This window comes from Herbaspirillum sp. CF444, assembly GCF_000282135.1.
In the GTDB taxonomy this organism is placed as follows: domain Bacteria; phylum Pseudomonadota; class Gammaproteobacteria; order Burkholderiales; family Burkholderiaceae_D; genus Herbaspirillum.
The window spans coordinates 1-57,056 of the sequence record NZ_AKJW01000115.1 but is presented as its reverse complement, the minus strand read 5'-3'; the positions used below and the strand labels follow the sequence as shown (position 1 = coordinate 57,056).

The 57,056-nt window shown below is 60.3% G+C and carries 50 protein-coding genes and 1 pseudogene (1 of these 51 running past the window's edge); 41 read left to right on the top strand and 10 right to left on the bottom strand.

What is annotated here, in order from left to right; genetic code table 11:
* The 6 genes from PMI16_RS23550 to PMI16_RS25090 all read left to right on the top strand — a co-directional run.
* On the top strand, nt 1–771 hold the 3' portion of the coding sequence (locus PMI16_RS23550) for a sugar nucleotide-binding protein (protein ID WP_007884269.1). The gene continues 120 nt to the left of window position 1, outside the view; the window shows 771 of its 891 coding nt (coding positions 121–891); the start codon falls outside the window, past its left edge; it ends in the stop codon at nt 769–771.
* A 167-nt stretch (nt 772–938) separates the two neighbouring features.
* Complete coding sequence (locus tag PMI16_RS23545; protein WP_007884261.1) at nt 939–1,724, top strand: ABC transporter ATP-binding protein; 786 nt, start codon at nt 939–941, stop codon at nt 1,722–1,724.
* Complete coding sequence (locus PMI16_RS23540) at nt 1,721–2,725, top strand: ABC transporter substrate-binding protein (RefSeq protein ID WP_007884260.1); 1,005 nt, start codon at nt 1,721–1,723, stop codon at nt 2,723–2,725. Before PMI16_RS23545 ends, PMI16_RS23540 begins: the two co-directional genes overlap by 4 nt.
* A 190-nt stretch (nt 2,726–2,915) precedes the next feature.
* Nucleotides 2,916–3,689, top strand: coding sequence for an ABC transporter permease (locus PMI16_RS23535; protein ID WP_007884259.1), 774 nt, complete (start codon nt 2,916–2,918; stop codon nt 3,687–3,689).
* Between the two features lie 29 nt (nt 3,690–3,718).
* Nucleotides 3,719–4,522 (top strand): transporter substrate-binding domain-containing protein, encoded by an 804-nt coding sequence (locus PMI16_RS23530; protein ID WP_007884256.1) that lies wholly within the window; start codon nt 3,719–3,721, stop codon nt 4,520–4,522.
* A 204-nt stretch (nt 4,523–4,726) separates the two neighbouring features.
* Nucleotides 4,727–4,963: a hypothetical protein gene (locus PMI16_RS25090; protein ID WP_007884254.1), complete on the top strand. Its 237-nt coding sequence runs from the start codon at nt 4,727–4,729 to the stop codon at nt 4,961–4,963.
* 120 nt (nt 4,964–5,083) lie between these two features.
* On the opposite strand, the gene PMI16_RS23525 is transcribed toward PMI16_RS25090, so the two are convergent.
* Nucleotides 5,084–6,373, bottom strand: coding sequence for a cytochrome-c peroxidase (locus tag PMI16_RS23525; protein ID WP_007884252.1), 1,290 nt, complete (start codon nt 6,371–6,373; stop codon nt 5,084–5,086).
* 151 nt (nt 6,374–6,524) lie between these two features.
* On the opposite strand from PMI16_RS23525, the gene acpA reads away from it, so the two are divergent.
* Nucleotides 6,525–8,153, top strand: coding sequence for an acid phosphatase (gene acpA / locus PMI16_RS23520; RefSeq protein ID WP_007884247.1), 1,629 nt, complete (start codon nt 6,525–6,527; stop codon nt 8,151–8,153).
* Between the two features lie 222 nt (nt 8,154–8,375).
* Here acpA and PMI16_RS23515 read toward each other — a convergent pair whose 3' ends face one another.
* Nucleotides 8,376–10,049, bottom strand: coding sequence for a Na+/H+ antiporter (locus tag PMI16_RS23515; protein ID WP_007884245.1), 1,674 nt, complete (start codon nt 10,047–10,049; stop codon nt 8,376–8,378).
* Between the two features lie 312 nt (nt 10,050–10,361).
* Here PMI16_RS23515 and PMI16_RS23510 point away from each other — a divergent pair, with 312 nt between their 5' ends.
* Nucleotides 10,362–11,081, top strand: coding sequence for a FadR/GntR family transcriptional regulator (locus tag PMI16_RS23510; RefSeq protein WP_007884243.1), 720 nt, complete (start codon nt 10,362–10,364; stop codon nt 11,079–11,081).
* Nucleotides 11,082–11,270: 189 nt separating this feature from the next.
* Nucleotides 11,271–12,029 (top strand): SDR family NAD(P)-dependent oxidoreductase, encoded by a 759-nt coding sequence (locus PMI16_RS23505; protein WP_007884242.1) that lies wholly within the window; start codon nt 11,271–11,273, stop codon nt 12,027–12,029.
* 289 nt (nt 12,030–12,318) lie between these two features.
* On the opposite strand, the gene PMI16_RS23500 is transcribed toward PMI16_RS23505, so the two are convergent.
* A complete protein-coding gene (locus PMI16_RS23500) occupies nt 12,319–12,801 on the bottom strand; it encodes a hypothetical protein (RefSeq protein WP_237719938.1) in 483 nt (160 codons plus the stop codon).
* A 277-nt stretch (nt 12,802–13,078) separates the two neighbouring features.
* Here PMI16_RS23500 and PMI16_RS23495 point away from each other — a divergent pair, with 277 nt between their 5' ends.
* From PMI16_RS23495 to PMI16_RS23455, 9 genes are all read left to right on the top strand, one after another.
* Nucleotides 13,079–14,311: a sensor histidine kinase gene (locus PMI16_RS23495; RefSeq protein ID WP_007884239.1), complete on the top strand. Its 1,233-nt coding sequence runs from the start codon at nt 13,079–13,081 to the stop codon at nt 14,309–14,311.
* 39 nt (nt 14,312–14,350) lie between these two features.
* Nucleotides 14,351–14,995 (top strand): response regulator, encoded by a 645-nt coding sequence (locus PMI16_RS23490; RefSeq protein WP_007884238.1) that lies wholly within the window; start codon nt 14,351–14,353, stop codon nt 14,993–14,995.
* Between the two features lie 177 nt (nt 14,996–15,172).
* The gene (locus PMI16_RS23485; RefSeq protein WP_007884236.1) at nt 15,173–16,582 is read left to right on the top strand and encodes a CmpA/NrtA family ABC transporter substrate-binding protein; all 1,410 of its coding nucleotides are present in this window, start codon (nt 15,173–15,175) and stop codon (nt 16,580–16,582) included.
* A complete protein-coding gene (gene ntrB / locus PMI16_RS23480) occupies nt 16,582–17,463 on the top strand; it encodes a nitrate ABC transporter permease (RefSeq protein WP_007884234.1) in 882 nt (293 codons plus the stop codon). Before PMI16_RS23485 ends, ntrB begins: the two co-directional genes overlap by 1 nt.
* An 18-nt stretch (nt 17,464–17,481) precedes the next feature.
* Entirely contained in the window at nt 17,482–18,363 is an 882-nt protein-coding gene (locus PMI16_RS23475) for an ABC transporter ATP-binding protein (RefSeq protein WP_007884232.1), read from the top strand.
* A gap of 60 nt (nt 18,364–18,423) precedes the next feature.
* On the top strand, nt 18,424–18,867 hold the full coding sequence (gene cynS / locus PMI16_RS23470; RefSeq protein ID WP_007884230.1) for a cyanase: 444 nt from the start codon (nt 18,424–18,426) through the stop codon (nt 18,865–18,867).
* Between the two features lie 45 nt (nt 18,868–18,912).
* Nucleotides 18,913–20,259 (top strand): TAXI family TRAP transporter solute-binding subunit, encoded by a 1,347-nt coding sequence (locus PMI16_RS23465; protein WP_034382043.1) that lies wholly within the window; start codon nt 18,913–18,915, stop codon nt 20,257–20,259.
* Nucleotides 20,260–20,437: 178 nt separating this feature from the next.
* Nucleotides 20,438–20,668 (top strand): hypothetical protein, encoded by a 231-nt coding sequence (locus PMI16_RS23460; RefSeq protein WP_007884216.1) that lies wholly within the window; start codon nt 20,438–20,440, stop codon nt 20,666–20,668.
* A 283-nt stretch (nt 20,669–20,951) separates the two neighbouring features.
* Nucleotides 20,952–21,986, top strand: a complete 1,035-nt coding sequence (locus PMI16_RS23455; RefSeq protein ID WP_007884215.1) for a Fe(3+) ABC transporter substrate-binding protein — start codon at nt 20,952–20,954, stop codon at nt 21,984–21,986.
* A gap of 79 nt (nt 21,987–22,065) precedes the next feature.
* Here PMI16_RS23455 and PMI16_RS23450 read toward each other — a convergent pair whose 3' ends face one another.
* Nucleotides 22,066–23,154, bottom strand: a complete 1,089-nt coding sequence (locus PMI16_RS23450) for an ABC transporter ATP-binding protein (protein WP_007884214.1) — start codon at nt 23,152–23,154, stop codon at nt 22,066–22,068.
* A 442-nt stretch (nt 23,155–23,596) separates the two neighbouring features.
* Between PMI16_RS23450 and PMI16_RS23445 the strand changes: the two genes are divergently transcribed.
* Together PMI16_RS23445 and gorA are read left to right on the top strand one after the other, a co-directional pair.
* Nucleotides 23,597–25,225, top strand: coding sequence for an ABC transporter permease (locus PMI16_RS23445; RefSeq protein WP_007884213.1), 1,629 nt, complete (start codon nt 23,597–23,599; stop codon nt 25,223–25,225).
* Between the two features lie 15 nt (nt 25,226–25,240).
* Nucleotides 25,241–26,593: a glutathione-disulfide reductase gene (gorA, locus tag PMI16_RS23440; RefSeq protein WP_007884211.1), complete on the top strand. Its 1,353-nt coding sequence runs from the start codon at nt 25,241–25,243 to the stop codon at nt 26,591–26,593.
* A gap of 44 nt (nt 26,594–26,637) precedes the next feature.
* On the opposite strand, the gene PMI16_RS23435 is transcribed toward gorA, so the two are convergent.
* A complete protein-coding gene (locus PMI16_RS23435; RefSeq protein ID WP_237719937.1) occupies nt 26,638–27,837 on the bottom strand; it encodes a phospholipase A in 1,200 nt (399 codons plus the stop codon).
* Between the two features lie 10 nt (nt 27,838–27,847).
* Here PMI16_RS23435 and PMI16_RS26595 point away from each other — a divergent pair, with 10 nt between their 5' ends.
* From PMI16_RS26595 to PMI16_RS23425, 3 genes are all read left to right on the top strand, one after another.
* Complete coding sequence (locus tag PMI16_RS26595) at nt 27,848–28,072, top strand: hypothetical protein (protein ID WP_237719936.1); 225 nt, start codon at nt 27,848–27,850, stop codon at nt 28,070–28,072.
* Between the two features lie 168 nt (nt 28,073–28,240).
* On the top strand, nt 28,241–30,328 hold the full coding sequence (locus PMI16_RS23430) for a putative bifunctional diguanylate cyclase/phosphodiesterase (RefSeq protein ID WP_007884200.1): 2,088 nt from the start codon (nt 28,241–28,243) through the stop codon (nt 30,326–30,328).
* Between the two features lie 262 nt (nt 30,329–30,590).
* Nucleotides 30,591–32,222, top strand: a complete 1,632-nt coding sequence (locus PMI16_RS23425) for a methyl-accepting chemotaxis protein (protein WP_007884198.1) — start codon at nt 30,591–30,593, stop codon at nt 32,220–32,222.
* A 77-nt stretch (nt 32,223–32,299) separates the two neighbouring features.
* Here PMI16_RS23425 and PMI16_RS23420 read toward each other — a convergent pair whose 3' ends face one another.
* The 4 genes from PMI16_RS23420 to wrbA all read right to left on the bottom strand — a co-directional run bounded on the left by PMI16_RS23420 (nt 32,300) and on the right by wrbA (nt 35,311).
* Nucleotides 32,300–32,770 (bottom strand): hypothetical protein, encoded by a 471-nt coding sequence (locus tag PMI16_RS23420; RefSeq protein ID WP_007884195.1) that lies wholly within the window; start codon nt 32,768–32,770, stop codon nt 32,300–32,302.
* Nucleotides 32,771–32,865: 95 nt separating this feature from the next.
* A complete protein-coding gene (locus PMI16_RS23415) occupies nt 32,866–34,287 on the bottom strand; it encodes an FAD-binding oxidoreductase (protein WP_007884194.1) in 1,422 nt (473 codons plus the stop codon).
* A 16-nt stretch (nt 34,288–34,303) separates the two neighbouring features.
* Nucleotides 34,304–34,699: a DUF2069 domain-containing protein gene (locus PMI16_RS23410; RefSeq protein WP_007884193.1), complete on the bottom strand. Its 396-nt coding sequence runs from the start codon at nt 34,697–34,699 to the stop codon at nt 34,304–34,306.
* On the bottom strand, nt 34,700–35,311 hold the full coding sequence (gene wrbA / locus PMI16_RS23405; RefSeq protein WP_034382040.1) for an NAD(P)H:quinone oxidoreductase: 612 nt from the start codon (nt 35,309–35,311) through the stop codon (nt 34,700–34,702). It abuts the gene before it with no gap.
* A gap of 142 nt (nt 35,312–35,453) precedes the next feature.
* On the opposite strand from wrbA, the gene PMI16_RS23400 reads away from it, so the two are divergent.
* Nucleotides 35,454–36,758: a YihY family inner membrane protein gene (locus tag PMI16_RS23400; protein ID WP_007884190.1), complete on the top strand. Its 1,305-nt coding sequence runs from the start codon at nt 35,454–35,456 to the stop codon at nt 36,756–36,758.
* Nucleotides 36,759–36,771: 13 nt separating this feature from the next.
* Here the strand turns inward: PMI16_RS23400 and PMI16_RS23395 are convergent, their stop codons facing one another.
* A complete protein-coding gene (locus PMI16_RS23395) occupies nt 36,772–37,092 on the bottom strand; it encodes a DUF962 domain-containing protein (RefSeq protein WP_007884188.1) in 321 nt (106 codons plus the stop codon).
* A 201-nt stretch (nt 37,093–37,293) separates the two neighbouring features.
* Here PMI16_RS23395 and PMI16_RS23390 point away from each other — a divergent pair, with 201 nt between their 5' ends.
* The 17 genes and pseudogenes from PMI16_RS23390 to PMI16_RS23310 form a co-directional block, all read left to right on the top strand.
* Complete coding sequence (locus PMI16_RS23390) at nt 37,294–37,743, top strand: CBS domain-containing protein (RefSeq protein WP_007884186.1); 450 nt, start codon at nt 37,294–37,296, stop codon at nt 37,741–37,743.
* Nucleotides 37,744–37,880: 137 nt separating this feature from the next.
* Entirely contained in the window at nt 37,881–39,767 is a 1,887-nt protein-coding gene (locus PMI16_RS23385; protein ID WP_007884185.1) for an MFS transporter, read from the top strand.
* A 175-nt stretch (nt 39,768–39,942) separates the two neighbouring features.
* Nucleotides 39,943–41,040 carry a chorismate synthase gene (gene aroC / locus PMI16_RS23380; protein WP_007884184.1) on the top strand — a complete coding sequence of 366 codons (1,098 nt, stop codon included), beginning with the start codon at nt 39,943–39,945 and terminating at the stop codon, nt 41,038–41,040.
* 181 nt (nt 41,041–41,221) lie between these two features.
* Nucleotides 41,222–42,061 carry a M48 family metallopeptidase gene (locus tag PMI16_RS23375; protein WP_007884183.1) on the top strand — a complete coding sequence of 280 codons (840 nt, stop codon included), beginning with the start codon at nt 41,222–41,224 and terminating at the stop codon, nt 42,059–42,061.
* Nucleotides 42,062–42,203: 142 nt separating this feature from the next.
* Nucleotides 42,204–43,604, top strand: a complete 1,401-nt coding sequence (gene leuC / locus PMI16_RS23370; protein WP_007884182.1) for a 3-isopropylmalate dehydratase large subunit — start codon at nt 42,204–42,206, stop codon at nt 43,602–43,604.
* An 18-nt stretch (nt 43,605–43,622) separates the two neighbouring features.
* Nucleotides 43,623–43,754 carry an entericidin A/B family lipoprotein gene (locus tag PMI16_RS23365; RefSeq protein WP_034382037.1) on the top strand — a complete coding sequence of 44 codons (132 nt, stop codon included), beginning with the start codon at nt 43,623–43,625 and terminating at the stop codon, nt 43,752–43,754.
* Nucleotides 43,755–43,881: 127 nt separating this feature from the next.
* The gene (gene leuD / locus PMI16_RS23360) at nt 43,882–44,529 is read left to right on the top strand and encodes a 3-isopropylmalate dehydratase small subunit (RefSeq protein WP_034382034.1); all 648 of its coding nucleotides are present in this window, start codon (nt 43,882–43,884) and stop codon (nt 44,527–44,529) included.
* Nucleotides 44,530–44,651: 122 nt separating this feature from the next.
* On the top strand, nt 44,652–45,722 hold the full coding sequence (gene leuB / locus PMI16_RS23355; protein WP_007884179.1) for a 3-isopropylmalate dehydrogenase: 1,071 nt from the start codon (nt 44,652–44,654) through the stop codon (nt 45,720–45,722).
* Nucleotides 45,723–45,796: 74 nt separating this feature from the next.
* Nucleotides 45,797–46,903, top strand: coding sequence for an aspartate-semialdehyde dehydrogenase (gene asd / locus PMI16_RS23350; RefSeq protein ID WP_007884178.1), 1,107 nt, complete (start codon nt 45,797–45,799; stop codon nt 46,901–46,903).
* A 331-nt stretch (nt 46,904–47,234) separates the two neighbouring features.
* Nucleotides 47,235–49,946: a FimV/HubP family polar landmark protein gene (locus PMI16_RS23345; RefSeq protein ID WP_007884175.1), complete on the top strand. Its 2,712-nt coding sequence runs from the start codon at nt 47,235–47,237 to the stop codon at nt 49,944–49,946.
* A 185-nt stretch (nt 49,947–50,131) separates the two neighbouring features.
* A complete protein-coding gene (gene truA, locus PMI16_RS23340) occupies nt 50,132–50,980 on the top strand; it encodes a tRNA pseudouridine(38-40) synthase TruA (protein WP_007884174.1) in 849 nt (282 codons plus the stop codon).
* A gap of 77 nt (nt 50,981–51,057) precedes the next feature.
* Nucleotides 51,058–51,717: a phosphoribosylanthranilate isomerase gene (locus tag PMI16_RS23335; protein WP_007884173.1), complete on the top strand. Its 660-nt coding sequence runs from the start codon at nt 51,058–51,060 to the stop codon at nt 51,715–51,717.
* 53 nt (nt 51,718–51,770) lie between these two features.
* Nucleotides 51,771–53,030 carry a tryptophan synthase subunit beta gene (gene trpB / locus PMI16_RS23330; protein WP_007884172.1) on the top strand — a complete coding sequence of 420 codons (1,260 nt, stop codon included), beginning with the start codon at nt 51,771–51,773 and terminating at the stop codon, nt 53,028–53,030.
* A gap of 131 nt (nt 53,031–53,161) precedes the next feature.
* Nucleotides 53,162–53,959 carry a tryptophan synthase subunit alpha gene (trpA, locus tag PMI16_RS23325; protein WP_007884171.1) on the top strand — a complete coding sequence of 266 codons (798 nt, stop codon included), beginning with the start codon at nt 53,162–53,164 and terminating at the stop codon, nt 53,957–53,959.
* Nucleotides 53,960–54,242: 283 nt separating this feature from the next.
* On the top strand, nt 54,243–55,115 hold the full coding sequence (accD, locus tag PMI16_RS23320) for an acetyl-CoA carboxylase, carboxyltransferase subunit beta (protein ID WP_007884170.1): 873 nt from the start codon (nt 54,243–54,245) through the stop codon (nt 55,113–55,115).
* Between the two features lie 160 nt (nt 55,116–55,275).
* Nucleotides 55,276–56,583: a bifunctional tetrahydrofolate synthase/dihydrofolate synthase gene (folC, locus tag PMI16_RS23315; RefSeq protein WP_007884169.1), complete on the top strand. Its 1,308-nt coding sequence runs from the start codon at nt 55,276–55,278 to the stop codon at nt 56,581–56,583.
* An 87-nt stretch (nt 56,584–56,670) separates the two neighbouring features.
* A pseudogene (locus PMI16_RS23310) lies at nt 56,671–57,056 on the top strand (SPOR domain-containing protein); the annotation flags it as partial.

Below are 57,056 nucleotides of genomic sequence, written 5' to 3'. Positions count from 1 at the left end.
AAGCCGGAGCGTTGCGCGGAACTGCGCGCCGCCGGGGCCGTTCCGATCGTCGCCGATCTCGACCGACCCGTCACGCTGGGCCGGCTGGCTCGTCTGGCGGACGTCATCGTGCATCTTGCTCCGCCGCAATCCTCGGGCGACAAAGACCGTCGCACCCGCAATTTGGCCGCCATTTTACCTGACCGGGCGACTCTCGTTTATATCAGTACGACCGGGGTCTATGGCGATTGCGGCGGCGCCAGCTTCGACGAGACGCGCGCCGTCCGGCCGACCAACGCGCGCGCGCAGCGCCGCGTCGATGCCGAAAGCGTCCTGCGCGCCTGGGCGCGGCGCTCCGGCAGCCGCCTGGCGATCCTGCGCGTGCCGGGTATTTACGCGCAAGACCGTCTGCCGCTGGAGCGCCTGCAAAAGGGCACGCCGGCGCTGAGCGCCGAAGACGACGTCTACACCAATCACATCCATGCCGACGACCTGGCCAGGATTGCCGTGGCTGCCATCGATCGCGCCCGGCCCCTGCGCGTGTATCACGCGGTCGACAATTCCGAGATGAAGATGGGCGACTACTTCGACGCCGTCGCCCGCGCCTTCAGCTTGCCGCCGCCGCCGCGCCTGCCGCGCAGCGAACTGCAACAGCAGGTGTCGCCGATGATGCTGTCCTTCATGTCGGAGTCGCGCCGCCTGCGCAACGAGCGCTTGCATCATGAGCTTGGCGTGCGGTTGCGCTATCCCACTGTCGAGACGCTGCTTGAAACATTGCCGAAAAGAAAATAAATATCGCCGGCGGACTATGCTTATTTGTTTTTCGTATAAGCATACGTCTTTTAAATTGTTGTCCGGTCAGCATGATGTCAGTAAAGTCGCGTTCTACCGTCTGAAAGTCCGTGCAAAGTTGCTGTTCATGCAATGCATCGGCAACGCATTCACTTGGCATCGCACTCATGAAGCTATCCTTTAAAGACATACAAAAGAGTTTCTCCGGCCTGCACGTCATCGACGGCTTCAGCCGCGACATCGAGCAGGGCGAACTGGTCGCGCTGGTCGGTCCGTCCGGCTGCGGCAAATCGACCCTGCTGCACATCGCCGCCGGTCTGGAAACGCCGAGCTCCGGCGCCATCTTCGCCGACGGCAAACCGGTGACCGGCCCGCATCCGGAACGCACGCTGATGTTCCAGGAGAATGCACTCTATCCCTGGCTGACGCTGGAGCAGAACGTCGCGCTGGCGCTGGAATTCCAGAAGGTCGACAAAAAGACTGCCGCGGCGCAGGCGCGCGACTGGTTGGCCAAGGTCAATCTGTCCGGCTTCGAAGCTTATTACCCGCACCAGGTGTCCGGCGGCATGCGTCAACGCGCGGCGCTGGCCCGCGCCTTCATCTCGCAGCCGAAGGCGCTGTTGCTGGACGAACCGTTCGGCGCGCTCGACGCCCTGACGCGCATGACGCTGCAGGATGCCTTGCGCAACCTGATCCGCTCCGAAGTGCAGGGCAAGGCGCCGACCGTCCTGCTGGTCACGCACGATGTCGATGAAGCGCTGTTCCTGGCCGATCGCATCTTCGTGTTCAGCGCACGTCCGGCCACCGTGCTCAAGGAATTCAATCTGGTGCATCACGAAAAGACACACGATCTGTCGGAGTTCTCGGCGATCCGTCGCGAAATTCTCTGCCTGCTCGGCATTCATGCCGAACAGGACGAGTTTGCCAAAACAATAGAAGAGGTTGGGATATGAAATTGAAACGACTGTTGCTTGTTGCGTCCACGGCATTGGCTGCGCTGGTGTTTTCCGCACCGGCCATGGCGCTCGAAAAATTCAAGATCGGCTACCTGCGCGTCATGGACGATGCGCAGGCGATGGCTGCCTATGAAGCCGGCCTGTACAAGAAGTACGGGCTCGACGTCGAACTGATCGAATTCAAATCCGGCACCGACCTGATCAAGGCCATCGTCGGCGGCCAGCTCGACAGCGGCGTGTTCGGTTTCACCAATGCCGTGGCCTGGGCGTCCAAGGGCGCCGACCTCAAAGTCGTCAGCGGCGCGCAGCTCGGCTATCACGCCATCGTCGCGCGTGAAGACGCGCACATCAATAAGGTGGCCGACCTCAAGGGCAAAAACCTGGCCTCGCAAGCCGAAGGCAGCACTGCCGACGTGGTGCTGAAGGGCGTCGTGTTCCGTGATGCCGGCCTCAAACCGGACGACGTCAACGTGCTCGGCGTCAGCCCGCAAGTCGCCGTGCAGTCGCTGGTCGGCAAGCGTGTCGATGCGGCTTTCCTGTTCGAGCCGCAAGCGCGTATTGCGCAGCTGATCGCACCAGTCAAGCAAATCTATGAAATCGGCGAAGTCTGGCCTTTCCCCTGCATGGTGGTGATCACCTCCGGCGAAACGCTGAAGAACCGCCGCGCCGCCGTGTGGAAGTCGCTCGATGCGCAACGCGATGCGATCGAACTGCTGAAGAAGAAACCGGCCGATGCGGCCAAGCTGATCGCCGGCTACTTCATCGCCGAGCCGACGCTGAAGACGCTCAAGCACGGCGAGATGTTGCGCGAAGACGTGATCCGCGACGCCATCAAGAGCCAGACGTTCAGCGCCAAGCTGAACGACAAGGAGCAGAACCGCATGCAGGAAATCGCCGATATCCTGCAAGCGCAGGGTTCGCTGAAGACCAAGGACGGCAAGCCGTTTGAGGTCAAAAGCATCGTAGATCTCAGCTGGCAAAAAGACCGCAAATTGTAATCCGTGTAAAGCTACTGCGCGCGCCGATTTCCGATCTGTGATGCTCTCCGTGCGCCAGCACGGCTGCGCTTCTCGATCGGAACTCGACGCGCTCGCTACGCTTTCCATCGTATTGCGGACAGCTACTGAAACACTATTTTTTTAGGCCGACGACTTCGTCGGCCATTGCATTTTTACTCAGTTTCAATTTATGAGCTCTCAGCGTCGCGTTACCGGTTATCGTAAGAAACTCGCCATGGTGTTGGCGATCGCTTTCATTTTGCTGATGTGGCAGATCGCTGCGTGGTCCTTGCCGGACTTCCTGATGCCGGGCGTGCCGACGGTGTTGGCGCGCTTGTGGGAAGAGATTCAGGCGCCTGCCTTCCGTACTGCGCTGTGGGGCAGCCTCACGCGCCTTGGCGGCGGGTACGGCGCGGCGCTGCTGTTCGGCATCGGCTTCGGTCTGATCGGCGCGGTGCTGTTCTTCTTCCGTGAAGTATTGAAGTCGGCCATCATCATCTTGCAGTCGATTCCGTCGATCGCGTGGGTGCCGTTGTTCCTGATCCTGATGGGTTTCGGCAATCTGCCGATCATCGTGGTGGTGGCGATTGCGGCTTTCTTCCCGGCGGCCTTGTCGGTGATGAATGCGACCGAGAGTGTGCAGCAGGTGCATGTGTCCGCCGCGCGCGTGATGGGCGCGTCGCGCTGGGGCATGCTGCGCCGCGTGTATCTGCCGGCGGTGATGCCGGAGCTGATCACCGGCGCGCAACTGGCTTTCGGCAACGCCTGGCGCGCGCTGATTTCGGCGGAGATGCTGGTGGGTTTCGGCAAAGGCCTGGGGCGCACGCTGGCGTATTCCGGCGAGACTGCCGACATGGTCGGCGTGATGACCAACATCCTCGCGATTGCGATTCTGGCGGCGCTGATCGATCAGGTGATTCTGGAAAATCTCAAGCACCGTTTGCTGCGCTATCAGTATGTCTGATCGCGTCTGATCGCATTTCCTATTCCGTCATGAAACTTGCCGCCGCCGTTTTATTGTCCATTGCCTTGCCGGCGTCGACGCATGCCGCCGACAGCGGCATCGACGCCGCGCGGCAACGCGGCACGCTGGTCGCGGGCATCTCGTATCCCTTGCCGGCTTATGTCGCCGGCGCCAAATTCCGCACGCCGGAAAGTCCCGAATCGACATTGGTCGAAGATATCGGCAAGCGCCTCAGGCGCAAGCTTGGCACACCCAAGACGGACAGCAGCAATGCCGCGCAGTGGATCAAGTCGGGACGCGCCGACGTGGTGCTGGCATTGATCGACGACAATGACGCTTTGCGCCGCGACGCCGGCGTTGCGATCATTCCGACCGGCTATAGCGCCGGTGCGATGGCGATCATGCGCAGCGACACCGACATCAAAAGCTGGGAGCAACTGAAAGGCCGCACGGTGTGCCTGTCCGAGGGGGGCGCTTATGTCGGCAAGATCGCGGCGAAATACGGTGCAATAGAAAAAGTGCAGCGCGCGCCGGCCGATTCGCTGTTGTCTTTACGCATCGGCGCCTGCGACGCCGCCGTGCATGACGACACCATGCTCAACGATTTGCTGAAGTTGCCGGAATGGAAAAAGTTTTCTGCGCGCCTGCCGGTGCAAAGCCGCCGGACGCTGATATTTGCGGTGCGTGCCGATGACGCAACATCAATTTCTTATCTGAAACAGGCAAGCGCAGACTGGGCTGCAGGCAACTTCTGGTCCGAGCTCAAAAAGAAGTGGGTCAACAACGTCGCCTTCGAGGTTTATCTCGATCAGAACGTCCCGGATTGTCATTGACCGTCATTGGTTGCCGTCATGCCAAGATTCGTTGTCACGCAGTCATGATGCGGCTTTGCTTGCGTTGTCGGGACGGCAATGCCGGTTTGCAAGCAAACGCTTCCGTAGCTTGGCAAGCCTTTTTAAAGGTGTAAGATGAGTTCAAGTCCGCACATTTTGAGGCCGGACTATGATTCTGTTCCCAGGTATCGAAAAGGTGATTTTATGGACGTCGCAATTACTGCCAGCTCTCCTGGCGCAGTTCCCAGCTCTCCCGACACCGGTCCATCGGTGACCAATCTCGACAACGCGCGCGCCGCGCAGGCTCGTCAGGATGCAGAGAACGCCCAGCGCAGACTTGATGAACAACGTGCCGAAGCAGCACGCCAGGCACAAGCCACCCAGGCTTCGCGCAATTCCAACGGCGAAGTCATCGGCACCACGATCAGCACGACTGCCTGATCAGTCGTCGCTGCTTGTCGTTGGCGCAGGCTGAAATGAAAAACCCGCTCGTAGCGGGTTTTTGTCGTTAACGCGTTCTCGTAACGAAACCGTTCGTCTCGCTTCGGCGTTTCGCCGTCACTATTTTGGCTCGGATTTCGACTCGGGTTTGTAGCCATCCGTCAGCGTCTTCAAAAAAGCAATCACGTCCTTGATCTCCGCATCGTCGAGCGCCGGCTTGTCGCCGGGCTGGCGGTCGAATGGCGGCTCCGTGTTCACGTTGGAAAAATGTTCCGGCAGCAGGTCGTCGAATTTGCGGATGCTGCCGTCGCGGTTGCGCGGATACCATTTCTCCGGATTGGTGTCGCGCTGCACGTAGAACTCCATGACTTCCTGCAGCGTGTGGAACACGCCGTTGTGGAAGAAGGTCTGGCGCAGCGCGATGTTGCGCAAGGTCGGGGTCTTGAACAGGCCGCAGTATTCCGGTCTGTCCTTGAAGTCGGTGCGCTCCGGTCCGCACAGGCCGAAGTCGTAATAGCGCGGATTGGCATTGGCCGGGATCTTCTTGTTGCGCGGCACGCCCACGGCGATCAGGCCGTTGTCGGTGAATTGCGGGAAGGCGCCGTTGGGCAGGATCTCGCTCAGATGGCAGGAGGCGCAATTGCCCTTGGTCGGATCGTTGAACAATTCCAGACCGCGCAATTCCTGAGTACTCAAGGTCGTCTGCTTGCGCAGGTAAGCATCGTACTTGCTGGTGTAGGGATAGAAGTCGGCCGGACTTTCCTGGAATACTTCCAGCGCCATCAGCGCCGCCTGGAACGCGCGATCCGTATCGTCGAAAATCGTCTCGCCGAAGGTCGCCTTGAATTGCCCCACGTAAGGTGCACGCTTGAGCTTGGCAACGACTTCGGCGGCGTCCTTATTGGCCATCTCATGCACCGACAGCAAAGGGATGCGCGCCTGGTCGTGCGCCGAATCGGCGCGGCCGTCCCAGGTACGGCCGCCGGTCGGGCCGGCATCGATGCTGTCGTCGCCGTCGTCGTCGTGGAAATGCTCGCTGAACGGCGGCACGTTTTGTCCATAACGCAGCGAAGGCACCGCGCGCGTGCCGGCGATCTTCATATCCTTGCCGCCAAGCTGCACCGACAGATCGTTGGGCGGACCGAAAGCATGATCGGGGCTATGACAAGTTGCGCAGGATTGCTTACCGGATCCTGACAACGAGGGATCGAAAAACATGGTGCGGCCCAGCGCGGTCATCTCTTCCACGCTCGGGCGGCGGCCCGGCTGAGGCGCATAGGCTGCATTGGCATAGGCCGGTGCTTCTGTCGTAGCGGCGGCAGCGGCGACGACAGGCGACTGGCTGTCGAAATACAGGGCGGCGAGGGCGAGGGTGGCCGTGACGGCGGCGACAAGATAGAGGGATTTCATGCGCGCAGGTTAGCAGGGCAATATGACGAAATTGTGAAGAGAGTCCGCCGCAAGGAGCAGCGAAGTCGCAGCATTGTCATTTTGTGGTTATATTTGCTGGCTAGCATAGCTGCTATTTCCCCTCCGCCATTTCGATAAAAAGAGAATACCCATGCGCGCCCAATTCAGCCAGTCTTTCAGACAGCCACTTCGCTTGTCCCTCACCGCAGCCGCCGTTGCCGTCGGCCTCGCCGCTTGCGGCGGCAATGCCAACCTCGCCGGCGACGACGCGGCAGTCCGCAGCATCGACACCGTCGTCGTGATCTACGCCGAGAACCGCGGTTTCGATACCCTGTACGGCCTGTTTCCGGGCGCCAACGGCATTCCGGGCGTCAATCCATCGTCCAAGGGCGTCTATTCGCCGCAGGTCGACGTCGACGGCGCCGTTCTGCCGGTGCTGCCGCCGACCTGGGGCGGCGTGACCGCGCCGGGACAAACTAAGGTGATGACGCAGGCGCAATCGGCCGGCATGCCGAACAAGCCTTTCCAGATCGACGGCAAGAACGGCATGGACATCGGCGGCGATGTCGTCACGCGCGACCTGGTGCACCGTTTCTACAATAACCAGATGCAGATCAACGGCGGCAAGAACGACAAGTTCGCCGCCTATTCCGATGCCGGCGGTCTGTCCATGGGTTACTACGACGGCAGCAAGATGGCGATGTGGCAGCTGGCGAAAGAGTACACGCTGGCCGACAACTTCTTCATGGGCTCCTTCGGCGGTTCCTTCCAGAATCACCAATACCTGATCTGCGCCTGCACGCCGCAATATCCGAATGCCGAGAAGTCGCCGGCCAAGGGCGGCATCTCCAGGATCGACGTCGACGCCAACGGCAACTTCGTGCGCCTGACGCCGGCCGCCGGTTCGCCGAAGTCGACGCTGGACGGCGCGCAGAAATACGCCAACGACGGCACGCTGACGCCGCCCGACGCCAACGGCATGTCTTACGCCATCAACACCATGCAGCCGCCTTACCAGCCGAGCAACGTCGCATCGGCCGCCGGCGACAGCGCCAAGTTGTATGCCGATCCGAACAGCGCATCGACACTGCCGCCGCAAACGCAAAAGAACATCGGCGACCTGTTGAGCGACAAGGGCGTCAGCTGGGCCTGGTACGCCGGCGCGTGGAATGCCACGACGAAAGCTGCGCAGACCGATCGCAAATTCCCGTCGCCGACGCCGAACTTCCAGTTCCATCATCAGCCGTTCAATTATTTCGCCAACATGGATCCGGTGAAGAACGCCGCCTATCGCGCCGAGCATCTGAAAGACTTCGACAGCAGCTTCCTGCAAGATGCCGCCGCGGGCAAGCTGCCGGCCGTGTCGTTCTACAAGCCGCAAGGCAACCTGAACCAGCACGCCGGCTATGCCGACGTCGCTTCCGGCGACGCGCACATTGCCGAGGTGGTCAACAAGCTGCGCCAAAGCCCGCAATGGAAGCACATGCTGATTGTCGTGACCTATGACGAAAACGGCGGCTTCTGGGATCACGCCGCGCCGCCTAAGGCCGACCAGTGGGGCCCGGGTACGCGCATTCCGGCGATCATCGTGTCGCCGTATGCGAAGAAGGGCTATGTCGACAACAGCCTGTACGACACCAGCTCGGTGCTGCGCTTCATCACGCGCCGCTGGTCCTTGCCGGTGCTCGATGGCATCGCGCTGCGCGACAAGGCGATCCAGGCCAACGGCGGCAAGCCGATCGGGGATCTCAGCAACGCTTTGGCGTCGCAAGCTTACTGAGTCTTTCCTGCAAAACAAAAAACGGCGTCATGCGATGTGCATGACGCCGTTTTGTTTTGCGGTTTCAATCATCTTCAGTCGCTTGTTCCAATCCTCCGTCGTCCCGGCGAATGCCGGGACCCAGTGTCGTTAGTCGTTATCACACCGGAGTCAAATCGCACTTCGGTTTACGCCGCTGGGTCCTGACTTTCGTCAGGACGACGGAGATGTATCGGAACAGGCTTAGTGCGATGCGCTCAGCGACCCCATCAACCAGGTTTCCGCGAGGTCGATCTGATTGATCAGCGCGATGAAGGTCTCGTCGTTGATCTGCTGCTCGGCGCGCAGGCGATGCACTTCGCGGCGCTCGGCGCGGATCGCTTCCAGCCGCAGTTCGCGCTCGAAGTGTTTGAAGCGATTGGCGACGCGATGGGTTTCTTCGGTGCCGCTTTCGGCGTCCATGCGCATGCGGTAGGTCGCCAGCAGGCTGCCGCTGACTTCGGTCAGCAGCGCCAGATCGTCCTGATCCATGTCGGCGCCCATGCGCTCCTGCGCTTCTTCGATGCTGCGCACCGCCGCTTCCGAGACGCGCAGGCGCGCCATGGTCTCTTCCTTGCGGCGACGCTCGTGGTCGGCGTCGAGCTTGAGGCCTTTCAACAGCCACGGCAGCAAAAAGCTGCCGGCCAGCAGCGAACACACGATCACGCCCGTGGCCAGGAAGATCAGCAGGTCGCGCGCCGGGAAGGCACGGCCGTCGGGCATCATCAGCGGAATCGACATCACGCCCGCGAGCGTGATCGCGCCGCGCACGCCGGCCAGCGAGGTGATGCTGATCAGGCGTACGTCGAAGTAGCGTTGCCTGGCGCGCTGGCCGCGCACGGCGGCGGAGAACCGGCGCAGACGCAGGTTGAACCACACCCAGATGAAGCGCAGCGCGATCAGTGACGCCGTGATCGCCACGATATACGCGAACAGATGCCACACCGGCACGTTGCCGGCCACTTTGGCGTCGAGGTGCGCCAGGCTGACGATGCCCGGCAACTGCAAGCCGAGCAGGATGAAGGACATGCCGTTGAAGACGAATTCCAGCATGGTCAGGATGCTCTGGCTTTGCATGCGCGTGGCGGCCGATTCGGCGCCGGCGGTTTCTATATACGGCATCAGCATGCCGGCGGCGACCGCCGACAGGATGCCGGACAAGCCGAAATGTTCGGCGAAGATATAAGCCGAGAACGGAATCAGCAACAACAGCACGACCTGGATGCCGGGTTCGTCGCCGCTCCATTCGATGATCTTGCGCCGGACCAGGCCGAAGCCCCAGGCCACGATCAGGCCGACCGCAAGGCCGCCGATGGAAATCAGCGTGAAGCTGATGCCGGCGTCCAGCGGCGAGAAGGTGCCCGACAGCACCGCGATGATGGCGAACTTGAAGGCGACCAGGCCGGACGCATCGTTCATCAGCGCTTCGCCTTCGAGCACGTGTTGCATGGTCGGCGGCAGGCGGCCCTTGCCGATGATGGAGGCCACCGCCACCGCATCGGTCGGCGACAGCACCGCAGCGAGCGCAAACGCGGACGGCAGCGAAATCACCGGAATCATCCAGTGGATGAAATAACCCACGCCGACCACCGTGAACAGCACCAGGCCGAGCGCCAGCGCCAGGATGGGTTGCGCCAGTCGGAAAAATTCGCGCTTGGGCATGCGCCAGCCGTCCGTGAACAGCAGCGGCGGGATGAACAGCAGCAGGAACAATTCCGGATCGAAGCTGATGCGCAAGCCGAACAACGGCAGCGCCAGCACGGCGCCCAGGCCGATCTGGAACAGCGGCAGCGGCAACTTGAACGGCACCAGGCGCGCGGCCACGCCGGAGACGGCAACGGCCAGCAGCAGGATTAAAACGGTGAAGACGATTTCCATCAGCGAGCGGAGAAAAAAGAGTAGGGCGATGAACGCGTGAACATAAAAGGATCTTAAGAGCCGGTAGGACGGGCAAGAAGATCCTGACGAGTTCGTAAGTATAGAGGGTGCGGTTTCCTCAGAGGCAAATACCGTTCGCAGTCCGGCAAACCAGATGAAAAAGGTTTGACCATTGCGGAAAGTCCTCGCTTGACAGGCCCCGGGGCCGCACCTATTCTCTGCATACCCAATGGTCTTACCAGTCGCTTGCAATCGGGCGGCCAGAGACATAACAAGCAAATCCAGGTAAATCCAGGTACTCAGGCAGACCCCATGTCCTTCGATCCCATCGTACAAAAATCCATTTCCGAACAGGTCGCGCAGCGCCTGCTCACCATGATCCGCAGCGGCTTGCTCAAGCCCGGCCAGCAATTGCCGCCCGAGCGCGAACTGGCCGCCATGCTGGGCGTCGGGCGTCCTGCCGTACGCGAGGCGATCCGCGGCCTGGCGCTGCTGGGTTTGCTGCGCATCCGCCAGGGCGAAGGCACTTTCGTCGGCAAGCTGGAAACGCGCGAGCTGCTCGAGCCGCTGGAAATGATCATCGACCTCAATGCCGGCACATTGGAAGCCTTGTTCGATGCGCGCCTGATCATCGAAACCGGCGTGGCCGCGCTGGCCGCTACCCACATGGCCGAAGAAGAGCTCGAGCGCCTGACGCGCAATGTCGACGACGAAGCGCGTCTGTTGAGCGACCCGGCCGCCTTCGCCGCCGCCGACGTCGAATTCCACGAAGCCATCATCGAAGCCTGCGACAATCCTTTCCTGCAAAGCATCGCCGGCAGCCTTTACATGCTCGGCAAGAAAAGCCGCACCATCACCTCGCGCATCCCGGCCACGCTGGAGCGCAGCCTGCAAGACCACCGCGACATCCTCGTTGCATTGAAAGCACGCGACCCGCAACGCGCTTCCGAAGCCATGCGCGCGCACCTGGTCCGCGTGCGCGACGCCTACCGCGGCGCGGCGCAAAACAAGGATGAGTCGGTGCACGACTGAACATGGTTGCCGGCGTTTTCTGCACGTCGGTACAGACATCTTGAAATTGCGCCACAATTGGAACCGGTTTGCTCAGAAGAAAAATAGTCCGGCCCTCAAAAACATAAAACATTGAAACGAGCCGGAACGTGACTCACCTTGGATTCAAGCTTGGGAGCACACCCTTCGATCATTTTCAGGAGAACAGCAATGCAAGATCTCGCAGGTAAAGTCGTCTTCATCAGCGGCGCCAGCACCGGTATCGGCGCCGCGGCGGCACGCGCTTTCGGCGCCCAGGGCGCACACGTCGTCGTCCACTACAACAGCTCGGCGGCAGAAGCCGAAGCCGTCGCGGCGGACATCCGCAAGGGCGGCAAGGGTGAAACCAAGGCCATCACCATCGGCGCCAACGTGCGCGACAGCAAGGCCGTCGCCAGCGCCGTCGAACAGCTCGGTCGCATCGACGTGCTGATCAACAACGCCGGCAGCCTGGTCAAGCGCGAAGCGCTGGAAAAAATCACGGACGAATTGTTCGACGAAGTGGTGCAGATCAACGCGCGTTCGGTCGTGGCTTTCACGCGCGCGGTGATTCCGGTCATGCGCAAGCAGGGCGGCGGCAACATCATCAACGTGACCTCGGTCGCCGCCCGCCACGGCGGCGGCCCAGGTGCGCTGGTCTATGCAGCGTCGAAAGGTTTCGTCAGTACCATCACGCGCGGCATGGCCAAGGAACTGCTGGCCGACAAGATCCGCGTCAACGCCGTCTCGCCCGGCGTGATCATGACGCCGTTCCAGGAACGTTTCACCACGCCGGATCAGCTGGAAGCCTTCCGCAAGACGATCCCGATGGGCCGCATCGGCGATCCGGACGAGTGCAGCGGCGCTTTCCTGTACCTGGCTTCGGATCAGTTGTCGGGGTATGTGACGGGGCAGATTATTGAGGTGAATGGCGGGCAGTACATGCCTTGATGTCTGGACATGTTGATGCGATAAAGCCGGCAGAATGCCTAATGCCATTCAGTCAAGCTTGAACCTTTTTTCTTTGGCCAAAACTTATATCGCCGTCGTCCTGACGCAAGTCAGGATCCAGCGTCGTATCGGCGGTTGTCACGACACTGGGTCCCAGCGTTCGCTGGGACGACGATGAAAGATGGTATTAGGCTTAACTGAACGGTAGTGCCGGCTGGGTGCCGGCTTTTTTATTCGTTGCGGAATATGGTTCGTTCCTGATTCCCGATAACGGCGGCACAGGCGTGCTTCATTCCCATTTCTGGGTGGTGACGATTTGCAGTTCCCGGGAGAGACTCCTGTTCATCTCTCCTCCATAGAGAACGTCGTCGATTTTCCATTGCCCAAGTTCTTTCTTCAGCAGAAGGTGGTCGCTGGAAAGTTCAGTTCTGGAATACTTGTAGAGGACGTGAATCGTCGCGGTATTTGCGGTTTTCCTGATATTGCCGACCCGGCAGATGCCCCAATCCGGAAGACCTCTGAAGGGAATGCCGTCTCCCAGGGGACCTTTTTCGTTCGGATGTTTTTTATGAAACTTTTCCTCAAGCAATTCGACTTTCCGAATTTTGTCTTGCAGTGAGGGCGTGACAAGACTTCGATATCTCCTATCCAGCTGGTTCTTGTTGTGCCACGCGCAAAATTGCTTTGCAACTTGCAGGGCCGGCGTGTCGGGTGCTTGCGCGGAGGCGTGCAGGGCGACGACACTCAGTATGGCGACGACGATGTACTTCAATGGGGAGCTTGTTTGCATGAGATCCTGGCGTTGCAATATGTGGAAAATTGTTCATGAAATGGCGGTAATCGTTTGCTGCTGCAAGGCCGGTTGGGGTGTCGGCTTATTTCGGGACACGGCGATGGATGTCGTCGAATGGGACGGATCTTAGAGAAATGCAAAGCTCATCTCTATAAGAAAAGTCTGAAAATGACGTGACCGGCGGCAATGGCATCACTGCGTACTGGCATGCGCTTTGCTGCTTGCCCTTCATCAATTAGGCAAAACGGCAAAAACAATGCAGACCTTGCAAGCAATTCCGCAGATCGATCTGATTGCTCCCGCGAGCGATTCGATGTTGTTGCGCGACAAACTGACCCTGCTGCTGGACTCCACCGGCGAAGGCATCTACGGCATCGACCTTGAAGGCCGCTGCACCTTCATCAACCGCGCCGGGGCGGAGATGCTGGGTTATCCGGTCGAACTGGTGCTGGGCAAGAACATGCATGAGCTGGTGCATCACAGCCATGAACACGGCGCGCACTATCCGGAAGAAGAATGTCCGATCCTGAAAGCCTTCCGCAAGGGCGAATCGTGCCGGGTCGATCAGGAGGTGTTCTGGCGCGCCGACGGGACTTGCTTTGCGACCGAATATTCTTCCTACCAGATCATCGACGGCGGCGAGGTGCGCGGAGCGGTGATTACGTTCAGCGACATTTCCAAACGTCGTCTGGCCGAGGAGCAGTTGCAGCGCGCCAAGGCGGAGCTGGAGCAGCGCGTGGCGGAGCGTACGCGCGAGCTGTCGGCGGCGCTGATGCAGGTGCGCGAGTTGTCGGCACATGCTCATTCTGTGCGGGAGGATGAGCGCACGCGCATTGCGCGCGAGATTCACGACGAACTCGGCAGCCTGCTGGTGGCGCTGAAGCTGGACGTGAACTGGATGGCCAGCCGCGTCGCCGACCGCGAGCCGGTAGCGCGCAAGTGCGCCAGCATGAACCGGCTGATCGAGACGGCGGTGGACAACGTCGGGCGCATCATCACCGACTTGCGGCCGAGCATTCTGGATCACCAGGGGTTGATTGCGGCGCTGGAGTGGCAGGTGCAGGAATTCTCGGAAGCGACCGAGCTGCCGTGCGAAGTCGAATTCGACATTTCGCCGCAGGCGTTTGCGCCGCAAGGAACGCTGGCGACGGCGGCGTTCCGCATCTTCCAGGAAATGCTGAGCAACGTGGCACAGCATTCGCAAGCGACACAGGCGAAGATAGCGGTGCGCCTGACTCCGGACGAGCTGCTGATGGAGGTGGAAGACAACGGCATCGGCGTGCCGGCGGCGGCGCTGGCGAATCCCAAGTCTTACGGCGTGATGGGCATGCGCGAGCGCGCGCTGCACTTTGCTGGCGCATTGAGCATCGAAAACGCCGTTGATGGTGCAGCGGGCGCAGTGATTGCACCGGAAAGCGGCAACGCGGTCGCCAATCGCGGCACGCGCGTGCGTCTGGTCTTGCCGCTGAGGAATGACAGCCATGCGTGAGGCAGCCCTCTATCTATAACTGAAGCAACAAGGAACCCAATGATCCGTATCCTGCTATGCGACGACCACCGCATCGTGCGCGAAGGTCTCAAGCAGATCCTGGCCGACACACCCGACATCGAGGTGGCGGCGGAGTGCGCCGACGGTCCGGAAGTGCTGCGCAAGGCGCGCGTGGAGGCGATCGACCTGGTCTTGCTGGACATCGCCATTCCGCATCAGGATGGCCTGGACGTATTGCGCCAGCTCAAGCAGGAGATGCCGCGCCTGCCGGTGCTGATGCTGTCGACCTATCCGGAGAAACAATATGCGGCGCGCTGCTATCGCCTCGGCGCCGCAGGATATCTGAACAAGAGCGCCGACACCGAGCAGCTGGTGGCGGCGATCCGCAAGGCGGCCGACGGCGGCGTGTACGTCAGCCCGCACATGGCGGAGACGCTGGCGGCAGAACTCAGCGCGCACTCGGCCAGCACCCAGCGCGCCGCGCACGAGACGCTGTCGCATCGCGAATACCAGGTGTTCCAGCTGATCGCCGCCGGGCGCAGCGTCAAGGAAATCGCCGATCAACTCACGCTGAGTCCCAACACCGTCAGCACCTACCGCAGTCGCATCCTGGAAAAGACCGGCGCCAGCAACGACGTCGGCATCGCCATGTACGCCGTGCGGCATCAGCTTCTGCCGGCCTAGTCGTCGCATTCGCGATTTGACTTGTTATCGCTCTGACAGCGTCTTGTAGTCGTTCTACTACAAGACGTCGTCTGGCGATGACATCGAAAAGCACTCTGGCAAGCCCCTTGCACGTGACGAGGTAACACAAGCAGTCGTTACTTCGAGTTACTTCAACTAATCACGCCGGGGGAATCCATGCCAAAAGAAATCGACAGCACCATCTTCCACACCTACGACGCCGAGCGCGCGGGAAATACCTGTTCGTGCGGCAAGCACGCCAGCCAGACGGCGCATGACGACGAGCAACAGCGCAAGGTGGATGCACAGGCGCAGGCGCGTTCTCAGGATGCCGAGCAATTGAGCAACGACGTGGTGGAGGAATCGGTGATGCGCGCGTTGTTCCCGCAGGCGGCGCAGCGTCGGGACTTCTTGCGCGCAGTCGGCGTCAACACCGCGCGTGCGGCGATCGCCGGCATGTTCCCGCTGGGCGCCTTGCAGGCCATGGCGCAGGAAAAGAACGGCGCGATTGAAAAGAAGGACCTCAAGATCGGCTTCATCGCCATCACCTGCGCCGCGCCGCTGATCATGGCCGATCCGCTCGGCTTCTACAAGAAACAGGGCCTCAACGTGTCGCTCAACAAGACCGCCGGCTGGGCGCTGATCCGCGACAAGATGATCAACAAGGAGCACGACGCCTCGCATTTCCTGTCGCCGATGCCGCTGGCGATGTCGATGGGCGTGGGCAGCAATCCGGTGCAGATGCGCATCGCCACGATCCAGAACATCAACGGCCAGGCCATCACGCTGCACGTCAAGCACAAGGACAAGCGCGATCCAAAACAATGGAAAGGTTTCAAGCTGGCTGTGCCGTTCGAGTATTCGATGCACAACTTCCTGCTGCGCTACTACCTCGCCGAGAACGGCATTGACCCGGACCGCGACGTGCAAATCCGCGTCACGCCGCCGCCGGAAATGGTGGCCAATCTGCGCGCCGGCAACATCGACGGCTTCCTCGGTCCCGATCCGTTCAACCAGCGCGCGGTGTACGACGAGATCGGTTTCATCCATATCCTGTCGAAGGAAATCTGGGACGGTCATCCGTGCTGCGCCTTCGGCATGTCGGAAGATTTCGTCAAGCAGAATCCGAACACCTTTGCCGCCTTGTTCCGCGCCGTGCTGACGGCCGCCGCGATGGCGCGCGATCCGGCCAACCGTTCGTTGGTAGCCAAGGTGATTTCACCGGCGGCTTATCTCAACCAGCCGGAGACCGTGGTTGAGCAGGTGCTGACCGGTCGCTTCGCCGATGGTCTTGGCAACGTCAAGAATGTGCCGGGCCGTGCCGATTTCGATCCCGTGCCGTGGGATTCGATGGCAGTGTGGATCCTGAGCCAAATGAAGCGCTGGGGCTACGTCCAGGGCGACGTCGACTACAAGGGTATCGCCGAGCGCGTGCTGCTGCTGACCGACGCCAAGAAGTACATGAAGGAACTCGGCCAGCCGGTGCCGGACGGCGCCTATCGCAAGTACAAGATCATGGGCAAGGAATTCGATCCGGCCAAGGCCGACGCCTACGTCAACAGCTTCGCCATCAAGAGGACCACTTGATGAAGCCGGCTGCGCAACTGGGCTGGCGTGCGGCGCTGATTTCTCTGGCGATCTTCGCTTGCCTGCTGCTGGTGTGGCATCTGGCGACGGCGCCGAAGGAGAGTGCGCGCATCGAGGCCGGCGCTTCTTCTGCATCATCCGCTGCACAGGACGAGTACGCCAAGTTGATGGGCAAGAGCAGCAGTTCGCCCGTCAAGACCAGCGGTTTCCCCGGCCTGGCGCAGATGGGCGAGACCATGCGCAAGGAGCTGGCCAATCCTTTCTATGACAACGGTCCCAACGACAAGGGCATCGGCATCCAGCTTGGCTATTCGCTGGCGCGCGTCGGGCTGGGGTTTGCGATTGCGGCGCTGGTGGCGATTCCGTTGGGTTTTTTGCTCGGCATGTCGCCGCTGATGCAAAGAGCCTTGAATCCCTTCATCCAGATCCTCAAGCCGATCTCGCCGCTGGCGTGGATGCCGCTGGCCTTGTACACGATCAAGGATTCGTCGGTGTCGGGGATCTTCGTGATCTTCATCTGTTCGGTGTGGCCGATGCTGATGAATACCGCGTTCGGCGTGGCGTCGGTGCGGCGCGACTGGCTCAACGTCGCCAAGACGCTGGAAGTCACGCCTCTGCGCAAGGCCTTCCTGGTGATCCTGCCGGCGGCGGCGCCGACGATTCTCACCGGCATGCGCATCTCGATGGGGATCGCCTGGCTGGTGATCGTGGCGGCCGAGATGCTGGTCGGCGGCACCGGGATCGGCTACTTCGTCTGGAATGAATGGAACAACCTGTCGCTGACCAGCGTGATCTTCGCGATCCTGGTGATCGGCGTGACGGGCATGGTGCTGGACCTGGTGTTTGCGCGTCTGCAAAAACTGGTGACCTATACCGAATAAGGGGAATAAGGCAGAACAATGGACAAAGCATTTTTGACCGTCGACAACCTCAATAAACGTTACGCCGACGACGCGCCGCCGGTATTCGACAAGGTATCGTTCAGCATAGACAAGGGTGAATTCGTCTGCATCATCGGCCACTCGGGCTGTGGCAAGACCACCATCCTGAATGTATTGGCCGGCTTGGAAGCGCCGTCGGGCGGCGTGGTCATCATGGACCAGCGCGAGGTGAAGGGGCCGAGCCTGGATCGCGGCGTGGTGTTCCAGAGCCATGCGCTGATGCCGTGGTTCAGCGTGCTGGGCAACGTCGTGTTCGCGGTGCGTTCGCGCTGGCCGGAGTGGCCGCGCGACAAGGCCGAGCAGCATGCGCGCCGCTTCATCGAGATGGTCGGCCTGAAGGGCGCGGAGAACAAGAAACCGTCCGAGCTGTCGGGCGGCATGAAGCAGCGCGTCGGCATTGCGCGGGCGTTTTCCATCGAGCCGAAGATGCTGCTGATGGACGAGCCCTTCGGCGCGCTCGATGCGCTGACGCGCGGGGTGGTGCAGGATGAGCTGCTGAAGATCTGCAGCGCTACGCATCAGACCGTGTTCATGATCACGCACGACGTGGATGAAGCGATCCTGCTGGCGGACAAGATTTTCCTGATGTCCAACGGCCCGCGGGCGCGCATCGCCGAAGTGGTGGTCAACACCATGCCCAAGACGCGCACGCGCGAAAGCATGCATCACGATCCGCAGTTCTACCGCATCCGCAATCATCTGGTCGACTTCCTCGTGCATCGGTCGCGCCGGATTCAGGAGGCTGGGATGGACGGCGCCGTGACACGCGTAGTGATGCCGGGGCTGGACGAGGCTATGCCGGTGCAGGGGGCAGACAATTTTCCACCGGCGGCGGCTTAGGTTATTCAGCCGCCCGATTTTTACATTATCAATTTCAATCTTTATAGCAAGGAGAAACTCATGGATCGCAATCTCGTCACCCAAAAAATCATCGAAGCCAAGGTCAGGAACAAAATGAGCTGGTCCAAGATTGCGGAAAGCATCGGCCAGAGCAAGGAATGGACAACCGCCGCCATGCTCGGCCAGATGACGCTGACCGCCAAGCAGGCCGCCGTGACGCAGGAGTTGTTCGGCCTGAGCGACGAAGAAACCCTGTGGCTGCAGATCGTGCCGTACAAGGGCTCGCTGCCGACCGCGGTGCCGACCGACCCGCTGATCTACCGCTGGTACGAGATCGTCAGCGTCTACGGATCGACCATCAAGGAACTGATCCATGAAGAATTCGGCGACGGCATCATGAGCGCAATCGATTTCAAGATGGATATCCAGCGCCAGGCCGATCCTAACGGCGACCGCGTGAATGTCGTGTTGAGCGGCAAGTTCCTGCCTTACAAGACGTATTGACCGATTTTCGTCGGTGTGGGGGAGGAGGGCGGTAGAATAGCCCGCATGGAAAAAACACCCGCCCCACGCAAACATTCCGTCAGCGCCATGAAGGCGCGCTTCGTCGCCATTTCGTGGCGCGACCTGGCCGTCAGCTTCGGGCCGATGGTGCTGCTGATCATCGTCGGCGTCTGGCTGGCGATCTGGCTGATCCACCCCGCGCCGCCCAAAACCATCACCATCGCGACCGGGCCGGAGCACAGCAATTTCTGGAATGTCGCCGAGCGCTACAAAAAGATCCTGGCGCGCGACGGCGTGACGGTGAAGATCGTGGCGTCGGAAGGTTCGCTCGACAATCTGCACAAACTGGTCGATCCCGACAGCGGCGTCGACGTCGGCTTCGTGCAGGGCGGTATCGCGGACAGCGTCAATATTGAAAATCTCGTTTCGCTTGGCAGCGTGTCGTATTCGCCGGTGTCGGTGTTTTATCGCAACGACAAGGCAGTGTCGCGCCTGTCCGAGCTGAGCGGCAAAAGCATCGCCATCGGCTTGCAGGGCAGCGGCTCGCGCGTGCTGGCGCTGACCTTGCTCAAGGCCAGCGGCATCGAGCCGGGCGGGGCGACGAAGTTGCTGGATATGGGCGGCGACGAGGCGGCGGAGGCGCTTTCCAAGGGCAAGATCGACGTGGCCTTCCTGATGGGGGAATCGGCGGCGCCGGCCACCATGGGCAAGCTGCTGCGCACGTCCGGCATTCGCTTGCTCGACTTTTCGCAGGCGTCGGCGTACACACGTCGCTTCAGTTATCTCAATGAGCTGACCCTGCCGCCGGGTGTGTTCGACTTCCGCCGCAATCTGCCGGATCACACGATCCGCCTGATTGCACCGACGGCGGAGCTGATCGCCCGCGATGACTTGCATCCGGCCTTGTCGGATCTGTTGATCGAAGCGGCGCGCGAAGTGCACGGCAAGGCCAGCGTGTTGCAGAAGGCTGGAGAGTTTCCGGCGCCGCTGGCGCATGAGTATCCGATCAGCGACGATGCCGCGCGTTACTACAAGTCGGGCAAGGGCTTCTTCTATCGCACGCTGCCGTTCTGGCTGGCCAGCCTGGTGGATCGCACGATGGTGATCGTGTTGCCGATCATCCTGTTGCTGATTCCCGGCATCAAGCTGGTGCCGCTGCTGTACGGCTGGCGCATCCGTTCGCGCATCTACAAATGGTATGGCGCGCTGATCTCGCTGGAGCGCGGTGTGACTACCGGCACCAAGGAAGAACAGGTGCAGATGCTCAAGCAGCTCGATGAGATCGAGGCCTCGGTCAATCGCATGAAGATGCCGCTGGCCTTCGCGGACCAGTTCTATGTCTTGCGCGAACATATCGGCTTTGTGCGTAGCCGGCTGGAAAGCGGGGCTTAGCGGTGCCGGGCCGGGTTTGACGGATGCAGTCCGAAACGCGGTAGAATTAGCCGAATTCGGGCGGATATCGCAAAACTTCAAAAATCGCTCAAAAAACAACGAGATCAAAAACTACTGTTTATTTGTACAGTGGTTGTGATACAGTGGAATCTCTTCAACAGAGATAGGAACCACTGCCATGACTCACTTGGATCTCACTTCAGGCGCTCGCTTTGGTCTGGAATCTTCTACCCCCTCATCTTTCAGCCTGCGCTTCGGCCGCCGTGAAATGTTTGTCTGCCGCGACTCGTATGTGCGCCGTTATCGCGTCAATCCCGTGATCGAATGCAGCGCCGGTATCGAGCCCGGCCATCTGGAAGTACTGCTGTTTCGCCGCTGGCTGGTCGTGCTGTCGAAGGCGCGTGCTTGAGCGTCGCCGTTTGATCGCAGGCCTTGGCCTGATTCGCATGCACCATCCTTCGTTTGTTCTCGGCATCTTGGAAATGCGAGCAGGGGCATCGTTTGTTTGTTGCTGGTCATCACTTTTTATTTTTACATCCTGACAAAAAGCTGAATTTAAAACAAGAATTATTCTCATTTGTGCTATATTCCCTTCTTCTTTACAGTTGTTCGGCATGTATTTTTTGATGATTTTTCGAAAAATGCCGTGGACTGATAGAGAGAATGATCAATCAGCAGAAAGGGATAAGTTCATGTTTTTGCGTACTTTTGTTGCAGGAATGGTGTTGGCGACCACCTCGGCCGGCGTGTTCGCCCAGGAAAAGGTGATCAACCTTTACTCCGCGCGCCATTATCAGACCGACGAAGCCTTGTACGGTAACTTCACCAAGGCAACCGGCATCAAGATCAACCGCGTTGACGCGGATGACGCCGGTATTCTGGCGCGCCTGAAAAGCGAAGGTACTGCGAGCCCGGCCGACGTGATCCTGCTGGTTGACGCTGCCCGCCTGTGGCGCGGCGAGAACGACGGCCTGTTCCAGCCGGTGAAGTCCGGCGTGCTGGAATCGCGCATCCCAGCCAACCTGCGCGGCAAGGACGACGGCCAGGGTTCGCAATGGTTCGGCTTTTCGACACGCGCCCGCGTGATCGTCTACAACAAGCAAAACGTGAAGCCGGAAGACGTCGACAGCTACGAATCCCTTGCCGATCCGAAGAACAAGGGCAAGCTGTGCACCCGTTCAGGTTCGCATCCTTACAACGTGTCGCTGTTCGGCGCGCTGTATGAACACGTCGGCGAAGCCAAGACTGAAGCGATCCTCAAGGGCATGGTCGCCAACATGGCGCGCACGCCCGTGGGTGGCGACACCGATCAGATCAAGGCCGTCGCTTCCGGCGAATGCGGCGTGGCGATTTCCAATTCCTACTATGTGGCGCGCCTGATGAAGTCGACCAAGCCGGAAGACATCGCCGTCGTCAGCAAATTCGGCGTGGTCTGGCCGAATCAAAAGAGCTTTGGCGCGCACGTCAATATTGCCGGCGCGGGTGTGGCGAAGAATGCTCCGCACAAGGCCGATGCCGTGAAATTCCTGGAATATCTGGCCAGCGACGATGCGCAGCGTTATTTCGCCGAAGGCAATAACGAATGGCCGGCAGTCAAGAGCGTAAAGACCGGCAATGCCGCGCTCGATACGCTGGGACCGTTCAAGGCGGAAGTGATCGATGTTGCCGTGACCGGACGCAATCAGCAAAAGGTGTTGCAGATTCTGGATCGTGTCGGCTACAAGTAATGCGCCGTTGATCGCGAAACGCTGAAATGAAAAAGCACCGGGGGTTAAGCCCCCGGTGCTTTTTTACGGACAAAATTGATCAGGCTGCGTTCGAACGCGGAAACGCCACGACGTGATTGACGTCAAGTCGGATGCCGATAGCTTCGCCGATGGCGTGGTCATGATGCGAAGGAACCAGCGACAGCAATTCGATGCCGTCCTCGAGTTGCAGGGCATAGAGGAAATCGGCGCCGCGGAAAGACTTGCGCACGATGCGTGCTTTGAACGGCGACAAGTCGTCATGCACGATGTCGTCGGCGCGCAGCAAGACATCGAACTGTTTGCCGTGCCGCGCGTCAGGTTGCCAGGTATCCATGATGCGCGCGACGTCGTGCAGCCTGCCTAGCGGCGTGTCCATCGCCATGCCGGCAGAATCGCCGATCAATGCACCCGGCACGAAGATGCCGTGGCCGATGAAGTCGGCGACAAAGCGCGTGGCGGGGCGATGGTAGAGCGCGTAGGGTTCGTCCCACTGTTCCAGGCGACTCTGCTGCATCACGCCGACGACGTCGCCGATGGCAAAGGCTTCCATCTGATCGTGCGTCACCATCAGGGCGGTGATGCCGGCCTGCTTGAGGATACGTCGCACTTCTTCGGCCAGTCGTTCGCGCAATTCGATATCGAGGCTGGAGAAGGGTTCGTCCAGCAACAACAGGCGCGGTTGCGGCGCCAGAGCCCGCGCGAGGGCGACGCGTTGTTGCTGGCCGCCGGACAGCTGGTGCGGGAATTTGTCTTTCATGCCGGCCAGGCCGACCAGCTCCAGCATCTCTTGCACGCGCCGGCGGCGTTGCTGCTTGTCGCCATGCTCATGACGCAGGCCGAAACCGATATTGGCTTCGATGCTCAGGTGCGGAAACAGCGCGAAATCCTGGAACACCATGCCGATGCGCCGTTCTTCGGCGGCGACGCGGATGCCGGGGCCGTCCAGCACCTGGCCGTCGAGCAGAATGCGGCCGGATTGCGGATGCTCAAGGCCGGCGATGGCGCGCAGCAGCGTGGTCTTGCCGCTGCCGGAAGGACCGATCAGCACGCCCAGTTGTCCGGGCTGCAATGCCAGCGCGACCGATTGCACCGCAGGCGCGGCGGCGCGCGGATAACTGATGCTGACGTGGTCAATTTGCAGGAACATCGGTGGCCTTTGTCGTTACAATTCGCTGGTTGCGGAGCGTCTGCAAGTGTAGCGCATCGTCACTCGCGCTTGAGAATATTCCCGAATCTTTTGCGCCGATACGGTTCAGCTAAACATGCAGAGTTTGTTCTTCCGTCGTCCTGACGCAAGTCAGGACCCAGCGCCGTAACAGGTGTGCAGCGATGAAGCGCGTAACGCCACTGGGTCCCAGCGTGCGCTGGGACGACGGTGGTGGTTGGGGCGTGTATTGGTCTTGCTGTCGTCCTGACGCAAGTCAGGACCCAGCGCCGTAACCGGTGTGTAGCGGGCAGCGGTGAAGCGCGCAACGACACTGGGTCCCAGCGTTCGCTGGGACGACTGTAAAAGACAGGAATAGACGTGACTGAACAGCGTCAGAATCTTTTATTTTTTTGTTTTTTTCTTATCTTTCATCGACGTATTCATGTATTTCATCGGTCTGATTGCCCTGTTGATTTCCTTGCCCATCCTCGGTATCGCCGGCGCTTGGCTGCATCTTGACGCCGCCGGCATCGACGCCATCCGGCAGCAGGCGCAGACCGTGTTGCCTGGCTATCTGGCGACGTCCGGATGGCTGGCTTTGTTCGTGACGACAGGCGTGATCGTGGTCGGCGCGGCGACGGCGGTGGCGATCGGTTTGTTCGAGTTTCGCGGCAAGCGATTCCTGTCGTGGGCCTTGCTCCTGCCGATGGCGATGCCGGCCTATGTCTCGGCATATGCGTACACCGATTTCCTGCAATACGCCGGCATGGTGCAGAGCAGCCTGCGCGATATTTTTCCCGGATTCCGCATCGACGTGCGCAGTTTGTCGGGGGCGATTTTCCTGTTTGTCTTCACCTTGTATCCCTACGCGTATCTGTTGGCACGCAATGCCCTGAGCGAGCGCGGCGTCCATCTGATGGAAGCCGCGCGCCTGCTCGGCACGCCGTTGCATGAGCGCATCTGCCGAGTCGCGTTGCCGCTGGCGCGTCCGGCGCTGATGGCAGGCGCCGCATTGGCCTTGATGGAGACGCTGGCCGATTATGGCGTCAGCGCTTACTTCGGCTTGACGACGTTCACGACCGGCATCTACAAGGCGTGGATGGTGATGGACGACCGCATTGCGGCGGCACAGTATGCGTCCTTGCTGTTGCTGTTCGTCGCCGTGCTGTTGTGGCTGGAACGGCGCGAACAGCAGCGCATGCGGTTTTCTTCCGTGCGCGGAAATCGCAGCAATGGCGGCGATGACGCGGAATCGCGCCTGCCGCAACTGCACGGCGTCAAGGCGGTCGCGGCGTGGCTGGTATGTGCGACGCCTATCGTGCTCGGCTTCGTCTTGCCGGTGCTGATCCTGTTGCAACTGATGTGGCGCGAGAGCGAGATGTCGCTGGCGACCAATCTGGCGCGCTACGCCGGCTGGACCTGGAACAGTTTCCGCTTCGGCGGCATGGCGGGGACGATCGCCGTGGTGCTGGCGCTGGCCTTGTGCTTCGCCCAGCGCGCCAGCGATTTGCCGCGCTTCAGATACGGTTTCTTGCGCGTGGTCGCGCGCATTGCTTCCATGGGATACGCGATTCCCGGTTCGGTGATCGCCATCGGCATTCTGCTGCCGATTGCCTGGTTGCAGGCGGTGTTTCCGGGCAGCATGGCGGGCGTCTGGCTGACGGCGACCTCGCTCGGCGTGATCTATGCGTATCTGGTACGCTTTACGGCCGTGGCGGTGCAGTCGGTGGAGGCCGGCTATACCCGCATCCCGATGAGTTTCGACGAAGCGGCGCGCACCATGGGAACATCGCGCCGCCGCATCGTGCAAAAGCTGCACATGCCTTTGCTGTGGCGTTCGCTGGCGACGGCCGGGTTGATGGTGTTCGTCGACGTGGTGAAAGAGTTGCCGGCAACGCTGTTGCTGCGTCCTTTCAACACCGACACGCTCGCCGTCATCGCGCACAACCTGGCGCGCGACGAGCGACTGGGCGAAGCCGCATTGCCCGCATTGAGCATCGTTGCGGTCGGCCTGATCCCGGTGTTGCTGGTCACGCGGGCCCTGCGCAGGGGCTGCGCAGTGTCTGAATAAACGATAGAGGAAAACATGAGCCAATACGATTACGATCTGTTCACCATCGGCGGCGGTTCCGGCGGCGTGCGCGCCAGCCGGTTTGCGTCGCAATACGGCGCGCGCGTGGCGATCGCAGAGAGCAAGGATCTCGGCGGCACCTGCGTCAACGTCGGCTGCATCCCGAAAAAACTGATGTCGTACAGCGCGCATTTCCATGAGGATTTTGCCGACGCTGCCGGCTTCGGCTGGACGGTGGGAGAGAGCCGCTTCGACTGGCAGGCGCTGATCGCCGGCAAGGATAAGGAAATCGCCCGTCTCAACGGCATCTATCGCAAGATCCTCGACGGCGCCAAGGTCGACATCGTCGAAGGCTATGCCACCGTCGAAGACGCCCACACCGTCAGCGTCAATGGCAAGCGCTACACCGCCGCGCACATTCTGGTCGCAACCGGCGGTCATCCGACCGTACCGGATATCCCGGGCAAGGAACTGGGCATCGTGTCCGACGATTTCTTCCACCTGACCGGATTGCCGAAGCGCTCGGTGGTGCTGGGAGGCGGCTACATCGCCGTGGAGCTGGCCTCCATCCTCAACGGCCTCGGCAGCGACGTCACGCTGGTGTATCGCGGCAAGCATCTGCTGCGCGGCATGGACAGCGAACTGGGTGTTTTCCTCGCGGAAGAGATGCGCAAGAAGGGCATGAAGATTCTGTTTGAAAACAATATCGAAGCGCTCAAGGCCGCCGGCGACGCCAGGCAGGTCACATTGACGGACGGCACCGGCATGGAAGCCGATTGCGTGCTGTTCGCCACCGGCCGTCACGCCAACACGGCCGGCATGGGCCTGGAAAAAGCGGGCGTCGTGCTGACCGATAAAGGCGCGGTCAAGGTCGACGACAATTTCATCTCCAGCGTTCCCTCTATCCACGCCATCGGCGACGTGATCGACCGCGTCGCCTTGACGCCGGTTGCTTTGGCAGAGGGCATGGTCGTGGCGGCGCGCCTGTTCAACAAGGGCGGCAAAGAGATGTCTTACGCGAATATCCCGACGGCGGTGTTCAGCCATCCCAATGTCGGCACCGTCGGTCTCAGCGAAGAAGATGCGCGCAAGCAGGTCGGCGAGGTACGCATTTTCAAATCGGAGTTCAAGGCGCTCAAGCATACGCTCAGCGGCAACGGCGAGCGCACGTTCATGAAGCTGGTGGTCGATGCGCAAAGCGACCGCGTGCTCGGCGTGCACATGGTCGGCGCGGACGCCGGCGAGATCGTGCAGGGTTTTGCGGTGGCCTTGCAATGCGGCGCCACCAAGGCGCAGTTCGACGCCACGATCGGTATTCACCCGACGTCGGCGGAAGAGTTCGTCACGATGCGCACGCCCGTGGCATAAATATCGTAAGCTTGTCGCAGAGGCCGGCGGCCCTCTGCGAGCGTTTAGCGCGAAAGGCTGTAGCCGATGCGGAACTGCGGCGTCGACTTCTGGTTATACGTCAGCAGGCTTTCGCCATAACCGTAAAAATAACTCGCCATCAAATAACCGGCGGTGCCGGGAATCAGTTTTGAAACCGGATACGACAGTATCGAGTCGACGCTGCCGGTATTGCTGCGCGTGCCCTTGCGCAGCGTCGTCGAAAACTCCACGCCATCCGGTTTGCCGACCGCCAGCTTCAAGTCTGCATGGCCGCGGTATTGGCCGATGTCCGGGTTGTCCGACAGCGGGCCGAGGTAGGTGTAGACCTTGGGCGAAATGCGGAATTGGTAGTTGTTCAGATTGCCGAAGGTCAGCGTCGGTTGCACAAAGAAGATATTCAGGCCGCGCGACGCGGGGCCGTCGCGGCCGTTCGACTCATGTTCCAGTCCGGTCGCAATCGACATGCGGCCCAGCACGCTGTTGCGGATGCCCACGTCCGGCAGGTAGTAGTACAGGCTCGGCCGATAGTTTGTGTCGCGGAAGGGCGAGGACGGACTTTGCAGATCCCATAGCGAAAACTGGGTATAGCCGAAGTAGAGATTGTCGATCAGCCCGCGCGAACGCATGTCGTCGGGCTGGAAGATGCGAAACTTGAAACTCAGCTGGAATTTGGCGTTGCGATTGCCGCCGCTGTTGCCCACCGCGAAATACATCGGTTCGTTGAGCGACAGGCGGGGGATGTTGATCAGGTCCTCCGCCGCCGGCGCGATGCCGATCGGACTGGCGTTGGCGCCCGGCGTGATGACGGAAGCCGACGGCGTCGCGGCGCCGCCTTCGACGGAGGTGGCGGTGCTTGCAGCGCTTGCGTCGGCAACTTGCTCATGACCCGGCTTGGCGCGCACGACGGCGACCAATACCGGCGAAGCATCGATGCCGACGGTTTCAATGCGCACGACGCCGCGCAGGTATTTGGGCAGCTCCGCGCTGTAGGTGACTTTGCGGAATTCACCGCGTCGCAGGGTGAATTGTCCGGGGCCGTCGCCATCGCGCTTGAGGTGTACCTGCACCGGCGGCGTCATGTCGGCCGACGCGGCGATCACCAGGTCGTCGGGCAGCGCGTAGGCCTGCGACGCCTGTTCTTCTTCGCTGACCATCAGCGTCAAGATAAACGGTTTGTTGCCGTCAATGATCTTGGGCGGTTGCAATACGGAGATACCGGCCACCGCGCCATGCGTGAGCGTCAGCGCGCCTGCTGCGAAAAGCGCCTGTCGCAATAATGACCGCGATGGCGGCAATGGCGGCAATGGCGGCAATGGCAGTGATGGCAGTGATGGCAGTAACGTGGCGGAAGTTTGTTTGGATAACGGTAAATATGGAGCGGCAGGCGTTTTGGTCATTGTTTGTCTTATTTGTCGATTTAATACGTATGCGGAAACGAACATTTGCCATATGGAGTGATTTCGATAGGGAAAGTTGCTCGAATCCGACGAATCATACGTGGAAGTATCCAAAGGTCGCCGTTTTGGTGGTTTCTTCGAATTAGAACGGTCGTTCTGCGGGATAATGTGGATAAGCTACGCAGATAGTCACGCAAAAAGTTGTTTTTTAGTTAGTTCTCATCTCATCATGTTATCCGCTTCTTACGATAGTTTGCTCGTTGCACTGTCCCTGCTGGTCGCAGTCCTGGCTTCTTACACCGCCCTGGACATGACCGAGCGGATCAATTCGACGCGCGAGTATGCCGGTCGTTCCTGGCTGTTCGGCGGGGCGGTTGCCATGGGTATCGGCATCTGGTCGATGCATTTCGTCGGCATGCTGGCTTTCCGCCTGCCTATCGATCTCGGTTACGACCCGTGGATCACTTTCCTGTCTTTGCTGATCGCCATCGCGGTTTCCGGTTTTGCGCTGTGGATCGTCAGCCGTCCAGAACTGCCGTTGCTCCGCTTGCTCAGCAGCGCGCTGGCGATGGGCCTGGGCATCGCGGCCATGCATTACACCGGCATGGCCGCGATGCTGATGAACCCTGGCATACGCTACGATCCCTGGTGGTTTGCCGCTTCCGTGTTCATCGCCGTGGCTGCCTCCGCCGCGGCGCTGTGGATCGCCTTCCGCTTGCGCAAGAACACGCCGCACGTCAAATTCGCGCGCGCCGGCGCGGCCGTCGTCATGGGCATCGCCATCGTCGGCATGCACTACAGCGGCATGGCCGCAGCCAATTTTCCCGACGGCAGCATCTGCCTCGCGGTCAGGGACGGCGTCAGTCCGGGCTGGCTGTCCATCCTCATCATCGTTGTAACGCTGGCGGTGCTGACGATCGCGCTGCTGATCTCGCTGCTCGACGCGCGCCTGGAATCGCGCACTGAAAAACTGGTGCGTTCCCTGGCCGAGGCCAACGAAGAATTGACGCACCTGGTGTTGCACGACAATCTGACCAAGCTGCCCAATCGCACCTTGCTGGAAGACCGCCTCAACCAGGCGATCCACAAGGCGTCGCGCGAGCAGGGGCACTTCGCGCTGATGTTCTGCGATCTCGACGGATTCAAGGCGATCAACGATTCTCTCGGCCATCACGTCGGCGATTTGCTGCTGGTGGAAGTCGCCAGGCGCATCGCTTCCGTCATGCGCGCGCAGGATACGGTGGCGCGTCTGGGCGGCGACGAATTCGTCATACTGGCGGAGTTGAAAGAACCCGACGATGCGATGGAGATCGCGGACAAACTGGTCAACATCGTCAACGAGAATTTCCACATCCAGAAGCACGATCTGCGCGTCTCGGCCAGCATCGGCATCGCCATCTATCCGGAAGACGGCAGCAACCGCCATGACTTGGTGATCAACGCCGACGCCGCGATGTATCACACCAAGCGCGCCGGACGGAACGGCTACCATTTCTTCGAAGCGTCGATGAACGTCAATGCGCACAACCAGTTGCAATGGCTGCAGGATCTGCGCATGGCGCTGGAGCGCAAGGAATTCATCTTGCACTACCAGCCAAAATACAATTCGCCGGACGGTCCCGTGCTGGGTGCCGAGGCGCTTCTGCGCTGGCAGCATCCGACGCACGGACTGGTTGGCCCGGACGAGTTCATCGGCCTGGCGGAGCGTTCCGGCCTGATCGTGCCGATCGGCGAGTGGGTGCTCAATGAAGCCTGCCGTCAGATGAAGGAATGGTTCGATCTCGGACATCAGGACTGGACCATTGCCGTCAATTTGTCGGCCCTGCAATTTGCCCATGCCGATCTGATCGACCTGGTCAAGGACACGCTGGCGCGTCACGGCTTGCCGGCGCGTTGCCTGACGTTGGAGGTCACCGAGTCGACCGCCATGCATGACGCCGAGAACAGCCTGAAGACCCTGCAGCAGATTGCCGACCTCGGCGTGGACATTTCCATCGACGATTTCGGCACCGGCTATTCGAGCCTGCTGTATCTGAAGCGTCTGCCCGCCAACGAACTCAAGATCGATCGCGGTTTCGTGCGCGACCTTTCGGACGGCAACGACGACGCGGCAATCATTTCCGCCATCGTCGCGCTGGGACGCACGCTGAACCTGCGCATCGTCGCCGAAGGCGTGGAAACGGTAAAACAACAGAACTTCCTTACTTCGGTCGGTTGCGATGCCTTGCAAGGGTATTTGATGGGACGTCCCATGACGCCGGAAAAATTCATCGAAGCGACGTCGACCCTGCAAAACAAAACCGTCCAGCCGCTCTGATGTTCTGCTGATCCTTTCCTCCGGTTTCTCCGAGCGGAGTTTTCCCCACTGCCGCAGCATCATGAATGCTGCGGTGCGATGCCGTCCCGGCCTGTGTTGCCGGGCATCAATGCAAGCCGTGCAAGCCATGAACAGACACGGCACTCAATCGCTGTTCTCCGAATTCAATCTCCGTTCTTGGGGCCAATATGGGCGGTAGGTGCTCGTCGTGCCGTCAATAAAATCAATATCGCCTGTCTTTAAGAAAGCGTCAGGAGGGGAAATGAATATCATCGGGAATATGAAGATCGGCAAGCGTCTGGGGTTGGGATTCGCAGCGATTTTGGGTTTGTCCATCGTCATTGCCGGCATCGGCGTATGGCGTTTGCAAAGCGTAACCAACGCGACGCAGGCCATGATGGACGTACCGCTGGCCAAGGAGCGCATGATCGGCGACTGGTACCGGTACACCTATGCCGGGATTCGCCGTACGACGGCGGTCGCCAAAAGTTCGGATCCGTCGCTGAGCGCCTTCTTCAGGCCGGAAACCGAAGAAGCCACGCGCATTGCGGGCGAACTGCAAAAGAAGATTTTAGCCTTGCTTGCCAGCGATCAGGAAAAGCAGCTCTACGAAAAAATCATGTCGCTGCGCAAAGTGTATTTGTCCACGCGCGACGTGATCTACAAAGCCAAAGCCGAGCCCAATCCGGATCCGGCGATGATTGCCTCCGTATTGGAGAAAGAGTATTTGCCGGCGGCGAAACTGTATCAGACGGGAGTGGAAGACCTGCTTGAACTGCAGCGCAAAACCATCAATGAACTCAATCAGCATGTTGCGGAAATCGCCTCGCAAAGCGCCGACCTGCTGATCGTGCTGGAAGTGCTGGTGCTGGCAATGGGCATCATGTGCGCCTGGTATCTGACGACCGGCATCACGCGTCCGCTCAATACCGCCGTCGACATTTCGCGCCGCGTCGCCGAAGGCGACCTGTCGGTGGAAATCACCGTCGGCACCAAGGATGAAGCCGGCCAGCTGCTGCAGGCGCTCAAGGACATGAACGTCAGCTTGCGCAACATCGTCGGCAACGTGCGCACCGGCACCGATACGATCGCCACTGCATCCAGCCAGATCGCCAGCGGCAATCTTGATTTGTCTGCGCGTACCGAGCAGCAGGCCGGTTCGCTGGAAGAAACCGCCTCGGCGATGGAGGAGTTGACCTCGACCGTGAAACAAAATGCCGACAATGCGCGTCAGGCCAATCAACTGGCGGTGTCGGCGTCGGAAGTCGCCGTGCAGGGCGGCAGCGTGGTCGGCAAGGTGATTGCGACCATGAGTTCGATCAACGAATCGTCGAAGAAGATCGTCGACATCATCAGCGTGATCGACGGCATCGCTTTCCAGACCAATATCCTTGCGCTCAATGCCGCGGTGGAAGCGGCGCGCGCCGGCGAGCAGGGCCGCGGCTTTGCGGTCGTCGCGTCGGAAGTGCGCAGCCTGGCGCAACGTTCCGCGGCAGCCGCCAAGGAGATCAAATCGCTCATCGACGACTCGGTGGAAAAAGTCGGCACCGGCAGCAAGCTGGTGGAGCAAGCCGGATCGACCATGGAAGAAGTGGTCGCCAGCGTCAAGCGCGTGACCGACATCGTCGGCGAGATCAGTTCGGCCAGCCAGGAACAAAGCACCGGCATCGAAGAGGTCAATCGCGCCATCACGCTGATGGACGAGAGCACCCAGCAGAACGCCGCGCTGGTCGAACAGGCCGCCGCTGCTGCGCAATCCATGCAGGAGCAGGCCGGCAAGCTGGCCCAGCTCGTCAGCGTGTTCAACATCACCAGCACCGGCAGCCTGGGCGCGCCGGCGGGATCGAATTCGCGTCGCACGATTGACATCAATCCTGCGCCGCGTCTGGAGTAGTCGGGGAAGGTAGAGGGGAAACTTCGGGGGAAGGGGAGCCAGGCCGTCGTTACGCTATGTAGCGACGGCCGGTTTTTTTATGCAGGGCATTCGGCCTGATATTGTTCGTTGACGCGCAAGCTCTTGCGGCGTGCTTTTTCCAGATTTTTGACGGTGGCGGTGCGCAGGTCTTCATCCGCCCATTTCTTGCGTTGCGCCAGCAGGGTGCATTTTCGTTTCTGTTTGTCTTCCACCAGTTTGGCGCGCGCGGCTTCGCGTTCGGCTTTCTGCCGTGCCTTGGCTTGCTGCTTGTCGGCCCTGGCACGTTCATGTTCCAGCCGTTGCGATTGCGTCTTGTCTCCGGCGGCTTGCGTCGGAGTTCGAGCAATGCCGGCGCCGCTTTTGCCGGTATCGACGTTGAGCGTTTTGCCGTCGGCGCAGGCGGCGTCGCTATAGGTCACTTTGCCATCAGCTTCGCATTTGTAGATCGCCCATGCCGGCGCTGCGACAAGCAGGCTGAAGGACAAAGACAGGGCAGCGGACAGCAAAGGCAGGGATGCATGCAACATGAAAAAACTCCGATAAAAACAGGGTGGCCGAACAACTGTCCCCTTCGGAGGCATCGGCCGGAGAACCTCCGGAGCCGGCAGCGATCAGGCGACAGTCAGATGACTTTTCCTGGATTCATCAGCGCGTGAGGATCCAGCGCCTGTTTGATGGCGCGCATCAGTTGTAGTTCTACCGGCGATTTATAGCGCAGGATTTCTTCGCGCTTGAGTGCGCCCAGGCCGTGTTCCGCCGAGATCGATCCGCCGAATTTGTCGACGCTGTCGTGCACCGTGCGATTGATTTTTTCTTGCTGGGCGATGAAGTCGGTATCCTGCACGCCTTCGGGCGGAGACACGTTGTAGTGCAGGTTGCCGTCGCCCAGATGGCCGAAGGTCACCATGCGGCAGCCCGGTGAGGTCGCTTGCACCAGCACGTCGGTGACGCGGATGAATTCACCGATGCGCGAGATCGGCACCGAGATGTCGTGCTTGATGTTCTTGCCTTCGTGCGCCTGCGCCATCGAAATGTGTTCGCGCAATTGCCATAGCGACTTCGATTGCGCAATCGACGTGGCGATGACGGCGTCGTCGATCAGTTCCCGTTCCAGCGCGTCGCCGATGACGGCTTCGAACATGTCGGCGGCGTGCGCTTCCGATTCGCTGTCCGACAGTTCCAGCAGCACGTATTGCGCATGCGGCCGGTCGAACGGGGCGCGATGCGGCGGGAAATGTCTGGCCACCAGTTGCAGGCAAAAATCCGACATCAGTTCGAAGCCGGTCAATGCCGCGCCGCAGCGTTCCTGCGCCAGGCTGAGCAGGCGCAGCGCGTGGTCCGGCGTGCGCAATGCCGCGAGCGCGGTGACTTGCGCCTTTGGTTGCGGGAACAGTTTGATCACGGCTGCGGTGATGACGCCCAAGGTGCCTTCCGCGCCGATGAAGAGGTCGCGCAGGTCGTAGCCGGTGTTGTCCTTGCGCAAGCCGCGCAGGCTGCTCATGACGTCGCCTTGCGGCGTGACGACTTCGACGCCCAGGCACAGCTCGCGCGTATTGCCGTAACGCAGGACACCGGTGCCGCCGGCGTTGGTCGACAGGTTGCCGCCGATGGTGCAACTGCCTTCGGCGGCCAGCGACAGCGGGAACAGGCGCTGTTCGGCGGCGGCGGCCTGCTGGATGTTTTGCAGGATGCAGCCGGCTTCGACCGTCATGGTGTTGTTGACCGGATCGACGGCGCGGATGCGGTTGAGCCGCGTGAGCGACAGCAGCACCGCGTCGCCGCTGGTGTCGGGCACGCTGCCGAGCACCAGGCCGGTGTTGCCGCCTTGCGGCACGATGGGTACCCGATGCTGATGACACAGTTTGACGACGGCGGCGACTTCTTCCGTGCTGCCGGGCCTGAGCACCGCCAGCGCCTTGCCGGTATGGCGTCCGCGCTGATCGGTCAGGTAGCCGGCGGTGTCGGCGTCGTCCGTGAGGACATAAGCGGTGCCGATGGCGGTGCGGCAGGCCTGCAGGAAGGTTTCCGGTGATGCTGCCGTCATGGAGATCCTCTGAAAATTATTGCGAGGCCTTTTGGATGGCCTGGCGGGCGATTTCCTTGGCTGCTTTCTTGTAAGGGCGCAGGTAGAGGATGGCGCACAAGAAATAGACGCAGCTCAGCGCGACTTCGACCCAGCCCAGCGTCACCGACATGGCGACGCGGTCGCTGGTGGCGCGCACGATGCCTTCGGTAAAGTACAGCAGGATCAGCATCGACGACCATTGCATCGTGTACACGTCGCGCTTGAGCACGCCGCGCAGCGGGAACAGCAGCGGAATGACCTTGAGCACCATCCACGATCCGCCCGGTCGCAAGGGCGCCAGCGCCAGTTCCCAGGCCACGCACAGGACAATCAGCGCCACCAGACTGATGGCGGCGCCCAGATGGAAAAAGCGGAACCGTTGCGTGCTCATTCAAGCCTCCTGCAATTTGATGGCATTTTGTGCGAGGCGCCGGCCCAGTGCGATGGCCAGCGCGCGGGTATCGTCCGAAATCGCCTGGTTGCCGTTGACGCCGGCCCAGTGGCTGGCGCCGTAGGGCGTGCCGCCGGTGCTGGTGGTCATCAGCTCTGGCTGGGTATAGGGCAGGCCCATGATCAGCATGCCGTGGTGCAGCAAGGGAATCATCATGGACAGCAGCGTCGACTCCTGGCCGCCGTGCATGCTGCCGGTGGAGGTGAAGACGCAGGCGGGTTTGCCGGCCAGCGCGCCGGACAGCCATTGCGGCGCCGTGCCGTCCCAGAAGTATTTCATCGCCGCAGCCATGTTGCCGAAACGGGTCGGTGAGCCGAGCGCCAGGCCGGCGCATTGTTCGAGGTCTTGCAATTCGACGTAGGGCGCACCTTCCTTCGGCACATCGGGTTCGGTGGCTTCGGTCACGGTAGAGACCGCCGGCACCGTGCGCAGGCGCGCGTCGCAGCCGGGCACGCTTTCCACGCCCTGGGCGATCAATTCGGCCAGTTTGCGGGTGGAGCCGTGTCTCGAATAGTAAAGGACCAGAATCGTTGTATTGGTTATGTTCGCCATGTTGGTATTATAGGGGTCTTTAATTCTCAGTTGCACGGGTTGAATACTCGCGTTCGCGCATGAGGAACCCGGCGCATGACGGATGGTCTCTAGCATCTGTCGTGATTTTGATTGCCCCATTTTGCTTACCTTTTTTAAACCTATGCAGGGCTTGTCTCGTACCCAGTTGCGTGATTTGTTCCGGTTTGCCGTCAAACGGCTGAGCGACGATCGCTTGCCGCAAGTGGCAGGCAGTCTGACGTTTACCACCATCCTGTCGCTGGTGCCGCTGCTGACGATTGCGCTGGCGATCTTCACTGCTTTTCCATTGTTCAGCACCTTCCGTTCGGCGCTGGAGGCGTATTTCGTCCAGAACCTGATGCCCAAGGGCGTGGCCAACACCATCCTCGGCTACCTCAACCAGTTTTCGTCGAAGTCGGCGCGTCTGTCGGCGGTCGGCGGCGTGGCGCTGATTGTGACGTCGGTGCTGACGATGGCGACCATCGACCGCGTGTTCAACCAGATCTGGCGCGTGAAGAAATCGCGCCCGCTGTTGCAGCGCATTCTGGTCTACTGGGCCATCATCACCCTCGGCCCTTTGCTGATCGGCGTGTCGATCAGCGTGACGTCCTATCTGTATTCCGCCACCAATGGCGTGGTCACCAGCGTGCCGCTGATCGGCGCGAGTTTCTATACGCTCATTTCGGTGCTGCTGACGACCAGCGCATTCACGCTGTTGTATATCGCCGTGCCGAACCAGTGGGTGGACTGGCGCGACGCCGTCTGGGGCGGTTTGCTGGCGGGCGTGGCGGTGGAAATCGCCAAGCGGCTGTTTGCCAGTTACGTCATGAAATTCCCGACCTACACGATGGTGTACGGCGCCGTGGCGGCCTTGCCGATTTTCCTGCTGTGGATCTACATGCTGTGGATGATCACGCTGGTGGGAGCCTTGCTGACGGCGGCGTTGCCGATCGTGCGCTACGAGCGCTGGTGGCATGTCGCCTCGCCCGGCAGCGAGTTCGTCGACGCCATGAAGGTGCTGAAGATTTTGCACGACGCCCGTGCCAACGGCGAATCGGCAACGGTGGACGTGGCGCTGCTGCGCACGCATACGCACATGGGACTGGAAGAGTTGCAGAACCTGCTGCAAAAGATGCTCGATGCGGGCTGGGTCGGTTCGCTCAAGAGCGAGGCGCCGAAGAAATCGGCCTGGAACAAGCGCCTTGTGGACGGCCTGGATCGCTGGACCTTGCTCATCAATCCCGAATTCCTGAAGCTGGTCGACGTCTATCGCCTGTTCGTTTTCGATAGCGCTGCACATGCGGAGGAAGACCGCATGCTGATCAATCGCGTCGATGCCGCCGTCGCGGCGGTGCTGGACCAGACGCTGGAATCCTACTTTTCAGAAGGGCATGGGGCGCCGGATTTGCGCGAAGTGAGTTCGACCGGGATGATCGTCGGTCGTTAGGCCGGCTTCTCCTTCAGAACGAAATCTGCCCGGTCAGCAACTGCCAGTACATGACCCAGTCGCCCATGAAGGAATACAAGGGGTGGCGGAAGGTCGCCGGCTGGTTCTTTTCGAACCAGAAATGGCCGACCCAGGCAAAGCCGTAGCCGCATAGCGCGGCGGACAGCAGCCACCACAAATTGTGCGTCAGCAGCATCAAGGCCAGGCACAGCAGCGCCAGCGTGGAACCGGCGAAATGCAACTGGCGGCAAGTCCGGTTGGTGTGTTCGCTCAGATAGTCGGGATAGAAGTCGTCGAAGCTGGCGTATTTTTCATGTTGCAGGACGGTAGGCATGCTTGTCTCCTTTGCTCTCATGGATTCAGGGTAGGCCGTCCATGGGGTCTAATCAATGAAAAATTTCATTTTTAATAGGGAATGGTGATTGTAGGCAAGCGCCAAACCTCGTACCATGGAGAAACCGTCGCCGGTTTGTAGATTTTTGCCCATGCATGGGCTACATTCCCGATAAGGCCACAATAACTTAAGGATGACACCATGAAAGTCTCTGAAATTCTTAAAGTCAAAGGCAACATTCTCTTCACCGTCACCCCCGACACGCCGATTACGGAAGCCGTGGTGGCGATGGCCGAGAAGGACATCGGCTCTCTGGTGGTCATGGAATTCGGCGAACTGGTCGGTATGCTGACCTTCCGCGAAGTGCTCAAGACCTTGCAGGAAAACAATGGCTCGGTCGGTCCCAATACCGTGCGCAAGCATATGGACGACCATCCGATCACGGTCACTCCCGACACCGACCTCAACGAAGTGCGCCGCATCATGCTGGAAAAGCATGCGCGCTATGTACCGGTGATGGACGCCAAAACGCTGCTGGGCGTGATGTCCTTTTACGACGTCGCCAAGGCCGTGCTCGATGCGCAGGGCTTTGAGAACAAAATGCTCAAGGCCTACATCCGCGACTGGCCGGCCGAGGAAGAAAATAGCTGAATCAACCGCCGGCAGCGCCCTTGAAATCGGGTGCTCCATTTATCCGAGAAACCGTTCATGCCGTCATGAACGGTTTTTTGTTATCCGAACGGCGTCTTTTTGACCGCTTCGTCCAACTTGTCCATCCAGCTTGCTCCATGAGTCAATCCAATCAGTTTTCCCTGCTCGGCCAGCGTCGTTTCGCTCCCTTTTTCTGGACCCAGTTCCTCGGCGCGCTCAATGACAACGTCTTCAAGACGGCGTTGCTGACGATCCTCACCTACGACGCACTGAGCTGGACCACGCTGGACACCGGCCTGCTCAACAACCTGATTCCGGGTTTGTTCATCCTGCCGTTCTTCCTGTTCTCGGCAACGGCGGGGCAACTGGCCGACAAGATGGAAAAAGGCCGGCTGGCGCGCTACGTCAAGCTGCTGGAAATCGTCATCATGGGCATCGCCGCCTATGGCTGGATGACCCATCATCTGTGGCTGCTGGTCGTGGCGGTGGCGGGCATGGGTGTGCATTCGACCATCTTCGGCCCGGTCAAGTACGCCTATCTGCCGCAACAGCTGAAACCGCAGGAGCTGGTCGGCGGCAACGGCGTCATCGAAATGGGCACTTTCGTCGGCATTCTGCTGGGCGAGGTGGTGGGTGCCGTGTTGGTCGTGCAGAAACCGTTCGGGCTGGAGATCATTGCGTTCGTGACCATCGGCTTCGCCATCCTCGGCTGGGTGGCCAGCCTGGCGATCCCGCTGTCCCCTGCGCCTGCGCCGGACCTGAAAATCAACTGGAATCCGTTCTCGGAAATGGTGCGCAACCTGGGCTTCTCGCGCCGCAATCGTCCCGTTTTCCTCTCGATACTCGGCAATTCGTGGTTCTGGTTTTACGGCGCCATCGTGCTGGCGCAATTTCCGTTGTATGCCAAGAATTATCTGCATGGCGACCATGGCGTTTTCGTGTTACTGCTGATGGTGTTCTCGGTGGGGATCGGCGTCGGCTCGCTGCTGTGCGAGCGCCTGTCCGGTCACAAGGTGGAAATCGGCCTGGTGCCGTTCGGCGCCATCGGCCTGTCGGTGTTCGGGCTGGAATTATATTTCGCCAGCGTCAGTTATAGCGCCACGGCCGTCGTCGACATGAGCGGCTTTGTCGCCCAGCACGGCAGCCTGCGCATCCTGTTCGACTGCCTGATGATCGGCGTGTTCGGCGGGCTGTACATCGTGCCGCTGTTTGCACTGATCCAGACGCGCTGCGATCCGCAACATGTCTCGCGCACCATTGCCGGGATGAACATCATGAACTCGCTGTTCATGGTGATAGCGGCCTTGCTGGCGATGGTGCTGCTGCGTTCGGGTTTCACGATTCCGCAGATCTTCCTGATCACGGCGATCCTGAACGCCATCGTGGCGACTTACATCTTCTCGCTGGTGCCGGAATTCCTGATGCGCTTCCTGGCGTGGATGCTGATCCACACCATCCATCGCGTGCGCACCGTCAATGCCGAACTGATTCCCAAGCATGGCGCGGCGGTGCTGGTGTGCAATCACGTCAGCTATGTGGACGCCATCGTGATCATGGCGGCCAGCCCGCGTCCGATCCGTTTCGTCATGGATCACCGCATCTTCAGGACGCCGGTGTTGTCGTGGATCTTCCGCACCGCCAAGGCGATTCCCATCGCGCCGGCCAAGGAGGATCCCTGGCTCATGGAGAAGGCCTATGTCGATATTGCGCAGGCGCTGCACGAGGGCGATCTGGTGTGCATCTTCCCGGAAGGCAAGCTGACCAGCAACGGCGAGATCAACGAGTTCAAGGGCGGCATCAAGAAGATCCTCGACCGCAGCCCGGTGCAGGTGTTTCCGATGGCCTTGCGCGGATTGTGGGGCAGCATGCTCACGCGCGGCAGCGGCAATCCCTTCCATCGCTCGTTCAAGCGCGGCCTGTTTTCGAAGCTGGAGCTGGCGGTGGGCGAGTCGATTCCGGCGCAGCAGGCGACGCCGGAATATTTGCAACAACGCGTGAGCGAGTTGCGTGGTGAATGGAAATAACAAGGGGCTGTTACCAACCAATTTGCGAGTGCGAACGCGCGGCAGGCGACGCCTGCAGCCGTTCCCGAAGAGTTGCTGCCAGCGCGCTTTCTGACAGCAACGCATCTCGCAAATAGACCCCAGGCTGGTAGCTGGTAAAATCACATTTTCAGATCATTCAAAGCAGAGCTTCGTTATGTCCGGCAATACCCTCGGCACGCTGTTTACCGTTACCACCTTCGGCGAATCCCATGGCCCGGCCATCGGCTGCGTGATCGACGGCTGTCCGCCGGGAATGACATTGTCCGAAGCTGACATCCAGCCTGAACTGGACCGTCGCAAGCCGGGCACTTCGCGTCACGTGACGCAGCGCCAGGAACCGGACACCGTGGAAATCCTCTCCGGCGTGTTCGAAGGCAAAACAACGGGTACGCCGATCGCGCTGCTGATCCGCAACCAGGACCAGCGCAGCAAGGACTACGGCAATCTGCTCGAGACCTTCCGCCCCGGTCATGCCGACTACACCTACTGGCACAAATACGGCATCCGCGATCCGCGCGGCGGCGGGCGTTCTTCGGCGCGTCTGACGGCGCCGGTGGTCGGCGCGGCGGCGGTGGCCAAGAAGTGGCTGTTCGAACAATACGGCACCACCTTCAAGGGTTGCATGAGCCAGCTCGGCGACATCGCGATCCCGTTTGAATCGTGGGATCACGTGCGTGAAAATCCTTTCTTCGCCGCCAACGCCACCATCGTTCCCGAGCTTGAAGAGTACATGGACGCGCTGCGCAAGGCCGGCGATTCTTGCGGCGCGCGCATCGACGTCGTGGCGCAAAACGTGCCGGTCGGTCTGGGCGAACCTATTTACGACAAGCTCGATGCGGAAATCGCCTATGCGCTGATGGGCATCAATGCCGTCAAGGGCGTCGAGATCGGCGCCGGTTTCAGATCGGTGGCGCAAAAGGGCACCGAGCACGGCGATGCGCTGACGCCTGACGGTTTCGTCGGCAACAACGCCGGCGGCATTCTGGGCGGAATTTCGACCGGCCAGGACATCACCGCATCGATCGCCATCAAACCGACGTCGAGCATTCGTTCGCCGCGTCCGTCTATCGATAAAGCCGGGCAGCCGACCGAAGTGGAGACGCATGGCCGGCACGACCCTTGCGTCGGCATTCGCGCCACCCCCATCGCCGAAGCCATGCTGGCGCTGGTGTTGATGGATCATGCCTTGCGCCATCGCGCGCAGTGCGGCGACGTCAAGGTAGCGACGCCGCAGATCGCTGCGCAGAAATAAAACGAGATTGCCGACTTTTGAACCGGCGTCAGAACTGAGTCATGGTGAGCAGGTCGAATGACCTGCAACATCGGGGGAATAGCGTGTCAACGATGACAGTCAATGATCATAGCGGCAACTTTTGCAAGCATGGACTCAAGCGTTTCTCCCGCGTATTTTCATCTTTGACGACGGAGACAGCATGGCGTATCGAGCACAGCGTTCACAACAATTTCTTTCCCGGTTTTTTCTGATCGCGGCCGCCTTGGCGCTGACCGCCTGCGAAAGCGTGCAAACCACGCAGGGCGGGGCCGTCGGCATTACCCGCCAGCAAAGCATGATGTTGTCTTCGCAGGAAATCGATACTGCCGCCGTCAAGGAATATGCGCAGGTGCTCGACGAGCAAAGGAAGAAAGGCGCGCTGAATCAGAATGCCGCCCAGCTGCGCCGCGTGCGCGCCATCGCCGATCGCCTGATTCCGCAAACCGCGGCTTTCCGTCCTGATGCCGTCAAGTGGAAGTGGGAAGTCAATGTCATCACCTCGCCTGAAGCCAACGCCTGGTGCATGCCTGGCGGCAAAATCGCGGTCTATACCGGCCTGATTGAAAAACTGAAAATCACCGACGACGAGCTGGCAGCCGTCATGGGGCACGAGATCGCCCACGCCTTGCGCGAACATGCCCGTGAGCGCGCGTCCGAGCAAGCGGTGACGGGGTCGCTGATTTCGATTGGATCCTCGATTCTGGGCGTCGGCGAGCTGGGACAGCAGGGCGCGCAATACGCCTACATGGGCCTGGTCGGATTGCCGAATTCACGCACGCACGAGACCGAAGCCGACCGCATCGGCGTGGAGTTGGCAGCCCGTGCCGGTTACGATCCGCGCGCCGCCATTTCCCTGTGGCAAAAAATGGCGCAGATCGGCGGCAACGAACCGATGAAGTTCATGTCCACCCATCCCTCGCGCGAAGACCGCATCAGCGATCTCACGGTGTATTCGCAACGCGTGATGCCGCTCTACGAACAAAGCAAGAAGACGCGTTGAACGCCATCGGCCGCAAAGCGTTGCGCGGCGTTGCCTTAAAAGCATGGCCATAACCACATTCGCGCCTCGGGAAAGGCGCGTTTATGGCATAATCAAAGGCTCATTTCAACGACTTGCGTAGCTTTTACACGCCCGCATCATCATGCTCAAGACGCTTTACGACAAACTTTGGGAATCTCACGTTGTTCACACCGAACAAGACGGAACGGCCATTTTGTATATCGACCGTCACCTGTTGCATGAAGTGACCAGCCCGCAAGCATTCGAAGGCCTCAAACTGGCAGGTCGCCAGCCATGGCGCAATGCCGCCAACCTGGTGGTGGCCGACCACAACGTGCCGACCACCAATCGCGCCAACGGCATCGCCGACCCGATTTCCCGCCTGCAGGTGGAAACGCTGGACGCCAACGCCAAGGAATACGGCCTGACCTATTTCGGCATGAACGACAAGCGCCAGGGCATCGTCCACGTCATCGGACCTGAGCAAGGCGCCACGCTGCCGGGCATGACCGTGGTGTGCGGCGACTCGCACACGTCCACGCACGGCGCTTTTGCCTGTCTGGCGCACGGCATCGGCACGTCCGAAGTCGAACACGTGCTGGCCACGCAAACGCTGCTTGCGAAAAAATCCAAGGCCATGCTGGTGCAGGTCGACGGCGCACTGCCGAGCGGCGTGACCGCAAAGGACATCGTCCTGGCCGTGATCGGCAAGATCGGTACCGCCGGCGGCACCGGCTACGCCATCGAATTCGCCGGCTCGACCATGCGCTCGCTGACCATGGAGGGCCGCATGACGGTCTGCAACATGGCCATCGAAGCAGGCGCGCGCGCGGGCATGGTTGCCGTTGACGACACCACGATCAATTACCTGAAGGGCCGGCCGTTCGCACCGTCGGGCCCGCATTGGGAGCGCGCCGTGACCTACTGGCGCACGCTGCATTCCGATCCGGGTGCCAAGTTCGACATGGTCGTGACCCTGAACGCTGCCGACATCAAGCCGCAAGTGACTTGGGGCACCTCGCCGGAAATGGTGGTCGCGATCGATAGCCGCGTGCCGGATCCGGACAAGGAAAAAGATGCCACCAAGCGCGACGGCATGGAAAAGGCGCTGGCTTACATGGCGTTGAAGCCCAATACCCCGATCGAAGATATTCGCATCGACAAGGTGTTCATCGGCTCCTGCACCAACTCGCGCATCGAAGATTTGCGCGAAGCGGCGGCGGTGGTGCGCGGCAAGTTCCGTGCTTCCAACGTCAAGCTGGCGATGGTGGTGCCGGGCTCCGGCCTGGTCAAGGAACAAGCCGAACGCGAAGGCCTGGACAAGATTTTCCGCGATGCCGGTTTTGAATGGCGCGAACCGGGCTGCTCGATGTGTCTGGCGATGAACGCCGACCGTCTGGAGCCGGGCGAGCGTTGCGCGTCGACCTCCAACCGCAACTTTGAAGGACGCCAGGGCGCCGGCGGCCGCACGCATCTGGTGAGCCCGGCGATGGCAGCGGCAGCGGGCATCGCAGGACATTTCGTTGATATTCGTTCTTTGTAAAACTATCTCGGTGAAATTATGAAAAAAATAATCGCTTTGGTTTTGTTGGCCGTTTCGATCTTGACGCTGGCTGCGTGCAACACCGTCCACGGTTTCGGCGAGGACGTCGCTAAAGTTGGTGAAAAGATGCAGGACGCGAGCAAGAAGTAATAAGGTAGTGGTGGCGGCAGCCGGTGCGCTTGCATCGCTGCTGCTGATTCGTTTGTTGAAGAGATAAAAGAAATCGGCTGATCCGGATTGCCGCAGGGTGTGGCGGTCCGTCGTCGATAAAAGTGCCATGAATAAATTTATTGTCCATGATGGTCTGGTTGCTCCGCTTGATCGCGCCAACGTCGATACCGACGCGATCATCCCCAAGCAATTCCTGAAATCGATCAAGCGCAGCGGCTTCGGCCCCAACCTGTTCGACGAATGGCGTTACCTCGATCACGGCGAGCCGGGCATGGACAACTCCAAGCGTCCGCTGAACCCGGATTTCGTGCTGAATCAGCCGCGTTATCAAGGTGCGTCGATTCTGATTGCGCGCAAGAATTTCGGTTGCGGTTCTTCGCGCGAACACGCGCCGTGGGCGTTGGATCAATATGGCTTCCGTGCAGTGATTGCGCCGAGCTTTGCCGATATTTTCTTTAACAACTGCTTCAAGAACGGCTTGCTGCCGATCGTGCTGTCGGAACAGCAGATCGACCATCTGTTCGATGAAGTGAAAGCATTCCCGGGCTTCCGCCTGATCATTGATCTGGAAAAACAGATCATTACTACTGCCAACGGTAGTCAGACTTATCCGTTTGAGGTCGGTGAATTCCGTAAATATTGCTTGCTCAACGGCCTGGACGACATCGGTCTGACATTGCGCCAGGCGGACAAAATCCGCGCCTTTGAAGAGCGTCACCTGTACGATCAACCTTGGCTGGCCAATACCATCTGAGAAACAGATCCGCCGCAGGTTTCTGAAGTTTCTGATTAGCCGGATGCCGCATTGCACGGTCGCAAGACCGGAGCAGGTGCAGCAGCCGGCGCTATTATTTTCCAAGACTAGAAGACGACGACATGAAGATTGCAATTTTGCCGGGCGATGGCATCGGTCCAGAAATCATTGAACAAGCAGTGCGCGTGCTCGATACGCTGGGCGAAAAGTTTGAAATGGAAACCGCGCCGGTTGGCGGTGCAGGCTATGAAGCGCACGGTCATCCGCTGCCGGACGGCACGCTGAAGCTGGCCAAGGAAGCCGATGCGATCCTGTTCGGCGCCGTCGGCGACTGGAAGTACGATACGCTGGATCGCCCGCTGCGTCCCGAGCAGGCGATTCTCGGCCTGCGCAAGCACCTGCAGCTGTTCGCCAATTTCCGTCCTGCCATCTGCTATCCGGAACTGACCGGCGCATCGTCGCTGAAGCCTGAACTGGTTGCCGGCCTGGACATCCTGATCGTGCGCGAGCTGAACGGCGACATCTATTTCGGCCAGCCGCGCGGCATGCGCGAAGCGCCGGACGGTCCGTTCAAGGGGGCGCGCGAAGGGTTCGACACCATGCGCTACAGCGAACCGGAAATCCGCCGCATCGCCCACGTTGCCTTCCAGGCTGCGGCCAAGCGCGGCAAGCGTTTGTGCAGCGTCGACAAGGCCAACGTGCTGGAAACCTTCCAGTTCTGGAAAGACATCGTCACCGACGTGCACAAGGAATATCCGCAAGTCGAACTGACGCACATGTACGTTGACAATGCAGCAATGCAATTGGTCAAGGCGCCGAAGAACTTCGACGTTATCGTCACCGGCAACATGTTCGGCGACATCTTGTCGGATGCGGCAGCCATGCTGACCGGATCGATCGGCATGTTGCCGTCGGCGTCGCTGGACGCCAACAACAAGGGTTTGTACGAACCGTCGCACGGTTCGGCGCCCGACATCGCCGGCAAGGGCATCGCCAATCCGCTGGCGACGATTCTGTCGGCGGCAATGATGCTGCGCTTCTCGTTGAACAAGGCTGAGCAGGCCGATCGCATTGAAGCGGCGGTGAAGAAAGTCCTTGCACAAGGCTATCGCACCGGCGATATTTATGAAGAGGGCACCACCAAGGTCGGCACCAGGGAAATGGGCGACGCCGTCGTCAAGGCATTGGGCTAATCGAGGTAGTGGTTTTTTTAACGTAGTTGTTCGTTGTTTATTAATTATGGAAGTCCATTAAATAGGGAAAGATGATGAAACTGGTTGGTTTGGTTGGCTGGCGTGGAATGGTGGGTTCGGTCCTGATGCAACGCATGCAGGACGAGGGTGATTTCGATCACATCGAACCGGTATTTTTTTCGACCTCGAATGCAGGCGGTAAAGCACCGTCGTTCGCCAAAACGGCAACGACGCTGAAAGACGCCAACAGCATTGACGAGCTGAAAAAATGCGACATCATTATTACCGCGCAGGGCGGCGACTACACCACCGAAATCTTCCCCAAGCTGCGCGCAGCGGGCTGGAACGGTTACTGGATCGATGCGGCGTCGACTCTGCGCATGAAGGACGACGCCGTGATCGTGCTCGATCCGGTCAACGATAACGTCATCAAGGATGCGCTGGCCAAGGGCGTCAAGAACTACATCGGCGGCAACTGCACCAACTCCATCCTGCTGATGGGCGTGGGCGGCCTGTTCAAGGAAGGCCTGGTCGAGTGGGTCAGTTCCATGACCTATCAGGCGGCTTCCGGCGGCGGCGCCAACCACATGCGCGAGCTGTTGAAGGGCATGGGCGTGATCAGCGCAGCCGTGGCCGATGAACTGGCGACGCCGTCGTCGGCGATTCTGGACATCGACCGCAAGGTCGCCAAGACCATCCGCGAAGACGTGCCGACCGAGTACTTCGGCGCGCCGCTGGCGGGCGGCCTGATCCCATGGATCGACGCGCAGCTGGAAAACGGCCAGTCGAAGGAAGAGTGGAAGGGCCAGGCTGAAGTCAACAAGATCCTCGGCAACGAGAAGATCATCCCTGTCGACGGTCTGTGCGTGCGCATCGGCGCAATGCGTTGCCATAGCCTGGCATTGACCATCAAGCTCAAGCGCGACCTGCCGCTGGCCGACATCGAATCCATCATCCGTGCGGGCAACCAATGGGTGAAATGGGTGCCGAACGATCGCGCCATCACGGTCAAGGAACTGACGCCGGCATCCATCACCGGCAGTCTGGAAATCGGCGTCGGCCGCGTGCGCAAGCTGAACCAGGGACCGGAATACATTTCCGCGTTCGTGATCGGCGACCAGTTGCTGTGGGGAGCTGCAGAGCCGCTGCGTCGTATGTTGCGCATCATTCTGGGCAAATAATTGCGCGGAAGGGCTGACCTTCCGTTGTCAATTTGCAACGCAAACCCGTCAAACATTCCTTCATCGGAATGTTGACGGGTTTTGACCATCTTGAGAACTTGGTTACACTTGCAGGCCTAAGTTCTTGATGATATGTTGAAAATCAGAATTTATCTCATCACTGTCAACAATCCGGTCATTAAAGCCCCTTACTATGAGGGATGTGCAAATCCATTGCTTCATGGCACTGGAGGGCTTTGGTTGAGTTGTCGATTTTTTGATTGTCATCGATGAAATAAATTTTGGTCTTCAGGCCTTCTTTAGTAGAACGTCTATCTAAAACCATACAAACATGCCTCTATACACTGATAACAAGTTTGCGCTGTCCCGTCTGAAAAAACTGAGTGCCGCCGTGACCCTGGCATTGGCGCTGCCCATGGCGGCGCATGCCGCCGGACTGGGCAAGCTCACGGTGCTCTCGTCGCTGGGGCAGCCGCTGCGCGCGGAAATCGAGTTGAACTCGGTGTCGAAAGAGGAAGAGGGCGCGCTGGTCGCCCGACTCGCACCGGCGGACGCTTTCAAGAAGGCCAACATCGATTTCAATCCGGTGCTGTCGTCGCTGCGTTTTTCGGTTGAGCAACGCCAAGGCAAGCAACTGATCCGCATCAGCTCGTCGCAGGCGATCAACGAGCCCTTCGTCGATTTGTTGCTGGAGTTGAGCGGCGGCGGTTCGCGCCTGGTGCGTGAATACACCTTCCTGCTCGATCCGCCGGATATGCGCAAGCCGCAAAGTGCACAAGCGGCGCCCGCAACTCCTCCCGTAACTCCGCCCGCAGCAGCGCCTGCCGCCAAACCTGCAGCGAATGCTCCGGCCGCTGTTGCCGTACCGGCGAAGCCGGCGGCCGCATCGGCGCCGGCAGCGACTCCTGCGCCGGCTGCGGCAGTAGCAGCCATCAACAACAGCGATGAAGAACCAACGTCCAGGATTGTCACGAAATCCGCTCCTTCCAGCCAGGCGGAAGAGCTGATTCGCAACGGACGCAGCGGCGACCAGAACGGTTTGACCAATGCGCCGGTACCGGCTGCCGTGGCGGAAAAGACCGTACCGGCGAAGACCGAGGTCAAAGCGGAGGAGTCCGCAGCAACGCCTGCAGTCGCTTCCGGCAAGCGCGGCAAGGCCGGTAAAGGCAGCGCCGCCAAGCAGGACGCCAAAACGGACGGCAAGACCTACCATGTGAAGGAAGGCGATACGCTGGCGGAAATCGCCAATCGCACCAAAGACAATACGGTGTCGCTGGACCAGATGCTGGTCGCTTTGTACCGCGCCAATCCGGATGCCTTCATCGGCGACAACATTAATCGTTTGCGCGCCGGTCGTGTGTTGTCGGTGCCGGATGCGGCAACCGCAGGCGCTGTGGACAAGGGCGAAGCGCGCACCACCGTGGTGGCGCAGGCGCAGGATTTCAACGCTTATCGCAATAAGTTGGCCGGTCAGGTCGCCAATGGCCCTTCCCGCAAAGCAGGCGATACCAAGCAAAGCAGCAGTGGCAAAGTGACGGCGCGCGTGGAAGAAAAATCCGGCACGGGCGATGCCAAGGACAAGCTGCAGCTTTCCAAGGCCGGCGCAAACGATCGCGTTGCAGCCGAGAAGGCCGCCGCCGAGGAAAAAATCGCCGCCGACAAGGCGATCGCCGAAGCGAACGAGCGCGTCAAGGCGCTCGAGAAAAACGTCAGCGATTTGCAAAAACTGCTCGAGATCAAGAACAAGTCCCTGGCGGAAATGAGCGAGCAGCAAAAGATGGCTGTCGCCAAGCCGGAAACGCCTGCGCCGCAACCGGCCCCGGCAGCCGCAGCCAAGCCTGAGGAAAAGCCGGCGGAAGCGAAACCTGCCGAAGCGCCTGCCGAGCAACCTAAACCGGAAACACCGGCGCCCGTCGCTGCGCCTGCCCCGGCAGCAACGCCTGAGCAGGTCAAGCCGAAGGCCGCCGTGCCTGCCCCGGCAGCCAAAGCCAATTTCTTCGACAACATCCAGGACAATCCTTTCGTCTTGCCAGGCGCGGGCGCCTTGGTCGCATTGCTCGCAGGATGGGGCGTGGTGCGCGTTCGCAATAATCGGAAGAAAGCGGCAACTGCCGCCTCCGCCGATGCAGACAAGGAGGATGAGCCGGCGAAGGCAGCCAAAGAACCTGAGCCGACTCCAGAAACCACCGCGACCGCGGCGGAGATTGAAACCACCCCCGAAGCCGTCGTCGCGACCGCTCCCGAGGCGGTGCCTGAAGTGGCCGCTGCGGCAGACGCCGTTGATCCGATCTCGGAAGCGGACATGTACATTTCCTATGGCCGCGACGAGCAGGCCGAGGACATCTTGCGCCTGGCGCTGAAGACCGATCCGAACCGCCAGGCCATTCGTTTGAAGCTGCTGGAAATCTATTCCAAGCGTCAGGATGTCGAAGGCTTCAATGACATCGCCAGGGAGCTGCATGGCGCCACCGGCGGCATCGGCGACGAGTGGGCGCAGGCTGCTGCCATGGGCATCGTGCTTGATCCGACTAACCCGCTGTACGGCGGCTCTTCTGCCGAAGACGTTGAGCAAGCCGAGGAAGCGCCGGCGGCACCGATGGTCGAGAAGGCGCCGGAACCTGAGCCACCTGCTCCGGAAGAGCAAGGCCTGGAATTTGACCTGGACGACTTCAAGAGCGCGGAAATCCAGCCGGGTGCGGCACCGCTCGCCGATATCGGCAGCAAGATCGACTTCGATCTGGAGCTTGACGGCGGCAAGGCCGGCGGCGATGAGGCTGGGGCGGACGATTTGCCGAAGGCTTCGCCTGCGGTCAACAATATCGATCTCGATTTGCCTGAGCCGGTCGAAGCGCCGAAGCCCGATGTACTGGAAGACGACGAGTCCGCCTTTGCCTCCGAAATGTCGACCAAGCTGGATCTGGCTGCGGCATATCAGGAAATCGGCGACAAGGAAGGCGCGCGTGAACTGCTGGATGAGGTTATCCGCGGCGGCAGTGACAGTCAGGTTGAGCGCGCCAGGGAGATGTTGTCCAAGCTGTCGTAAGCAGGAAGTCGTACCCTGCATGACGACTGGTCCGGAGACGGGCGCCGACGCTGGCGCCCGTTTTGCTTTTTTTGATGCACGCTAGACATAAGGTATTGGCAATAACCCAGAAACGAATTACCGTGACCGAATTAACTCTTCCCATTTCTGCCGAACTGCAAGCAAGTGCAGATACCGAGTCTTCAATGCATGCGGCGGAATCTTCGCGTCCCATGCGCCGCATCGTGCTGGGCATCCAATACGACGGCAATTCCTGGCAGGGCTGGCAGACCCAGCCGCATGGCCTGACAGTGCAAGACAAACTGGAGGCCGCGCTGAAGCAATTCACGCTGGTCGGCATCGATACCACTTGCGCCGGCCGTACGGATTCCGGCGTGCACGCGCTGGAACAAGTCGTGCATTTCGACACCGACATCGTGCGCGACAAGTTCTCGTGGGTGCGTGGCGTCAATGCCTTTTTGCCATCGTCGATTGCCGTGCGCTGGGCTTGCGAGTTGCCGGCGGAGGACGGTCCCGGGCGCACCGCCGCCGAGCGTGAAGGCGGCTTCCATGCACGCTTCAGCGCCACGGCGCGCACCTATCACTATGTGTTGTACAACCACGCGGTGCGCTCTCCTTTACTGACCGGCAAGGCCGGCTGGACCTTTCGACCGCTGGACGCGGCCCTGATGCAGCAGGCGGCGGATCATCTGGTCGGCGAGCACGATTTCACCGCGTTTCGCGCCGTGGAATGCCAAGCCAAGTCGCCGGTGCGCACCATGGAGTCGCTGCAGGTGCGCCGCCACGGCGACATGATCGTTTTTACGCTGAAAGCCAATGCCTTCCTGCATCACATGGTGCGCAACATCGTCGGTTCGCTGATTTTTGTCGGTAGCGGCCGGCAGCCGCCGGAGTGGATCGCCCAGGTGCTGGCGCAGAAGGACCGCAGCCGTGCCGCACCCACTTTCATGCCGGACGGTTTGTATCTGGCCAAAGTCGATTATCCGGTGTACTGGGCGCTGCCGCAGGAAGAGGCATCCTGGCCCTGGCTGTAACCCGGCTCCGGATCGGTTAGACTAGCGCTCTCGTTATCCTGTCTTGCCACGTTCTCTCACGACCTCATCCAGCAACCATGCACAGGACCAGAATCAAGATTTGCGGCCTGACCCGCGCCGAAGACGTTGCCGCCGCCGTGGCGGCAGGCGCGGACGCGGTCGGCTTCGTGTTTTACGCCAAGAGCCCGCGCTACATCGCAGCCCCGGCAGCGGCGGAACTGATCCGGCAAGTGCCGCCCTTCGTTTCGACGGTGGGATTGTTCGTCAATGCCGGTGCCGAGGAAGTCGGCGCCGTGCTGGAGCAGGCGCCCTTGTCGCTGTTGCAATTCCACGGCGACGAGACGCCGGAGCAGTGCGCCGCGATTGCGCAAGCCGTCAAACGGCCTTTTATGCGCGCAGCACGCATCGGAAGCTCGACCACGCCTGAGGATTTGATAAAATACGAACAGGATTATCGTTCCGCCAGTCCCTTTTTCACGGGGCTCTTGCTCGACACCCTGGTCGAGCAATACGGCGGCAGCGGAAAGGTTTTCGATTGGTCTCTCATTCCAGAAGAACTCGCGCCTCGGGTCGTTTTAAGTGGTGGCTTGAGCGTACAAAACGCGACTGACGCGGTGCAGCGCGTGCGCCCGCACGCCGTCGACATCAGCAGCGGTGTCGAGCAAGCCAAGGGCATCAAGGATGCCGCCAGGATTGCCGCTTTCATCAGCGCGGTCCGATTGGCGGACAAAGCCTGATTTGCCATCCCTGATCCCGGCAGCCATCTCACCAGAACACTAGAGGAATACCCATGAAAGAATTGAATCCGCTCGGCAACTTCTCCGAGCGCCAGCCCATTGCGGCTGCGGCCTTGCATCAGACCGCGCCTTACAACCTGCCGGACGCGCGCGGCCATTTCGGTCAATACGGCGGCAGCTTCGCATCGGAAACCCTGACGCATGCGCTGACCGAACTGCGCGAAGCGTATGCGCACTACCAGAACGATGAACAATTCCTGGCGGAATTCCATACCGAACTGAAACATTTCGTCGGTCGTCCGAGCCCGGTGTATCACGCCAAGCGCTGGTCCGAACTGGCGGGCGGCGCGCAGATTTATTTCAAGCGCGAAGACCTGAACCACACCGGCGCCCACAAGATCAACAACGTCATCGGCCAGGCCTTGCTCGCCAAGCGCATGGGCAAGAAGCGCATCATCGCCGAGACCGGCGCCGGCCAGCACGGCGTGGCGACGGCAACGATCTGTGCGCGCTTCGGCATGGAGTGCATCGTCTACATGGGCAGCGAAGACGTCAAACGCCAGTTGCAGAACGTCTATCGCATGAACCTGCTGGGCGCGAAAGTCGTGCCGGTAGAATCCGGTTCCAAGACGCTCAAGGATGCGCTCAACGAAGCGATGCGCGACTGGGTCACCAACGTCGAAAGCACCTTCTACATCATCGGCACGGTCGCCGGTCCGCATCCCTATCCGATGATGGTGCGCGACTTCCAGTCCGTGATCGGCAACGAATGCATCGTGCAGATGCCCGAAATCGCCAGCCGCCAGCCGGACTACGTGGTGGCGGCCGTCGGCGGCGGCTCCAACGCGATGGGCATCTTCTATCCCTACATCGATTATCAGGACGTCAAGCTGGTCGGCGTCGAGGCGGCCGGCGACGGTCTCGACACCGGCCGTCATTCGGCTTCGCTGACGCTGGGTTCGCCGGGCGTGCTGCACGGCAATCGCACCTACCTGCTGCAGGATGAAAACGGCCAGATCATGGAAACCCACTCGGTCTCGGCCGGTCTCGACTATCCGGGCGTGGGCCCCGAGCACTCCTGGCTGAAAGACAGCGGCCGCGCCAGCTATGAATGCATCACCGACGACGAGGCGCTGGCGGCGTTCAATACCTGCTGCCGCATCGAAGGCATCATCCCGGCGCTGGAGTCGAGCCATGCGCTGGCCTACGCCGCCAAGCTGGCGGCGACTTTGCCGAAGGACAAGATCGTGCTGGCCAATCTGTCCGGACGCGGCGACAAGGACATGCATACTGTTCAGCAACGCCAGGGTTAAATAAGCTTAATAAAAAGGCTCAGCAAAAGGCTCCAGCTCTGCATACGACCAGCGGACTCATAATCCGTTGGTCGTAAGCTGCAAAAACAAAGCAGGGCTGGCCGCATCGACGAACAACACATTCCAACACCATGTCCCGTATCCAATCTACTTTCACTGCGCTGGCCGCAGCCAACAAGAAGGCGCTGATCACCTTCATCACCGCCGGCGATCCGGCGCCCGAACTGACCGTGCCGCTGTTGCATGCGCTGGTCGCCGGCGGCGTCGATATCCTTGAACTCGGGGTGCCTTTTTCGGATCCCATGGCGGAAGGTCCGGTCATCCAGCGGGCCTGCGAGCGCGCACTGAAATTCAACATCAGCACGCGCGACGTGTTGGCTTGCGTGCGCGAGTTTCGCAAGACCAACGCGACCACGCCGGTGGTACTGATGGGGTATGCCAATCCGCTCGAACGCTTCGGCGTCGATGCCTTCATTGCCGCGGCGAAAGAGGCGGGCGTGGACGGCACCATCATCGTGGATTATCCGCCGGAAGAGTGCGAAGAGTTCGCGCAAAAGATGCAGGCGCAGGGCCTCGATCCGATTTTCCTGCTGGCGCCGACGTCGACCGACGAGCGCATCCGGCAAGTCGCCAAGGTCAGCAGCGGATTCTGCTACTACGTCTCGCTGAAGGGCGTGACCGGCGCCGGCAACATCGATACCGCTGAAGTAGCCAAGCGCATTGCCGAAATACGCAAGCACGTCAAATTGCCGATCGGCGTCGGTTTCGGCATCCGCGACGGCGCCACCGCCAAGGCGGTGAGCCAGGTTTCGGATGCGGTCGTGATCGGCAGCCGGATCATTCAGGAACTGGAAAACACGCCGCGCGAGCGCGCTGTGGAAGCGGTTCAGGCCTTCGTGACGGATATCCGCAAGGCCATGGACGCGTAAGAACCAGCCCAAAGTCTTACTGCGAGGCCATGATCTGGCGTCGTCCGGTGCTCGAAATCCTCATGTACTGAAGTACATTCCAAGGGTTTCAACTGGGCTCCGTTCCGGGGGCCGCCAGCTGATGGTCTCTCGCTACAGACTTGAGCAGGTTCTGGTTGTCGAAAGGACCCTGCTGTGGCTGTAAAGTTGTTGAAAATTACTAAAAAGCAATCAAATCATCGTCTCCGGTTGCGCGTCTTCGGCTCTGGTACAATGCGCCACCGGAAATTAGAAAGAGGTTTCTATGAGCTGGCTAGAGAAATTACTCCCGCCTCAAATTCAACGTAGCGATTCCGCAAGCCGGAAGTCGATACCCGAAGGTTTATGGGTCAAGTGCCCGTCCTGCGAAGCAGTACTTTATCGCACCGACCTGGAATCCAATCTCCACGTTTGCCCCAAGTGCAGCCATCACATGCGTATCCGCGCCCGTGCGCGCCTGGACGCATTGCTCGACGAAGGCGGCCGTTATGAAATCGGCCAGGAAGCCCTGCCGGTCGACACGCTCAAGTTCAAAGACAGCAAGAAATACCCTGATCGTCTGAAAGACGCGCTGGAATCCACCGGCGAAACCGATGCCATGGTCGTCATGGGCGGCGCCATCATGACCCTGCCGGTCGTGGTTGCCTGCTTCGAATTCGAATTCATGGGCGGTTCCATGGGCTCCGTGGTCGGCGAGCGTTTCGCCCGCGGCGCGCAAATGGCGCTGGAGCAAAAAGTGCCGTTCATCTGCATCACCGCCACCGGCGGTGCGCGCATGCAGGAAGGCTTGTTGTCATTGATGCAAATGGCCAAGACCACTTCCATGCTGACCAAGCTGTCCGAGAAGAAGTTGCCCTTTATCAGCGTGCTGACCGATCCGACCATGGGCGGCGTGTCGGCATCGTTCGCCTTCATGGGCGACGTCGTGATGGCCGAGCCGAAAGCCCTGATCGGCTTCGCCGGTCCGCGCGTGATCGAGAACACCGTGCGCGAAAAGTTGCCGGAAGGCTTCCAGCGCTCCGAGTTCCTCGTGACCAAGGGCGCCATCGACATGATCGTCGACCGTCGCAAGATGCGCGAAGAAATCGCACGTTTGCTGGCATTGCTGCAAAATCAGGCGGCCGAAACCGTTTCCTGATCGCGATGCCATAGACAGATCGCAGACCACAGACCCGGACTTGTCGTCCTTCAACGCAAGTTCGGGTTTTTGCTTTTAAGTCATTCAAGCTCATTCAATCTCGTTCATCGAGCTCCCCGGCTCCATGCAGGTCATCTCGGATTCACTGTAGATTCAACTCATGCAAGCGCAAGCAAAACCTTCCACCCTGGCCGAATGGCTGACCCTCCTGGAAACCCGTCACAGCAAGGCCATCGACATGGGCCTCGAGCGCGTCGGCAAGGTCAAGGAACAGCTCGACATCCGTTTCGATTGCCCCGTCATCACGGTGGCGGGCACCAACGGCAAAGGCTCGACCTGCGCCATGCTGGAGTCGATCCTGATGCGCGCAGGTTATCGCGTGGGTTTGTACATCAAGCCGCATTTCCTGCATTTCAACGAGCGCGCCCGCGTCGAAGGCGTGCCGGCATCCGACGCCGCGCTGATCGCCGCGTTTGAGGCGGTGGAAGAAAAGCGCGGCGATATTTCGCTGACCTATTTCGAATTCACCACGCTGGCCATCATGAAGTTGCTGGCGGACGCCAGAATGGACGTCGTGATCCTCGAAGTCGGTCTGGGCGGCCGTCTGGACGCCGTCAACGTCATCGACGCCGACGTCGGCATCGTCACCAGCATCGACATTGATCACACCGAATATCTCGGCACCACGCGCGAAGAAATCGGTTTCGAGAAAGCCGGCATCTATCGCGCCGGCAAGACCGCGATCTGCGGCGATCCGGTGCCGCCGCAGTCGCTGATCAGGCATGCGGAAGCCATCGGCGCCGATCTGTGGCTGATGGGCCGCGATTTCAACTATCAGGGCGACAAGCAGCAGTGGGCCTACGGCGGTCGCGCTCAGCGCCGCAATTCGCTGGCGTATCCGAGCCTGCGCGGCGCCAACCAGTTGCTCAACGCGTCCGCTGCGCTGGCGGCGCTGGAAGCCTTGCGCGACGTATTGCCTATCGGCGCGCAAGAAGTGCGCACCGGCCTTGCCACGGTCGAGTTGCCGGGGCGTTTCCAGGTCTTGCCGGGCCAGCCGCTGGTGATCCTCGATGTCGCGCACAACCCGCACGCCGCCGCCACGCTGGCGCAAAATCTCGACAACATGGGTTTCCATCCCTATACCTACGCGGTGTTCGGCTCCATGCTGGACAAGGACATCGAAGGCGTCATCAATCAGCTCAAGGGCAAGATCGATCACTGGTGCGTCACCGGCTTGCCGTTGCCGCGCGCGGCGACGGCGCAGCAATTGAAGGACAAATTGCTGGAAGCGGGCGTGGAGCCGGAATTCAAGCCCGACGCGGCCTGCACCATCGAAACCTTCGATACGCCCGCTGCCGCATTCGCAAATGCACAGAGCAGAGCTACCGAGAATGATAGAATTGTGGTTTTCGGATCCTTCCTCACCGTTGCGGGTGTAATGGAAGCCCGCAAGCCGGAATTGCATTGAGTTCTATCGTTTTGTTCCGGTTGGCCGCCATCGGCTGCAGCGTGCATTTGTCATCGGCATTTTTCAGACCACCTTACATAGATCAGCATGGGCTTGTTCTCGTTTTTTCGTAAAAACAAGCAGGAATCTGCTTCCGGTCAGGGCGAATTCCTCTCGCGTTCCGCAGGAGAGTCGTCGGCCGCACAGAGCAGCCGCAACAGCCGCAGCGCCGGAAACTCCCGCAAGTCCAGCAGAGCCGGCAAGGATGAGTCCGTCGACCCCGTACTGCCGGAAAAGAAGCGCGCGCGCCGCCGCCTGATCGGCGCCGTTGCCCTGGTGCTGGCGGTGGTCATCGTGTTGCCGATGATCCTCGATTCCGAGCCGCGCCCGCTGGCTGACGATATTGCGATCCAGATTCCCTCCAAGGACGGCAAGGACGCCGCCAAGGATGCCGTTGCAGATGCCAAGCCGGCAGCGGCAGCGGCAGCCGCACA

What these genes read in the sequence shown, in the direction of transcription:
- PMI16_RS23460 (WP_007884216.1), top strand. Translation starts at nt 20,438, where the DNA reads ATGACTCACTTGGATCTCACTTCAGGCGCTCGCTTTGGTCTGGAATCT.
- asd (WP_007884178.1), top strand. Translation starts at nt 45,797, where the DNA reads ATGAAACTGGTTGGTTTGGTTGGCTGGCGTGGAATGGTGGGTTCGGTC.
- PMI16_RS23335 (WP_007884173.1), top strand. Translation starts at nt 51,058, where the DNA reads ATGCACAGGACCAGAATCAAGATTTGCGGCCTGACCCGCGCCGAAGAC.
- PMI16_RS23420 (WP_007884195.1), bottom strand. Translation starts at nt 32,770, where the DNA reads ATGTTGCATGCATCCCTGCCTTTGCTGTCCGCTGCCCTGTCTTTGTCC.
- folC (WP_007884169.1), top strand. Translation starts at nt 55,276, where the DNA reads ATGCAAGCGCAAGCAAAACCTTCCACCCTGGCCGAATGGCTGACCCTC.
- PMI16_RS23515 (WP_007884245.1), bottom strand. Translation starts at nt 10,049, where the DNA reads ATGGAAATCGTCTTCACCGTTTTAATCCTGCTGCTGGCCGTTGCCGTC.
- PMI16_RS23375 (WP_007884183.1), top strand. Translation starts at nt 41,222, where the DNA reads ATGGCGTATCGAGCACAGCGTTCACAACAATTTCTTTCCCGGTTTTTT.
- PMI16_RS23530 (WP_007884256.1), top strand. Translation starts at nt 3,719, where the DNA reads ATGAAACTTGCCGCCGCCGTTTTATTGTCCATTGCCTTGCCGGCGTCG.
- PMI16_RS23535 (WP_007884259.1), top strand. Translation starts at nt 2,916, where the DNA reads ATGAGCTCTCAGCGTCGCGTTACCGGTTATCGTAAGAAACTCGCCATG.
- PMI16_RS23450 (WP_007884214.1), bottom strand. Translation starts at nt 23,154, where the DNA reads ATGTTCCTGCAAATTGACCACGTCAGCATCAGTTATCCGCGCGCCGCC.
- PMI16_RS23445 (WP_007884213.1), top strand. Translation starts at nt 23,597, where the DNA reads ATGTATTTCATCGGTCTGATTGCCCTGTTGATTTCCTTGCCCATCCTC.
- PMI16_RS23505 (WP_007884242.1), top strand. Translation starts at nt 11,271, where the DNA reads ATGCAAGATCTCGCAGGTAAAGTCGTCTTCATCAGCGGCGCCAGCACC.
- cynS (WP_007884230.1), top strand. Translation starts at nt 18,424, where the DNA reads ATGGATCGCAATCTCGTCACCCAAAAAATCATCGAAGCCAAGGTCAGG.
- PMI16_RS23525 (WP_007884252.1), bottom strand. Translation starts at nt 6,373, where the DNA reads ATGAAATCCCTCTATCTTGTCGCCGCCGTCACGGCCACCCTCGCCCTC.
- PMI16_RS25090 (WP_007884254.1), top strand. Translation starts at nt 4,727, where the DNA reads ATGGACGTCGCAATTACTGCCAGCTCTCCTGGCGCAGTTCCCAGCTCT.
- PMI16_RS23495 (WP_007884239.1), top strand. Translation starts at nt 13,079, where the DNA reads ATGCAGACCTTGCAAGCAATTCCGCAGATCGATCTGATTGCTCCCGCG.
- PMI16_RS23400 (WP_007884190.1), top strand. Translation starts at nt 35,454, where the DNA reads ATGCAGGGCTTGTCTCGTACCCAGTTGCGTGATTTGTTCCGGTTTGCC.
- PMI16_RS23385 (WP_007884185.1), top strand. Translation starts at nt 37,881, where the DNA reads ATGAGTCAATCCAATCAGTTTTCCCTGCTCGGCCAGCGTCGTTTCGCT.
- PMI16_RS23430 (WP_007884200.1), top strand. Translation starts at nt 28,241, where the DNA reads ATGTTATCCGCTTCTTACGATAGTTTGCTCGTTGCACTGTCCCTGCTG.
- leuB (WP_007884179.1), top strand. Translation starts at nt 44,652, where the DNA reads ATGAAGATTGCAATTTTGCCGGGCGATGGCATCGGTCCAGAAATCATT.
- accD (WP_007884170.1), top strand. Translation starts at nt 54,243, where the DNA reads ATGAGCTGGCTAGAGAAATTACTCCCGCCTCAAATTCAACGTAGCGAT.
- truA (WP_007884174.1), top strand. Translation starts at nt 50,132, where the DNA reads ATGCATGCGGCGGAATCTTCGCGTCCCATGCGCCGCATCGTGCTGGGC.
- PMI16_RS23410 (WP_007884193.1), bottom strand. Translation starts at nt 34,699, where the DNA reads ATGAGCACGCAACGGTTCCGCTTTTTCCATCTGGGCGCCGCCATCAGT.
- trpA (WP_007884171.1), top strand. Translation starts at nt 53,162, where the DNA reads ATGTCCCGTATCCAATCTACTTTCACTGCGCTGGCCGCAGCCAACAAG.
- acpA (WP_007884247.1), top strand. Translation starts at nt 6,525, where the DNA reads ATGCGCGCCCAATTCAGCCAGTCTTTCAGACAGCCACTTCGCTTGTCC.
- PMI16_RS23395 (WP_007884188.1), bottom strand. Translation starts at nt 37,092, where the DNA reads ATGCCTACCGTCCTGCAACATGAAAAATACGCCAGCTTCGACGACTTC.
- PMI16_RS23490 (WP_007884238.1), top strand. Translation starts at nt 14,351, where the DNA reads ATGATCCGTATCCTGCTATGCGACGACCACCGCATCGTGCGCGAAGGT.
- leuD (WP_034382034.1), top strand. Translation starts at nt 43,882, where the DNA reads ATGAATAAATTTATTGTCCATGATGGTCTGGTTGCTCCGCTTGATCGC.
- PMI16_RS23475 (WP_007884232.1), top strand. Translation starts at nt 17,482, where the DNA reads ATGGACAAAGCATTTTTGACCGTCGACAACCTCAATAAACGTTACGCC.
- gorA (WP_007884211.1), top strand. Translation starts at nt 25,241, where the DNA reads ATGAGCCAATACGATTACGATCTGTTCACCATCGGCGGCGGTTCCGGC.
- PMI16_RS23510 (WP_007884243.1), top strand. Translation starts at nt 10,362, where the DNA reads ATGTCCTTCGATCCCATCGTACAAAAATCCATTTCCGAACAGGTCGCG.
- PMI16_RS23390 (WP_007884186.1), top strand. Translation starts at nt 37,294, where the DNA reads ATGAAAGTCTCTGAAATTCTTAAAGTCAAAGGCAACATTCTCTTCACC.
- leuC (WP_007884182.1), top strand. Translation starts at nt 42,204, where the DNA reads ATGCTCAAGACGCTTTACGACAAACTTTGGGAATCTCACGTTGTTCAC.
- PMI16_RS23425 (WP_007884198.1), top strand. Translation starts at nt 30,591, where the DNA reads ATGAATATCATCGGGAATATGAAGATCGGCAAGCGTCTGGGGTTGGGA.
- wrbA (WP_034382040.1), bottom strand. Translation starts at nt 35,311, where the DNA reads ATGGCGAACATAACCAATACAACGATTCTGGTCCTTTACTATTCGAGA.
- PMI16_RS23545 (WP_007884261.1), top strand. Translation starts at nt 939, where the DNA reads ATGAAGCTATCCTTTAAAGACATACAAAAGAGTTTCTCCGGCCTGCAC.
- trpB (WP_007884172.1), top strand. Translation starts at nt 51,771, where the DNA reads ATGAAAGAATTGAATCCGCTCGGCAACTTCTCCGAGCGCCAGCCCATT.
- PMI16_RS23465 (WP_034382043.1), top strand. Translation starts at nt 18,913, where the DNA reads ATGGAAAAAACACCCGCCCCACGCAAACATTCCGTCAGCGCCATGAAG.
- aroC (WP_007884184.1), top strand. Translation starts at nt 39,943, where the DNA reads ATGTCCGGCAATACCCTCGGCACGCTGTTTACCGTTACCACCTTCGGC.
- PMI16_RS23345 (WP_007884175.1), top strand. Translation starts at nt 47,235, where the DNA reads ATGCCTCTATACACTGATAACAAGTTTGCGCTGTCCCGTCTGAAAAAA.
- PMI16_RS23415 (WP_007884194.1), bottom strand. Translation starts at nt 34,287, where the DNA reads ATGACGGCAGCATCACCGGAAACCTTCCTGCAGGCCTGCCGCACCGCC.
- PMI16_RS23365 (WP_034382037.1), top strand. Translation starts at nt 43,623, where the DNA reads ATGAAAAAAATAATCGCTTTGGTTTTGTTGGCCGTTTCGATCTTGACG.
- PMI16_RS23455 (WP_007884215.1), top strand. Translation starts at nt 20,952, where the DNA reads ATGTTTTTGCGTACTTTTGTTGCAGGAATGGTGTTGGCGACCACCTCG.
- PMI16_RS23485 (WP_007884236.1), top strand. Translation starts at nt 15,173, where the DNA reads ATGCCAAAAGAAATCGACAGCACCATCTTCCACACCTACGACGCCGAG.
- PMI16_RS23540 (WP_007884260.1), top strand. Translation starts at nt 1,721, where the DNA reads ATGAAATTGAAACGACTGTTGCTTGTTGCGTCCACGGCATTGGCTGCG.
- ntrB (WP_007884234.1), top strand. Translation starts at nt 16,582, where the DNA reads ATGAAGCCGGCTGCGCAACTGGGCTGGCGTGCGGCGCTGATTTCTCTG.